Below are 40,632 nucleotides of genomic sequence, written 5' to 3' on the forward strand. Positions count from 1 at the left end.
TGGCCGCCGAGGATCTGCTGGATGTATCGCGCGTGGTGCTCGATTCGGCGCATGTACGTGCCAAAAAGGGGCGAATATACCGGTCCATCACCCGTGGACCGGGGTAAATCCGGTTCCAAGCTGCACATCCTGCCGGATGCAGCCGGACTGCCGTTGGTCGTCGAGTTGTCCGCGGCCAATACCCCCGATGGTCACCGGCTGAAGCCGATGGTGACCCGTCTCCAATTGAGTCATGAACCGGTTCGCGGTGAGTACCGCAAGCCCGGCAAGCTCCACGCCGACAAGGCGTACGACCATCCCGAGCTGCAGCGACGGCTGGGCAGCAAGCGCATCGAGGTACGCATCGCCCGCGAGGTCAAGTCCAGCACCCGGCTGGGCCGCCATCGGTGGGTGATCGAACGAACGATCGCCTGGCTGTTCGGCTACCGACGCCTATCACCCCGCTACGAGCGGCATCCCGACGCCTACCTGGCCTTCCTCACTTTGGCTGCAGTCGTCACCTGCTACAAGCGCTACCTCAAGCTCACCATCTAGGACACCGTCTAAGACGTGCTCTTAGAGCGCCTAACATAATGATCTTTGTTGTGCTTTGATCTCTCGCTGTAGCCGAGTGAGAGGAGCGCGGATGGCCAAACTGAAGCCGTGGGAGGTCAGCGAGGAGCTGTGGGCGGTGATCGAGCCCTTGTTGCCACAGCGTCGACGGCGGTTTCGGCATCCGGGACGCAAGCGGCTGGATGACCGGCTGGCGTTACAAGGCATCTTGTTCGTGCTGCACACCGGGATTGCCTAGGAGCACCTGCCGCAGGAGCTCGGCTACGGCTCGGGCATGACGTGCTGGCGGCGGCTGGCCGAGTGGAACAAGGCCAGTGTGTGGCAGCGGTTGCACGAGGTGCTGCTCGATCGGCTGCGGGCGGCCGACGCGCTGGACTTTTCCCGGGCTGCTGTGGACTCCTCGCAGATCAGAGCGTTAAAAGACATCCCAGGGGCTATGAGCGTCAAGCGGCAAGGCGATTGGCGTGGTGGTGCCAGGCGGTCGCCTCGTCATAGACGGTGCCGGTTTTGAGACATCCATGCAGGATGCCGACGAGCCGGTTGGCGAGCTGACGCAAAGCAGCGTGGTGGCCGAGGTCACGGGCGCGCTGGCGGTCGTAGTAGGCACGGGCTCCAGGCGAGGCGCTCAGCGCGGCAAAGGCCTGGGCATCAAGGGCGTCGATGAGCCGGTCGTTATGCACAAACCGGGCCAGGACCACCTTCTTCTTGCCGGAGGCGCGGGTGATCGGCGAGGTGGCGGCGTAGTTCTTGCGCGCCTTGGCCGAGGCGTAGCGCAGCGGATCATCGCCGAACTCAGCAAGCACCCGGGCACCGAGGATCGGCCCCAGCCCGGGCTGGGAGGTGAGGATCTCAGCGGCCGGGTGTGCCCCAAAATGCTCCCGCACCCCTCCTTCCAGGACCGTGATCTGCTCGTTGAGCACGGTGAGGATCGCCACCGTCGAACGGACGGTGGCGGCATAGGCCGCACTCACGACCACAGGCTGGCCCAGATGCCTCTCGCGCAGTGCGGCGTGGATCACGGTGGCCTTCTGGCGCAGGTCACCACGGCGGTGGGCGCGTTTGAGGGCGGCGCTGATCTGGGCGATGGTCAGCTGCTTCGCCTCGGCCGGAGTGGGAGCCGTGGCCAGCAGGTGCAAAGCATCGGCGGCGGCCAGGTCCGCAAAGGCGATCAGGGCGGCCGGGAAGTAGTCGCGTAATGCGTGCCGCAGCCGCTGGGTATGGCGGGTGCGTTCCCAGATCAAGGTTTTGTGCGCTCGCGCGAGCACTTTGACGGCCTCGGCTTCGGCGCTGTCGCCTGCGACGGGACGCAGTTGATGGGCATCGGTGCGGACCATGTCGGGGGAGCATGTGCGCATCGGCGGCATCGCTCTTGGCCCCCGACACGCTCAACCGCTCGCGATAGCGCGATGCCTGCAGCGGGTTGACCCCGAACACCTGGTAGCCGGCGGCCAGCAGCGCCGCCACCCATGGGCCCCGGTCGGTCTCGATCCCGATGACGACCTCAACATCGTCGGCGTCATCGGCTATATGTTCGCCGATCATCGCATGCAGCCGGGCCATCCCGGCCAGGCCCTCGGACAGACGCGCTTTGGCCAGGGTCTGGCCTGAGCCGTCCATCAGCTCGACGTCGTGATGCGCCTCGGCCCAGTCGTCTCCGACAAACAGTCGCATCGCTTCTCCCGTCTTCGGTATCGCTCATCAGCAGCCCGCGGGAGAGGCATCGGCGACCTAATCAAGCAGTGCTCACACCGCATGCGGCAGGCACGACATCCCAGCAGCGATCGACTCTCCCGGCCGACCGACAGGGGCACGATCTTTTTCAGGACTCCTTGAGGGGTCCAAGGGGGCGCAGTGCTCACCTGCCAGCGGCCACCAGGCCCGAGTCTGCCCGATGGCGGACCCGTTAGGAATGATTAGGGGGGCGCAGACCGGCCCGTCCCCGGTCGATCGAGGACGGGCCGGCAGCAAGCACCACTTGATCACCGAGGCCACCGGCATCCCCCTTGCGGTGATCTTGACCGGCGCCAACCGCAACGACGTCACCCAGCTACGCCCGCTGCTGGAGGCCATCCCCAAGGTGCGCGGCAAGCGTGGCCGGCCCCGGCAGCGTCCCGACGTGGTGCTCGCCGACCGCGGCTACGACCACGACAAGTACCGCGCCTTGGTACGCGAGTTGCAGATCCGTCCCCTGATCGCTCGGCGCGGCACTGAACACGGCTCCGGCCTGGGCAAACAACGTTGGGTCGTCGAACAGACCTTCGCCCTGCTGCACGCCTTCAGACGCCTGCGCATCCGCTGGGAAGTCCGCGCCGACATCCACGAGGCCTTCCTCAAGCTCGCCTGCGCGCTCATCTGCTGGCGGCGCCTCACTTCATTGCGTTAGCAGCTCTTATCGGAGGACAGGACATCAGAGACGGGCTTGTCAGAACGCGAAGACGTTGCCGGTGTGGGAGTACATCGCGCAGGGGTTGCCGAACGTCTCCTCGTAACGGAACGCCTGACCGTCCCAGGTGCCGACCGCCAGCACGGTGACCGGGTCGTACTCCATGGTGCACGACATCACGGAGGTCGGGTCCAGGGCCGAGGGGTCGCCGCCGACCCGCTCCAGCTCGCCGCAGGCCGAGGCCGCCCGCGGGTGGGTGCCGCCGTGCGGATAGCAGCGCAGGACGGCCTGCCTCATCGAGGACAGGGACGTCATCGAGGACAGGCGCGTCGCGCCCTCGGCGACGGAGAGGGTGAAGGCCCTCATCCGAGTGGCCGACCGGTCCGCGCCGAGCAGGGACTCCCAGGAGTCCGGATGATCCGCGCGGACGGTCGCATCCGACAGGAGCGCGGCCGAGGCCGTACCCGACAGGAGTGCCGTACCGGCGAGCAGGACGGGCCCGGCGGTGAGCAGGGCGAAAAGACGTCGCATGGAACCCCCCAGATTTCGCATGACGTCGACCGTTCCAATGGTTCACCGGCAGGGACGAAGGGGCAATCACCCGCTGCGGCGTTTCCCCAGGTCAACATGGCAATCTCGAGGCATGATCAAGTTAAGGTAGATCAGACGTCGGCCAAACCGTTCCGGTTCCATCAACTTGGTAACGGGTTTGTAACGGTATTCATGGATGTCTGATTTATGCCTCTTTAGGGGTTCTTTACCGGCTACGGTCTCCTCTTGTCTCTTTACGCATGCGTGAGTTGCGTCCCGAGTGACTCATGACAAAGAAGGAGCTCCATTGAACTCCCGAGCCAAGCGCCTCACCCTCCCCCTCGGTGGCGCCCTCGTGGCCTCTTCCATGATCGGCGCCTCCCTCGCCGGCACCGCCGAGGCCGCCCAGCAGAGCGCCCCGGACCGCAAGTCGGTCACCCTCGCCTCGTCCGGTAACGCGAAGGCCATCGCGGGCTACTGGACCCCCTCGAAGCTGAAGTCGGCGAAGACCTACGTCACCGAGTCGACCGCCTCCGGCGAGTTCCGCTCCGGTGCCTCGCGCGCCTCCGCCGACGGCAAGCCCGGCGCCGTCGCCCCGACCGGCGAGGGCGGCAAGTCCGCCGGCAAGTCCCGCAACGTCAACCTGCCGATCACCGTCGGCAAGGTCTTCTTCCTCGACGACAAGGGCCAGGAGCGCTGGTGCTCCGGCAGCGCGGTCCAGTCGAACTACCGCAACCTGGTCGCCACCGCCGGCCACTGCGTCTACGACACCGACACGAACAAGCCCTACAGCAACTTCGTGTTCATCCCCGGCTACTACCAGGGCAAGGCTCCCTGGGGCATCTACGTCGGCGCCAAGGTCAACATGCACTACGACTTCGACGTCTACGAGGACTACGACCGCGACTACGCCTTCGTCAACGTCTACAACGGCATCAAGCAGACGGGCGTCAAGGAGATCACCGGTCCGGAGTACGAGAAGGCCAAGGGCTTCAAGTACACCGAGGACGACCCGATCACCAAGGACGAGTTCGAGAAGGGCTTCGACAAGTACGGCCAGCTCGGCCCGTACTGGAAGAAGCTGTCCGACCCGACGGTGGAGACCATCGGCAAGCCGGATGACGCCGAGAAGTACATCGAGGACTACATCAAGGACGGCCGAGGCGGCATCAAGCTGACCGCCGTCGAGGTCACCTCTCTCGACTACGCCAAGGCCCCCACCGGCCTGGACAACGGCGCCAAGTTCGAGCGCTTCAGCGACGACAAGGGCAAGGTCGCCATCAGCGAGGAGCAGTACAAGACGCTCCTCAAGGAGAAGGCCGCCGGGAAGTTCCTCGGCAAGCTCGAGGCCGTCAAGGACGTCAACGGCACCGAGATCGCCTGGTACAAGACCCAGTACTTCATCAAGAAGTGGGTCAAGACCACGGTGAAGGAGCTGTACTTCCTCACTCACTACTATGTGGTGCTGCTGGCCGACGTCGGCCGCCTGGGCGACAACGTCGGCGGCCAGGGCTTCGCGTGGAACCAGAGGACCGGCAAGAAGGTCTTCGCGTTCGGCTACCCCGCCTCCGCTCACCTGGACGGCGACAAGGTCTACAGCGGCCACACCATGAAGTGGTGCTACGGCGCCACCTCCAACGCCCCGGACGTTGCGGCCTACAAGGCGCAGGAGCACCAGGCGATCAAGTGCGCCTTCACCCCGGGCGCCAGCGGCGGCCCGTTCCTGCTGCAGTACAAGAACAGCAAGCGGACCGGTTACCTCAACGGCGTCGTGAGCCTCACGATCGACAGCGACGGCAACAACCGCTACGACCGGGTCACCACGCCGTACTTCGACGGTGAGACCTACGGCATCTACAAGTACGCTGCCAACCTCTGGACCGGGAAGTTCCCCGTCTCCTAGGGCACAGTCTCCCGGTCGGCGGCCCGGCCCCGCCGGGTCACCGGCCTCTGAGTGACGTTGAAGGACCCGAGATTCCTCTCGGGTCCTTCAACCTCTTGACGGGGTGCTTACGTATCTCAAGACATGATGGACCGGACAATGCCGTCAGAGCAGTTCGTACGGCAAGCTGCCTAAAACTAAGTTGATCTGGAAAAATCACCCCTTGCAACTATCTATAGCCTTCCAATCCTGAGAGGAATCTCCCCATGTCCCCCCGCGCACGGCGCCTCGCGGCCGCATTCGCCGCGGTGGTCGCTGCCTGCGTGACGACGGTGTCCGGGTTCACGGGGAGCGCCGCTGCCAGCCCTTACTACGTGCCGGGCAGCGTCACCTCCATCCAGCTGACCAAGAACAGCGCGGACATGAAGAGGATCGCGGAGTACTGGAGCCCGGCCCGGCTCCAGAAGGCCCAGGACAACACCCCGGCCACCCCTCAGGTCAAGCCGACCGACGGCGGCGCCTCCACGGCCTCGGCCACACCCACGAGCGGGGGCACCGCCACCACGGCCTCCGGCGGCAAGGACACCACGACGACAACGACGGCCGCCCCTGCGAAGACCGGCCTGCAGACCGTCCGGCCCACACTTCCCACCAAGCGGGCCCCGGGCACCGGCACCCTCCCCATCACCGTCGGGAAGGTGTTCTTCCGGATCGGCGACGCCGACTACTGGTGCTCCGCCTCCTCGGTGGCCTCCTCCGGCCGCAACCTGGTCGCCACGGCCGGCCACTGCGCCTACGACCCCAAGCAGGGCAAGGCGGCCGAGTACTGGATCTTCATCCCCGGCTACGACAAGGGCGCCACGCCGTACGGGATCTACGTCGGGCACTCGATCAACCTGCACGACCGTTTCCCCGGCTGGGGCGACTACGACTACGACTACGCCTTCGTCTCGGTGCACAACGGCTTCCGGTGGAAGCCGGGCAAGACCGCCGGCACCTACGAGATGGAGAGCGTCGGCAACCTGGAGGACAACGTCGGCGGGCAGGGCCTGACGACCAGGCGCGGCGTGGGCCTGCTCACCTTCGCCTTCGGCTATCCGGCCTCCGCCAACGTCGACGGCACCCGGCCCTACAACGGCCAGGAGCTCAAGCGCTGCGACGACCGCACGACCAAGCGCCCGGCGCCCACCCGCCTGGTGGAGTACGGCCTGGCGATCAGGTGCACCTTCACCGCCGGGGCGAGCGGCGGCCCCTGGCTGGTCGACTACGACTTCAAGAACGCGCTCGGCTATCTGAACGGCGTCAACAGCTTCACCTGGGACGTCAACACCGACAAGAAGTACGATCTGCTCTCCTCGCCGTACTTCGTCGCCTCGACCTACACGGTGTACCAGTGGGCGTCTACCCGTCGCGCTCCATGATCTTTCGGTTTACCGCCGAACCTTAGCCAGACCTTAAAAGAACCTTAAATGCACCTTAAGGCAGCCTTAGACAACGTTTGACCCCCCGTCCCGCTGCGTAGGTTCGTTCCTTGTTCTCCCCGCGATCTCCCGATTGATCGGGAAATATTGCTGTGCAAGGAGCACCTCGTGAAGCACTCCCTTCTTCCCCTCGGCGGCGCCGTACTCGCCACCGGTCTTCTGGCGGCGGGCCTGGCCGGCACCGCCCAGGCCGCCCCCGACAGCGCCACCGACCCGATGGCCAGGAACAACGCCGACGCGGTATCCGTCGTCGACTTCTGGGCCTCCTCCAACTTCGCGGCCCTGAAGCGGGCCACGGCCTTCTACCCCGACATCGACGGGCCGAAGCTGAACTCCGGCGGCAAGCCCTCCACCGACGGCCGCGCGGGCACGGTCGCGCCGACCGGCGCCGAGAAGCCGACCCCGAGCCTGGCCAAGAACGTCAACCTGCCCAAGACCATCGGCAAGGTGTTCTTCGTCGTCAACGGCGAGTACCGGTGGTGCTCGGCCACCTCGGTCCAGTCGAAGTACCGCAACCTGGTCGCCACGGCCGGTCACTGCGTCTACGACCCGGACAGCAACGGCCACGTCATGGACAAGTGGGTCTTCGTCCCGGGTTACTACCAGGGCAAGGCCCCGTGGGGCATCTACGTCGGCAAGCAGGCCTGGACGCACTACGACTTCGACGTCTACGAGGACTACGACAAGGACTACGCCTTCGTCACCGTCTACAACGGCGTGCTGTTCAACGGCGTCAAGCAGGTCACCCCGTCGGAGTACAAGTCCTTCACCGGGCCCAAGTGGACCAGCAAGGGCCACTACTACATCGCCCTGTCCAAGGACGCCGGCCGCCTCGGCGACAACGTCGGCGGGCTGGGCTTCAGCTGGAACCAGCCGACCGGCAAGCCGGTCTACGTCTTCGGCTACCCGCAGGCCCCGCACCCCGACGGCGACAAGCCCTACACCGGCGTGACGCCCAAGTACCTGTACGGCAAGCCGTCCGGCAAGGTCTACGTCTCCGCGGCCCACAAGGTCGAGGAGCACGTCGGTCTCAAGGGCTCCTTCACGCCGGGCGCCGACGGCGGCCCGTGGGTGACGCAGTACAGCAGCAGCCGGCGCCTGGGCTACGTCAACGGCGTGACCAGCCTCTTCGGCGACCAGGACCAGAACAACCGCTACGACCTGGTCACCTCGGCGTACTTCGACGGCGAGACGGCCGACATCTACAAGAAGGCGGCCAACGTCTGGTCCGGCCGCATCGTCGGCCCGAACGGCGAGCTGTACAAGTAGGAGCGCCCTTCAGGTTCTTCGAGCAACACGCGGGACCCGGCTTACGCCGCCGGGTCCCGTTTGCGTTTTCCGGAGCCTCAAAGCCGTTCTCCGGAAGCCTGAGACCGTTTTCCGGACTCTCCCGGGCATGGATCCCCGGATTGATCGCCCGCGTTAGACGTGGCTCGGCCCCAATCGGTGCCATCAGTCTTATGTGATGTGCGTCACACTACCGTTGTCACTGATAGCAATCATTCGATCACGTCACATCCGTCACACCCGGCACAAGCTCACCCCTATCTGCGAAAACGCCGCCCATTCACCCCACATGCAACACGAGTGTCAAACCTTAATTCATGTTACGGAATGGTATCGGCACACCGGGGTCGATCTTCGGTTCCCCGATCGGCTTCCACTTTTCAAGATCCGGGCTGTATGTTCCTGGCTATCCCTTTACTGACGCATGGGACGCAAGATGCGTTCCACGACAGACCAAGGAGTTCCCTTGAAGCGCATCCTCCTCCCCGCCGGTGGTGCCGTGCTCGCCACCGGTCTGCTGGCCGCTGGTCTGGCCGGCGCCGCTCAGGCTGACCCGGTTTCCGCCACCGACCCGATGGCCAAGAACACCGCTGAGGCCAAGTCCGTTGCCAGCTTCTGGACCGCCTCCAACAACGAGGCCCTGAAGCAGGCCACGGCGTACTACTGGGACGCCAAGGAGCTGCCCAAGCTGGTCTCCGGTGGCAAGCCCTCCGCCGACGGCAAGGCCGGCTCGGTCCTGCCCACCGGTGAGGCCAAGGTCGTCACCCCCAAGGTGAAGAACATCAACCTGCCGAAGACCATCGGCAAGGTGTTCTTCGTCAACAAGAAGGGCGAGTACAAGTGGTGCTCGGCCACCTCCATCCACGCTAAGTACCGCAACCTGGTCGCCACGGCCGGCCACTGCGTCTACGACGTGGAGAACAACGGCCACACCCTCGACAACTGGGTGTTCGTCCCCGGTTACTACCAGGGCAAGGCTCCGTGGGGCATCTACGTCGGCAAGCAGGCGTGGACGCACTACGACTTCGACGTCTACGAGGACTACGACCGCGACTACGCGTTCGTGACCGTTTACAACGGTATCCACGAGAACGGCGAGAAGCAGGTCACGGGCGACGAGTTCGCCAAGTTCACCGGTCCGAAGTGGACCAAGGACGCCTGGATCACCGAGGCCGAGTACAAGACCCTGCTGGACAAGTACGGCCCCAACGGCCCGCAGTTCACCGTCCCGGAGAGCAACACCTCCGAGAAGGTCGGCCACGACTACCCGGGCAAGAAGACCCTCGGCACCGTCGAGGTCACCGAGCTCGGCTGGGAAGCGGCCAAGAAGAACACCGTTATCGACAACATCTTCAAGAACGGTGAGATCGCTCCCGGTGGCAAGGACAGGGTCGTCAAGGTCCTGACCGAGTCCGAGTACAAGGAGCTCCTCGCCAAGAAGGCTGCTGGCGGTTTCCTCGGCAAGCTCGAGGAAGTCAAGCAGGGCGACCTCGTTGTCGGCTGGCGTTCGATCCAGTACTACGTCAACCAGTGGTACAAGATCGACGACGTCAAGTTCGGCGTTCGTAGCTTCTTCATCGGCCTGTCCAAGGACGCCGGTCGTCTGGGCGACAACGTCGGTGGCCAGGGCTTCGCCTGGAACCAGAAGACCGGCCAGCCGGTCTACATCTTCGGCTACCCGGCGGCTGCCCACGGTGACGGCAACAAGCCGTTCACCGGTGTCACGCCGAAGTGGTGCTACGGCAAGCCCACGGGCAAGGTGTACGTCTCTGCGGCCCACAAGGTCGAGGAGCACGTGGGTCTGAAGTGCTCGATGACCCCGGGTGCCGACGGCTCCCCGTGGCTCATCAAGTACAACAACAGCAAGCGTCTGGGCCTCGTCAACGGTGTCACCAGCCTGTTCGGTGACCAGGACGGCAACAGCCGCTACGACCTCAGCACCTCCGCCTACTTCGACGGCGAGACCGCTGAGATCTACAACAAGGCCGCCAACGTCTGGTCCGGCCGCATCGTTGGCCCGAACGGCGAGCTGTACAAGTAAGCCGTACGGATCTGACGATCCCGAGCTAGAGGGTCCAAACCTCTAGTTCACCCCAGCTCTAAACGGAGGGACCTGGTCTTCGGACCGGGTCCCTTCGTCGTTGTCCGGACCTTGTCGAGACTCGTGACCGAATTCCCAGGTAACGCCTCTACCAGGGACGATGCATGGTCGCTACGGTTGCTGGAACCCCTCTTGTGTGACGTCTGAGACGTATGAGGCGTCACCCCACCCTGGAGTCATCGTGAACCCCCGCGCAAAGCACCTCCTCATCCCCTTGACGATCGCCGGTCTGTCCGCTGCGGCTCTGACCTCCCCCGCCCACGCGGCCGCACCGGAGTTCGACCGTGCCCCTCTCGCACCCGGCGCACCTGGCGCCTACGCGGTCGCCAGGTTCTGGCTTGACGCCAACGGCGCCGCGCTGAAGAAGGCCACCCAGTACAACTGGGACGCCAAGGAGGTCACCAAGCTGGTGGCCACCCAGGGCGACACCAGTGACGGCAAGGCCGGCAGCGTGGCCCCCACCGGCGGCGAGAGCGGCCCCTCCGCCAAGGTGAAGAACGTCAATCTGCCCAGGACCATCGGCAAGGTGTTCTTCCTCGACCACAAGGGCCAGCCCCGCTGGTGCTCGGGCACCTCGATCCAGTCGACCTACCGCAACCTCGTCGCCACCGCCGGCCACTGCGCCTACGACGTCGAGGGCAACAAGGAGGTCGTGAGCAACTGGGTCTTCATCCCGGGCTACTACCAGGGCAAGGCCCCCTGGGGTGTCTACGTCGGCCAGGCCGCCTTCACTCACTACAACTTCTCCGCCTACGAGGACTTCGACCACGACTACGCCTTCGTCGCGGTCTACAACGGCTTCGTGTTCAACGGCGAGAAGGAGGTCACCAAGGGTGAGTTCTCCGAGTGGGCCGGTGGCAGGTGGATCGAACACGAGGAACTGAAGGACGTCTCCGGCAAGACCGCCAAGCAGCAGTTCGAGGAGGGATTCTCCAAGTACGGTCCGCTCGGCCCCTACTGGTCCAAGGACTTCGACGCCACTCCGGACAAGGTCGGACACGACTACAAGGGCGAGAAGACTCTGACCAAGATCGAGGTCACCGAGAAGGCGTACGAGGAGGCTCCGAGACACTCCGAAGCCAGAGTCAACGGTGAGCGCTATGACTCCACCGCGCCGGTGACCGTACCGATCACGGAGACCGAGTACAAGGAGCTGGCGAAGGCCAAGAGCGAGGGCAAGTTCCTCGGCAAGGTCGAGGCCAGAGACGGTGGCTGGAACAAGACCCAGTACTACATCAAGCAGTGGGTCAAGAGCGGCAAGACGATCAAGTACTTCCGCGACCACTACGTCATCGGCCTGGCCAAGGAGACCGGCCGTCTCGGTGAGGTCGTCGGCGGGCAGGGCTTCGCGTGGAACCAGAAGGTCGGCCAGCCGGTCTTCGCCTTCGGCTACCCCGCCGCCCCGCACCCCGACGGTGACAAGCCCTACACCGGCCTGACGCCGAAGTACTGCTACGGCAAGACCGGCACCCGCACCTACGGGGTCAGCGACTACAAGGTCGAGGACCAGATCGCGCTGAAGTGCTCGATGACCCCGGGCGCCGACGGCGGCCCGTGGATCCTCAAGTACAACAACACCAAGCGCCTGGGCTTCGTCAACGGTGTGACCAGCCTCTTCCACGACCAGGACGGCAACGAGCGCATCGACTTCGTCAGCTCGCCGTACTTCGACGGCGACGCCGCCGGGGTCTACGACGAGGCCAACGTGGTCAGGAACACCAGGATCGTCAGCGACAAGGGTGAGCTCCTCCGCTAGGAGCCTCCCGCCTGCGGCGTCGAGGGGCCCGGTCTTCGGACCGGGCCCCTTTCACGTGTCCTAGGCCGGGACGAGCTGGCGCATCCGCTCGCCCAGCGCCGCCACCGGCGACTCGGCGGAGTGCGGGCGCAGGCGCCGCCACAGGTCCCTGAGGTAGGAGCGGGTCCTGGCCGACTGGAGCCCGCCGGCCAGATCCAGCGCCTCGCCCGCCGCCGCGCACGCCTCCTCCACCCGCCCGCGGCGCAGCAGGCCCGCGGCCAGCAGCGACAGGTTGAACATGCGCCCGCGCACGAACCGCCCGTCCATCTGCAGCGACCGCCGCGCGTGCCGTACGGCCTGCTCCCCGTCGCCCAGGTCGCGGAAGCAGTGGGCGAACTTGGCCGACATGTAGGCCTCGTCGAAGTAGGCGATCCAGCCGGGCTCCTGGCCCGCCTTCCTGCGGTCGAAGGCCTCCTCGGCGCGGTGCAGCGCCTTGGCGCAGGCCGCGCCGTCCTCGCGCAGGGCGTGGGAGTGGGCCTCCAGGACGTAGGCTTCGGCGAGCAGCGCGGGGATGCCCGCGCGCTGGGCCGACAGCTGGGCCGCCCTGGCGAGGTCGAGGGCGTGGACGGGCTGGCCGAGGTAGACGGCCTGGTGGCTCATCCCGGCGAGGATCTCCCCGCCGAGACCGTGGTCGCCCGCTCCCCTGGCCAGGTGCAGCGCCTGGATGAGATAGCGCTGCGCCACGCCGTGGTGCTCCAGGTCGTAGGCCATCCAGCCGGCCAGTCTGGTCAGCTCCGCCGCGGCCGAGGCGAGCTCCTTGCCGGTGGCCTCGGCGTAGGAGCCGTCGTTGAGCAGCGGCGCGACGGCGGTGTCCAGGTATTTCACGACCGCCGAGCGGATCCGCCCGCCGCCGAACCTGTTGTCCAGCTCGCCGAAGGACCGGGTCACCTCCCGGATCGCGGCGATGTCGGCCATGCCCACCCTCCGGGAGCCTCCCGCCACGGGACGCGTCTGCGCCGGGAGGGCGAGCCATTTCACGGCGCCGACGGAACCGGCTCCGATCACGAAGGTGGAGTCGAGCAGGAACCTGCGCCTCTCGACGTCGGCTCGCCACAGTGCTGTCACGCTTGCAACCCCCTCATGCCAGGTGTGATTGAACTCCTGCCCGAGATCGAGGGGGGATGACGCGGGCAGTCCCAGATCCTCCGGGGTGACCGTACGGCCGAGCCGGAGGGTGAAGATCTCGGACAGCAGGCCCGGGACGGGCTCCCTGGGCCGCTGGCCACCGAGCCAGCGCATGACCGAGCTGTGGTCGTACCGCAACCCGGTCAGGCCGCGGATCCTGCCGAGATCGTTGAGCCTTCTGGCCACTCCGTTGTAGGTGAAGCCGGCCTCGGCCATGAGCCGTTTGAGCAGTCGGTTGGGCTCGCGTTCCATCGCTCTCCTCGACGGTGGGGAAATGCGGGGGAGCGCGACGGACGCATCCGGCGTCCGGTCGCGCGCACATCCGTTCCTCGTGCGCGCCCTGCCCGAGAAGATAACGGAGGGCTCTTTTTATAGCACACTCCGTAACGGTTCTTTGCATCGACATGACACAGGACGCCCCGCCGGTCGGGCGGAAGGCGTCCTGTGGAATGGGTCAGGAAGGTGCGGGGCCCACGGGTGGACGGGCCCCGCACGGGTCGCAGTCGGACAGTCCCCTGGGTCCCCGGGTCAGAGCCGGGCGACCCCGTCGGCGCGGGCCTGGCCGGCGACCGCGGCGATGACCGCGGGCGCGACGCGCTCGTCGAACGGGCTCGGGATGACGTAGTCGGCCGACAGGTCGTCGCCGACCACGGCGGCCAGCGCCTCGGCCGCGGCGACCTTCATGTTCTCGGTGATGGTGGTGGCGCGCACGTCCAGCGCCCCGCGGAAGACGCCGGGGAAGGCCAGCACGTTGTTGATCTGGTTGGGGAAGTCGGAGCGGCCGGTGGCCACCACCCGCGCGTGCCGGCGGGCGACGTCGGGGTGGACCTCCGGCGTCGGGTTGGACAGCGCGAAGACGATGGCCTCGGGCGCCATCGACGCGATGGCCTCCTCCGAGACCGTCGAGCCCGACAGGCCGATGAACACGTCGGCGCCGGCCAGCGCCTCCTCGGTGGAGCCGCGCAGGCCCGCCCGGTTGGTGTCGCGCGCCAGGGCCTCCTTGAACGGGTTGAGACCCTCGCGGCCCTCGTAGATGATCCCGCGGGAGTCGGAGACCGCGATGTCGCCGATGCCGGCGTTGAGCAGGATGCGGCTGACCGCGACGCCGGAGGCGCCGGCCCCGGCGACCACGGCCCGCAGGTCTCCCAGGGAGCGGCCGGTCAGCCTGGCCGCGTTCTTCAGCGCGGCCAGCGCGACGATCGCGGTGCCGTGCTGGTCGTCGTGGAAGACGGGGATGTCCAGGCGCTCGCGCAGCCGGTCCTCGACCTCGAAGCAGCGGGGGGCGCTGATGTCCTCCAGGTTGATGCCGCCGAACGAGGGCGCCAGCCGCGCCACGGTCTCGACCAGGGCGTCCACGTCGGTGCAGTCGAGGCAGATGGGCACGGCGTCGACGTTGGCGAACTGCTTGAACAGCAGTGCCTTGCCCTCCATGACGGGCATGGCGGCGGCCGGGCCGATGTCCCCCAGGCCGAGCACGGCGGTGCCGTCGGAGACGACGGCCACGACGTTGGAGACCCAGGTGTAGTCGTTGACGAGCTCCGGCTCCTCGGCGATCGCGGTGCAGACCTTGGCCACGCCCGGCGTGTAGGCCAGGGACAGGTCGTCGGCGTTGCGGACCGGGACGGTGGAGCGGATCTCCAGCTTGCCGCCGCGGTGCAGGGCGAAGGCGGGATCCAGATCGAGGGATTCGAGGGAAATGGAGGATGGCGTGACGGCCACAGCGACCCCTGTAGTTCAGTCAGACAGACGGATGTTTCCTTCGTCGACGCCGTGGGAAGCGTGGCCCGGCTTCGGTAGCCGCTCAGGTCTTACACGCTGAGAACGGTCGTCAGAGAGGGGGTACGGGGGTCACCCGTTTTTTGATTGTGCCACATGGTGAGACTGCGGTGGATAACAGGGATTGCTCACTTTCGTTGACAGCGTGTTAACCGCGTCACTCATGTAATACTCGGCCTAGCCATCCATCGCTTACATCGACGGAATCTCCCCGTGGACCTGACCTCCTATGCCGAGCTGGCCGTGCTGCTCGTCAACAGCCCCGACCGCCTCACCGGACTGGAGGGCCTGCGCGCCCTCCTGGAGGACGGCGGGCGCCCGCGGCAGGCCTCCCGGCTGGACCGCGACGACCTGGCCGCCCTGCGCGAGCTGCGCGAGGAGCTGGTGGCGGTCTTCGAGGCCGCGGCCGAGGGCGACGAGCGCGAGGTGGTCGACCGGCTCAACGCGCTGCTGCGCCGCCACCCGGTCCACCCGCAGATCTCCGACCACGACGGCGAGGCCTGGCACATGCACCTCACCGAGGGCGGCCGCTTCTCCGACCAGTACATCGTGGGCGCGGTGATGGGCCTGGCCGCCATCGTCACCGACCTGGGCGCCGACCGGCTCGGCCTGTGCCGGGCCTCCCCCTGCCGCCGCGCCTATCTCGACACCTCCTCCAACCGCTCGCGCCGTTACTGCTCGGAGCGGTGCGCCAGCCGGGCGAACGTGGCCGCCTACCGCGCCAGGAAGAAGACCGGCAAGGAGAGGACGGGCCTGTAGCGCGCGACCACCCGGCCCACCACCGGGACGGCGCCGAAGTCCCAGCTGTCCCTGCGGCCGCCGGCCCGCTGGTTGTCGCTCTCCAGCCACCAGCCGTCGCCCTGCGGCCAGGCGGCGCGTTTGACTATCAGCTGGGAGGGGTTCCCCGGGAGCCTGGCGAGGACCAGATCACCGGCCCGGACCCGCGCGCCGCGCCGTACCCACAACCAGTCCCCGGGGCGCAGGACGGGCAGCATGGAATCCCCCTCGACACGGACTCTCACGAGGCGCACACCCCTCCAGGCACGGGTTTTCGAAGGCGAGTAAGGTCGGATCCAGACCATGCTGATCTCAGCATCAAGGAAGGATTTTCCGATGCTCGCACGACTTCTGCGCCCCCGGCACGTCGCCTCGGCGCACTGCGACCTGCCCTGCGGTGTCTACGACCCGGCCCAGGCCCGCATCGAAGCCGAGTCCGTGAAGGCCATCATGGAGAAGTACGCCGCGAACGAGGACCCGGTCTTCCGTTCCCGCGCGCTCGGCATCAAGGAGGAGCGGGCCGACCTGGTCAAGCACCACCTGTGGGTGCTGTGGACCGACTACTTCAAGCCCCCGCACCTGGAGGCCTACCCCCAGCTCCACCAGCTGTTCTGGGACGCCACCAAGCTGGCGGGCGCCGCCGGTGCCAAGGGCACCGTCGACGTCGCCAAGGCCGACGAGCTCCTGGCCAAGATCGACGAGATTTCCAAGATCTTCTGGGAGACCAAGGCCGCCTGATCCCTCCGGCCCACCGGTCGCCGGCCCCCGCGCCGCCCCATCCGGCGGCGCGGGGGCCGGCGCCGTGACCTCGTTTGCACCACCGTCCAATACTGCCTCATAGACAGGGCAAATCCTCCTCATCGCGCGTCCAACCGGGCCATGTACCGTTGCATGGCGGTAGGTTGCAGTGAGCGACTCTGCAAGGAGGAATGTGACCGAGCACACTGAGGCGCCTACGGTCGGTATGGGCGGGATCCGTGATGTGGTGACCGTCCGGCTCCCTGCCGTGAGTGCCTATCTGTCCGTGTTACGTACGGCCACTGCCGGTTTGGCCGCACGGCTGGACTTCACGCTTGACGAGATCGAGGATCTGCGGATCGCGGTCGACGAGGCGTGTGCGATGTTGTTGACCCAGGCCGTCCCGGGCACCGACCTGATCGCGGAGTTCGAGCTCACGGGTCAGGAGATGCAGGTCCGGGTCGAGGTCAGCACGGTGGGAACCACCCTGCCCAAGCGCGACGAGTTCGCGTGGATGGTGCTCACCGCCTTGGCCGACGACGTCGACGCGGTGACCGACTCCCCGGACCGTATGGCGATCGTGCTCCGCAAGCGCCGAGGCGCGGCGAGGCCGGCGTGACGGAAAGGACTCGTGCCATGGCCACCAGCGACCACGCGGTGCCCGACAGGGTTCGCGCGCGCACGCTCTTCGGCGAACTGGCGGAGTTGACCCCCGACGACCCGCGACGCCAGCGCATCCGTGACGAGCTCGTCGAGCTTCACCTGCCTCTGGTCGAGTACCTCGCCCGCCGGTTCCGCAACCGCGGCGAGTGGCTCGACGACCTGACCCAGGTCGCCACCATCGGCCTCATCAAGTCCATCGACCGCTTCGACCTCAGCCGCGGCGTGGAGTTCTCCACCTACGCCACGCCGACGATCGTGGGCGAGATCAAACGTCACTTCCGCGACAAGGGCTGGGCGGTCCGCGTGCCGCGCCGCCTGCAGGAGCTGAAGCTCTCGCTCACCAAGGCGATAAGCGAGCTGTCGCAGCGCGAGGGCCGGGCGCCCACCGTCGCCGAGCTGGCCGCGTTCCTGAAGATGAGCGAGGAGGAGGTGCTCGAAGGACTGGAGTCGGCCAACGCCTACTCCACGGTCTCCCTCGACGCCCCCGACTCCGGCGACGACGACGCGCCCGCGGTGGCCGACTCCCTGGGCATCGTGGACGACTCCCTGGAGGGCGTCGAGTACCGCGAGTCGCTCAAGCCGCTGCTCGAACGGCTCCCGCCGCGTGAGAAGCGGATCCTGCTGCTGCGGTTCTTCGGCAACATGACGCAGTCGCAGATCGCCACGGAGCTGGGCATCTCGCAGATGCACGTCTCCCGGCTGCTGGCCAGGACCCTGACCCAGCTCCGCGAGGGCCTCACGGCCGACGACTAGGCCCTCGCGCCTACGCCTCGCGCGGCGGATCGTCCCCGTAGAGCACGCGGGTCGTCGGCGGGGACAGCAGCGCGACCAGTCCGGCCACGGCCGCGGCGGCGAGGGGGACGCCGAGCAGCGTCTGGCCGGACTGGAACAGCGTCACGCAGACCGGGATCATGAAGATCTGGGTCAGCACCCCGGGGCTGCGGGTCCAGCGCTCCATCCGGAGCAACCCCCAGGCGACCCTGAGCAGGGCCCCGCCGATGACCAGGCCGAACGCGGCGACGAAGACCGAGCTCATGACGTCGTCCGGTCGGCCGATCACCGTCTCGACGCCGACGTAGCCGCCCAGCAGCACGGCGGCCAGGCCCTCCAGGCCCAGGATTGCGGCGGCGACGGTCAAGGTCATCGGACGGTTCGGCACGGGGTCAACCTTATAGCCGTTACGGGCCGATCGGTCGTGCGCCGCGTATGTACCGTTATCGATGGATACGCTGGCCTTATGCGTGCGATGCTCCTGGTGAACCCCAAGGCCACGACGACCAACCAGCGGACGCAGGACGTCCTCATCAGGGCACTGGGCGCGACGGTGGACCTCACCGTCGAGGAGACCGGATACCGGGGACACGCCGCCCACCTGGCCCGTACGGCGCACGCGGCCGGGTTCGACGTGATGGCGGTGCTCGGCGGCGACGGCACCATCAACGAGACCGTCAACGGCCTGCTCGAGGCCGACGACGGGGAGGCGGCGACCGACCGGCCGGCGCTGCTGGTGATCCCCGGAGGGAGCGCGAACGTCTTCGCGCGGGCGCTCGGCTTGCCCAACGACCCGGTGGAGGCCACCGGCGTGGTGCTGGAGGCGGTGGGCCGGGACCGCCGGCGGACGGTCGGGCTCGGCCAGGCCCTGTGGGACGGGCAGAGCCGCTACTTCACCTTCTGCGGCGGCCTGGGCTACGACGCCGAGGTCATCCGGGCGGTCGAGGGGATGCGCGGCACCGGACTGAAGGCCACCCCCGCCCGCTACGTGAACACGGCGCTGCGCCACTATCTGTCGACCGACAAGCGCCACCCCGCGATGACCCTGGAGGGTCCCGGCATCCCCCCGGCCGAGGGCATCTTCATGGCGGTGATCTCCAACACCTCCCCCTGGTCCTATGTGGGGCCCCGGCCGGTCTGCCCGACCCCGTGGGCGAGCTTCGAGACCGGCCTGGACCTGCTGGGCCTGCAGCGCCTGGGCCCGGCGGCCATGGTCCACCTGCTGTCGCAGATCATCGGCACCCGGGAGACCCTGCCCAGCGGCAGGCACCTGGCGCAGCTGCACGACGAGAAGGAGTTCACCCTGACCGCCGAGCGGCCGGTGGCCTACCAGCTCGACGGCGACTACCTCGGAGAGGTGGAAAAGGTGACTTTCCGGTCTATCCCTAACGCGTTACAGATCGTGGTCTAGCTTGTTACAACCAGTCATCGTGTGACGCATCCGACATTCCTACCGGGAAAACGTTCTTCCAAAACCCTTGCGTGCGCTGACCTCGGCTGACAATCTCAACATTGACGTCGGAACGTAGGACCTTTGACCGCACCTCGCTCTCAGGCCACCGGCGATCACCGCAGACCTCTCCGGACCGAACCCGGTCCGGACGATGTCCGCGCTAGCTAGTGAAAGTCTTCACAAAGTGAGCCGACGGAGCCACGCAAAGGGCTCCTCACACGAAGGAGTGGACGCATGGACTGGCGCCACCGAGCTGCCTGCCGTGACGTGGACCCCGAGCTGTTCTTCCCGATCGGCAACACCGGCCCAGCCCTGATGCAGATCGAAGAGGCCAAGCAGGTCTGCCGTACGTGCACCGTGAGCGAGTCCTGCCTGAAGTGGGCCCTGGAGTCCGGCCAGGACGCCGGCGTGTGGGGCGGCCTCAGCGAGGACGAGCGCCGCGCCTTCAAGCGCCGCACCGCCCGGGCCCGCGCCCGCGCCGCCGTCTGACGCACCCGCTCCCGGAGACTCCCCGCCCGGCCCGTCAGGCGGCCGGGAGGGGGATGGCCAGGGTGACCTCGGTGCCCCCCTCCGCGCGGGGCTCGATGGCCAGGCGCCCGGCCAGCTCCCCCACGACCAGCGTCCGCACGATCTGCAGCCCGAGGCTGGTGGACGACTCCAGGTCGAACCCCTCGGGCAGACCGGCCCCGTCGTCGGAGACGACCACGTCGAGCCGGTCGCAACCCCGCGAGACGATCACCTGAAGCCGGCCCGGCCGGTTCGCCAGCCCGTGCTGGACGGCGTTCTGCAGCAACTCGGTGAGGACCATCGCCAGCGGCGTCGCGATCTCCGAGCGCAGCACCCCGAAGGTCCCGACCCGGCGCGGCGCCACCTGCGCCTCGGGGGCCGACACCTCGCTGGCCATCGCGATGACCCGGTCGGCGATGTCGTCGAAGTCCACCTGCTCCTCGGGCGTGTGCGACAGCGTCTCGTGCACGATCGCGATCGACCCGACCCTGCGCACCGCCTCCTCCAGCGCCTCGCGCCCCTCCGGCACCCGCAGCCGCCTGGCCTGCAGCCGCAGCAGCGCCGCCACCGTCTGCAGGTTGTTCTTCACCCGGTGATGGATCTCCCGGATGGTGGCGTCTTTGGTCATCAGCTCGCGCTCGCGGCGCCGCAATTCGGTCACGTCGCGGATGAGCACCAGCGCGCCGATCCGGCCGCCCCCGACGACCAGCGGGATCGCCCGCAGCTGCACGACCGTGCCGCCCGCCTCCACCTCGGTCTCGCGCGGCTCCTTGCCGCTGGCCACGACCATCAGGTTCTCGTTGATGGGCTCGTCGGAGTAGCAGAGCGTGGCGGTCGTACGGCCCAGCTCCGCGCCGACCAGGTCGGCGGTGAGCCCCAGCCGCCGGTAGGCCGACAGGGCGTTCGGCGAGGCGTAGGTGACCCGGCCCGCCCGGTCGAGCCGGAGCAGTCCGTCGCCGACCCGGGGCGAGCGGACCAGGATCGGCTCGGCCCCGGAGAAGGGGAAGCGTCCCTCGGCCACCATCTGGGCCAGGTCGGAGGCGCTCTGCAGGTAGGTGAGCTCCAGCCGGGACGGCGTGCGCGCCGACGACAGGTTCGTCGAGCGCTGGATCACCCCGAGATAGCGCTGCACGGGCGGGTCGCCGGGGGCGGCGCTGGTGTCGGCCCGCCGTACCGGGATGGTCTCCTCGCGGACCGGGACGCCGCTGGACCAGTCGGGATCGCCCTCCCGGCAGATCCGCCGCTCGTTCCAGGCTGTGTCGATGAGCTCTCGCTCGCCCTTGGCGATGACCGTCCCGACGACGTCGTCGTGGTAGACGGTGGGCCCGGTCGTGGGCCGCATCTGCGCGATCGCGATCCACCCCGTGCCCTCTCTGAGCGGGATCCACAGGATGAGGTCGGCGAAGGACAGGTCCGCCAGCAGCTGCCAGTCGGAGACCAGCGAGTGCATCCACTCGAGGTCCGCTTCGTCGAGCGCGGTGTGGCGGACGGCCAGGTCGCTAAGAGTCGGCACCCGTGCATCATGCGTTCTTTGCTGGCCCGAACGCGAATCGGGCCGCCGCGACTGTCAAAATTCCCCGTATGGAGCACACCCGGGATCCGCTGGCGCGTCTGCGCGCGGCGACGGCCAGGCGCGGCGCGGCGGGTCTGAGGAGGACGCTGCGGGCGCGCACGCCCGACGACGGCGGTCTGATCGACCTGGCCTCCAACGACTATCTCGGCCTGGCCAGGAACGGGCGGCTGGCCGAGGCGGCGGTCGAGGCCACCCGCACGTGGGGCACCGGCTCCACCGGCTCGCGCCTGGTCACCGGGTCCACCGCGCTGCACGCCCGGCTGGAGGCGGCGCTGTGCGCCTTCGCCGGGGCCGAGAGCGCCCTGGTCTTCTCCTCCGGCTATCTGGCCAACCTGTCGGCCGTGGCGGCCCTGGGCGCCGGCGGGCTGGTGGTCTCCGACGCGGGCAACCACGCCTCGATCGTGGACGCCTGCCGGCTGTCGCGCGCCCGTGTGGTGGTCACCCCGCACAAGGACGTCGTCGCCGTGGAGAAGGCGCTGGCCGACCGGGACGAGGAGCACGCGCTCGTGGTCACCGACGCGGTCTTCTCCGTCGACGGGGACCTCGCGCCGCTGGAGGAGCTGCACGCGGCGGCCGTACGGCAGGGCGCCCTGCTGGTCGTCGACGAGGCGCACGCGCTCGGCGTGATCGGCCCCGGCGGGCGCGGCGCGGTGTACGGGGCGGGTCTGGCCGGTGAACGGACGATTGTGAGAACCGTCACACTGTCGAAGTCGCTCGGTGCCCAGGGAGGGGCCGTCCTCGGGGCGTCCGAGGTGATCGAAACCCTTGTGGACACGGGCCGTTCGTTCATCTTCGACACCGGTCTGGCCCCGGGCAGCGTGGCCGCGGCACTCGCCGCTGTGGATATCCTTCGAACTCAGCCCGAACTGCCCGGATTAGTACGGACCAGGGCGAGAGAGCTGGCCTCCGTGGCCCGCGAACTCGGCCTGGAGACCGGCGAACCGGCGGGTGCGGTCGTCCCCGTCGTTCTCGGCGCACCCGAGGCCGCACTCAGGGCCGCCCTCATCTGTGCGGAACACGGGGTGCGCGCCGGATGCTTCCGGCCGCCTTCGGTGCCGGTCGGCCGCTCTTGCCTGCGGTTGACCGCGCGGGCCAATCTGAGTTCCGATGATCTCGCGGTGATCCGGGCTGCGCTCACCGCTGTGGCCGAGATGAAGGTGAGCATGTGAGCGGACGCGGCGACGCGGGCGGGCGCGGCACAGCGTGTCCGCGGGCCTCGGCCCCGTCGGGTGAGGAGCTTCCATGACCGACGAGTCACCCCGGATCCCGAAGTACTACGACGTCAAGCGGAGCCTGCTGGCGCTCACCAAGAGCCTGCCCGCCGGCAGCGCGCTGCCTCCGGAGCGCACTCTCGCGGTCCGCTTCGAGACGTCGCGGACCACGGTGCGCCAGGCGCTGTCGGAGCTCGTGGTCGAGGGGCGCCTGGTGCGCATCCAGGGCAAGGGGACCTTCGTCGCGCAGCCCAAGGTCGCCCAGGTCCTCCAGCTCACCTCCTACACCGGTGACCTGCGGACCGTCGGCCTCGAACCCGACACCAAGATCCTCGACATCAGCTACGTGACCGCCGACGAGCCCCTGGCCCGCCGCCTGGCCATCAACCCGGGCGGGCGCGTGCTGCGCATCCACCGGCTCCGCCTGGCCAACGGCGAGCCGATGTCGATCGACACCACCCACCTGTCGGCCCGCCGCTTCCCCCGGCTCCGGCGGGAGCTGGAGGTGCACTCCTCTCTGTACGAGACGCTGCACAACGCCTACAACGTGCGGCTGATGGACGCCGAGGAGATCATCGAGACCGTGCTCGCGACGCCGTACGACGCCCAGATCCTGAGCGTCGACGTGGGCCTGCCGATGCTGCTGCTGACCCGCCACGCCTTCGACGCCGACGGCAACCCCGTCGAGTGGGCCCAGTCCCTCTACCGCGGCGACCGCTACAAGTTCGTCACCCGCCTGCGGCGTCCCTGAGGCGCTCCGCGTCCTCGGTGCCGTTGTCCCAAGTCGCAGACTTCGGCGCATGTGTCGGCCTAGCCTGGAGTGAACGCTGGTTTGGCCAGAGTCGTCGTATCGGCCGGGAGACGGATGCTTGGTGGTCATTACAGGCATCTGCGGGCGCGGCGTCACCGGCCGTCCGGTCCGTGTCCCGGGGTGGCAACCTCTCACCCCGGGGCATGCGAAAGGTGGATATGAGCACGGACACCCTGAGCGGCACCGGCGGCGGCGCGACGGCCGAAGAAGCCCGGCTGGCGGCGGTTCACCGCTATCGCATCCTCGACACCCCGCCCGACGACGCCTTCGACCGGCTGGCGGCGCTGGCCGCGCTGGTCTTCGAGACGCCGATGGCCGCGATCACCATCGTGGACGAGGACCGGATCTGGTTCAAGGCCAGGCAGGGACTGCCCGCCGGGCCGCGGCAGATCCACCGCGACGCCGGCCTGTGCGGGGAGGCGATCCTCCAGGACGGTCCGTACATCGTCACCGACGCGGCCGGCGACTCACGGGCCTCCCGCGACCCGCTGGTCCACGGCGAGCCCGGGGTCCGCTTCTACGCCGCCGTGCCGCTGACCACCTCCGACGGGCACCGGCTGGGCACGATCAGCGTCCTGGACACCGCGCCCCGCACGGCCGCGGGCAAACAGCTGCGGGCGTTACGCGACCTGGCCGCGGTGGTCGTCGACGAGCTCGACCTGCGCGTCTCCGCGCTCTCCACCGTGATGCGGGAGCGGCGGATGCGCCGGGAGCTGGAGGCTGAGAAACAGCGGCTGGAGACGCTCTCCAGCGCCCTGCAGCGCTCCCTGCTGCCGCCCCTGCTCCCCAGGGTGCCGGGTCTGGAGCTGGCGGCCTGCTACCACTCGGCCTCCTGCGACCGGGTGGGCGGTGACTTCTACGACGCCTTCCCGATGGAGGGCGGGCGGCTGGGGTTCTTCCTGGGCGACGTGTGCGGCAAGGGCGCCGAGGCCGCCGCGCTGACCTCGCTGACCCGCTACACGCTGCGGGCCGCGGCCACCTATGACCCTGATCCGGTCGGCGTGCTGACCAACCTCAACACGGTGCTGCTGCAGGAGCAGCAGCCGGACGAGCCGCGTTACTGCACCGTCCAGTTCGGGCTGCTCACCCCCGACGGCGACGGCTTCGACCTGGTGCTGGCCGCCGGCGGCCATCCCCCCGCCCAGCTCGTCCGCGCCGACGGCCGGGTCGAGGCGCTGCACCCGCCCAACGGCTCGCTGGTGGGCATCTTCCCCCGTCCCACCATCACCGCCGTGCGGGCGCGGCTGGAGCCCGGAGACGGGCTGCTGCTGCACAGCGACGGCCTGACCGAGTCGTACGTCTCCGTCGACGGCGACCCCGCCGGCCGGGAGATGTTCGGCGACGAACGGCTGACCGCGCTGGCCCGGAGCCTGGCGGGCCTGCCCGCCGCCGCGATGATCGACACGGTGGACGAGGTCGTCCGCCGCCTCGGCGGCGGCATGAACGACGACACCGCCGTCCTGGCGATCACCGTGCCCCGGCCGGGCGGCTCAGGACGGCAGGTCGAAGACCTTGTCCAGAGCGGTGACCTGGAACAGATGGCCGAGGTAGGGGGTCAGGGCGACGATCCTGAACTTCCCGCGGGCCTCCTCCGCGGCGTTGTACACGTGGATCAGGGCCGCCATCCCTGATGAGTCGATGAACGTCACGCCGGCCAGGTCCAGCTCGGCCACCTCGACGTTCTCGGTGAACAACTTCGGCGCCATGGCCGACAGCTCCGCAGCCGTGTCGTAGTCGAGGTGCCCCGTGACCACCACGCGGGTCACGCCCGGTTCAGGAGCCAGCACCTCGGTACGGAACGGGATCCTCTCCAGCATCTAACGTTCGTTCTCCCAATCGGCGTCGTCGGTCTCGGCGGCGTGCGCCGAACGGATGCCCTCGGCCAGCAGACGGCGGGCTCTGGGAAATTCTCGCAGCTGATCCCGGAAGACGCGAAGCCCTCTCACGAGCGCCTCGGGCGGCACCCCCCGCGCCTGGAGCACGCCGCACGTCCAGGTGACGAAGTCCGTGAACACGGCGACGTCGTCGACGTAGAGCGCGGCGGCGAGGAAGTCGGCGACGTGGGCCATGTCCTCGGCGGTGGACTCCATCTGCCGCTCGTCGTACAGGGCCATGGGCGGGTAGGCGTCGGCGAGGGCGTCCATCGCGCCGGTCAGGATGGCCGGGCGGCGCCTGACCAGCTGGGTGTACTCCTCGTCGGCCAGGTGGGCCATGGCGTCCATCGACGCCGGGGACGACGGCAGGCCGCCGGCCTGGAGGTGGTCGGCGGCGGCGTCGGCGCTGGGAGCCCACCCGTCGGCGCCCAGGAGCCGGGCCAGGCGGCCGTCGGAGCCGAACCCGGGGCCTCCGGCCAGGACGGGGACGCCGACGGCCTGGCAGGCGGTGAGCGTGGCGTGCGCGCGGGGCAGCCGGGTGGGCAGCGTGCAGCTGAGGGCGACCGCGTCGGGCCCCTTCTGGTGCAGGTGGGTGATCAGGTGGGTGCCGGGGACGCTGGCGCCCAGGAAGTCGACCCGCCACCCGCGCAGGCGGAGCACCTCGGCCAGCAGCCGGGTGGACAGGGCGTGGTACTCGCCGTCGGTGCAGGCGACGACGACCCGGCCGAGGACGGGCTCGGACCGCACCCGGGAGGCGATGGCCGCCACGACCCGATCGCTCACCGCGGTGGCCCCGTGCTCCCGGGCCACCGACCAGCGGTTGGCGGCCCACAGTTCGCCGACGCGGCGCTGGGCGGGGGCGATGAGGTCCAGCAGCAGGGTCTCGGCGGGCACCCCGTCGTCCAGCAGGTTCAGGGCCAGGTCGACCGCGCCGAACTCGTCGGCGTGGCCGATGCGCTCGAGGTATTGCTCGGCGGCCGCCTCCAGGTCGTGGGCCAGGGCGAGCTTGTTCATCGCTCCCACCCTCCCGTGGCCGGAACGAGACGGGTCATCGCTCCTCCCCTCCGCTCCCTCCGCCGGCCGGGACGCGGGCCGCCGGCGGCGCCGCCTGTACGGCCAGCAGCGCGCGGTCGTCCTGCTCCACGCCATCGGCCAGCCAGCCGGTGTTGAGCTGCTCCAGGCGCTCGACCAGGGCGGCGACCGGCATGCCCGCGCAGGTGGCCAGGTCGGCCTTCAGGCGGGCCGTGCCGTACATCTCCCCGCCCGTGGGACCGCCGAAGGCCTCGGTGATGCCGTCGCTGTAGAACAGGCACACATCACCCGGGGCCAGGTCGACGGTGGCGAGGGCGGGGGCGATGGTCCTCAGCGCGCCGAGGAGGGTGCCGCGGTCGGTGATCTCCTCCACGGCGCCGTCGGCCCGCAGGACCAGCGGGGCCGGGTGCCCGGCGATGGCCAGCTCCAGCCGCGTGTGGCCGTCGGGGGCGGAGTGCACGGCCCCCAGCACCATGGTGACGAAGGGGCTCTTGGCCGGGGAGGCCAGCAGGGACCGGTTCAGCAGCCTGACGATCCGCTCGGGACGGCCCTCCACCAGCAGCAGGGTGCGCAGGCTGTGCCGGACCTGCCCGGCCAGCACCGCGGCCCTGGCGCCCTTGCCGCACACGTCGCCCAGCGTCACCAGCGGCCTGCGCCCGGGGTCCTCCCGCAGGGCGTCGGCGTCGGGCAGGTAGAAGTCGTAGAAGTCGCCGCCGATCAGCCCGGCCTGCTGGGAGGCGCGCAGCGACCCGGCCATCCGCACCCCCTCCAGCCCGGTCAGCGGGGGCGGCAGCAGGTCACCGGTCAGGATCGCGTTGGTGGCGCTCTGCTCCTGGTACAGCACGGCCGCGGAGATGGCCGCGCCGGCCCTGGCGGCGAAGACCCGCACCAGGGCCTCGGTCTTGTCGTCGAAGGGCTCGGCGCCCTCGCGGCGGGCGAGCACGAGCGCCCCGGCCGGGACGCCGTTGCCCGGCAGCGGCGTCACCAGCAGGTGACCGACCGGGCCGAACCCCTCGGGCAGCAGCCACACGGGGGTCTGCGTGGAGTCCAGCCAGCGGCTGGGCACCGGCGGGAAGCCCGCCAGCGCCTCGGCGAGCCCCGGCACCTCGGCGGCGGCGGCGAGGTCGATCTCCCCCTCCTCCAGACCGGTCTGCCCGGCCACGCCGCGCAGCCAGCCCGCCCGGCGCCGGGTGGGCGGCAGCACCACCATGGCGACGTCGGCAAGGAAGGCCGCGGCCAGCTCGGTGGTGGTCCGCGCGCAGCGGCGGGTGTTGAGTGAGGCGGACAACCGGCGACCGGCCTCCACCAGGAACTCCGTGTCGTTTCGCCAAGCCGGGCGTATGCCCTGGGAAACGACTTCGGTTTCCTCGCCTGCCGGCCGTACTGTCGTCATCACCGGGCCTTCCACATAGGGCGTCCGACCACCATACCTGTCTCTCCCGGCATGCTCCGGGTCAACACGACTCCGGGCCCTCTCCATCACTCTTCTCTGAGAGTGCGACAAACTTCCCGCAAACACCATCACCAGGCCATAGAGGGGAACTACCGTATGACCATCGCCTTCGGCGCCCGGCAGGACCAGGGCGATGGATCCGGTCCCGGAACCTCACTCTGAAAGGAGCGCGAGTGGGCACCCCCCAGCACCACCGATGGGACATCGACACCGATCTGCCCACCCTGCGCGAGCGGATCGCCGGACTGGCGGCCGAGGCGGGGCTGAGCGGCCACCGCCTGATGGACTTCGTGGTGGCGGCCAACGAGGCGGTCATCAACGTCCGCGAGCACGGCGGCGGCGCCGGAACCCTCGAGCTCTGGTGCGACGACGACTGCCTGACCGTCGAGATCACCGACTCCTCCGGGACGCTGCAGGCCCACGACGTCCACCGCCCCACCCCGGAGGCCGACAGCCCGCGCGGGTTCGGCCTGTGGCTCATGGGCCGGCTGTGCGACGAGTTCAGCATCTCCCAGATGGTCGGCCGCTCCCGCGTCCGGCTCCGGATGCGCCTGACCCCCCTGTCCCTGCCCGGCACCGGGTGAGCTCGCCTCTAGGGTGGTGCGGGTGAGCATCCTCGTGGTCACCGGGACCGACACCGGAGTGGGCAAGACGATCGTGACGGCCGCGGTGGCGGCCCTCGCGCGTGAACGGGGGTCGTCGGTCGCGGTGGTCAAGCCCGCGCAGACCGGGGTCGGGCCGGACGAGCCCGGCGACCTGGACGACGTCATCCGGCTGTCGGGCGTGACGACCACCTTCGAGTTCGCCCGCTTCCCCGACCCGCTGGCCCCGGCCGCCGCGGCCCGGGTCTCGGGCACCGATGCGGTGTCGCTGTCCGGGGCCGCCGAGCGGATCGAGGAGCTGGCGGAGTCGCACCGGCTGGTGATCGTGGAGGGCGCGGGGGGCCTGCTCGTCCGCTTCGACGACGAGGGCGCCACGATCGCCGACCTCGCCCGCAGGCTCGGGGCCCCGGTGCTCGTGGTCGCCAGGGCGGGGCTGGGCACGCTCAACCACACCGCGCTGACGCTGGAGGCGATGGCCGGGCGGGGGCTGCGGCCCGCCGGGGTGGTGATCGGGTCGTGGCCGGCCGAGCCCGGCCTGGCCGAGCGGTGCAACGTGGCGGACCTGGAGATGCTGGCCGCCCGCCCGCTGACCGGCGTCCTGCCGGAGGGGGCCGGCGCGATGGACCGCGAGAGCTTCGCCCGCGCGGCCCGGGCCGGCCTGGGCCCGTCACTCGGCGGCGCCTTCGACGCGGCGGCCTTCCGCACGGCGTTCACGATCGCCTCGTGATCACGACCCGCCCCCGCCGTGCGGAGCGCACATCTAGGCTGGCTCCGTAGCCGACCCCCGCAGAGCGGAGCCATCAGTTGAGCGACATCCTTGAGATCGCCCGGGTCCAGGTCCTCCAGGAAGGCCGCGGCCTGGACGCCGCCCAGGCGCTGCAGTGCCTCAGCCTGCCCGATGAGCGCCTGCCCGACCTGCTGTCCCTGGCCCACGAGGTGCGCATGGCCTGGTGCGGCCCGGAGGTCGAGGTCGAGGGCATCGTCTCCCTCAAAACCGGCGGCTGCCCCGAGGACTGCCACTTCTGCTCCCAGTCCGGCCAGTTCTCCTCCCCGGTCCGCGCCGCCTGGCTGGACATCCCCTCCCTGGTCAAGGCCGCCGAGGAGACCGCCGCCACCGGCGCTACCGAGTTCTGCATCGTGGCCGCCGTACGGGGACCCGACCGCCGGCTGATGGACCAGGTCCGCGAAGGCGTCAAGGCGATCCGCGAGGCGGTGGACATCAACGTCGCCTGCTCGCTCGGCATGCTCACCCAGGCCCAGGTCGACGAGCTGGCCGCCATGGGGGTGCACCGCTACAACCACAACCTGGAGACCGCGCGCTCGCACTTCGGCAAGGTCGTCACCACCCATACCTGGCAGGAGCGCTGGGACACCTGCCTGATGGTCCGCGAAGCCGGGATGGAGCTGTGCTGCGGCGGCATCGTCGGCATGGGCGAGAGCCTGGAGCAGCGCGCCGAGTTCGCCGGGCAGCTGGGCGAGCTGGCGCCCGACGAGGTGCCGCTGAACTTCCTCAACCCGCGCCCCGGCACGCCGTTCGAGTCCTTCCCGCTGCTGGAGGGCGCCGAGGCGCTCAAGACGATCGCCGCCTTCCGGCTGGCGCTGCCGCGCACGATCCTGCGCTACGCCGGCGGCCGGGAGCTGACCCTGGGCGATCTGGGCACCCGTGAGGGCATGCTGGGCGGGATCAACGCGATCATCGTCGGCAACTACCTGACCACCTTGGGCCGCACCGCGGACAAGGACCTGGAGCTGCTGGCCGACCTGAAGATGCCGATCAAGGCGCTCTCCGACACGCTGTGAGCCGCGTTCTCCGGTCCCGGAGCCGTATTCGGGACCGGCGACCCTCCTGACGGGCCGCGAACGGGCGTTCATCATGTGGAACATGGCGAAAGCGATCGAACAGCCCGTTCCCGGCATCACCGTCGGACACGCACTCCTCGCACGCTCCAGAGGCGCGCCCCAGCCCGTCGACAAGATCGTCCATGACGGCGACACCATCAACATCGCGGCCGACGGCAACTTCGGCGTGCGCCTGCTCGGCGTGGACGCCCCCGAGGTCAGCTTCGAGCTGCCCCGCAACACCACCTTCCCCGACTGGCCCAAGAGCTTCGTCAAGATCTCGAATCCTGCCTGGACGCAGTTCCTGACCGACCCGTTCGCGCCCGGCCTCGAACCGCTGCCGCTGCGCGCGTCGCTCCACGCCTACCTGCTGACGAAGCTGGACGCCGGCACGGCCGCCAACCACGCCGCCCACGGCGGCCCGCCCACGCAGGCGCTCAAGGACATGATCAGCTCGGACATCGCCGAGCAGGGCCTGACCCCGGAGACCTTCAAGCTGCGGCTGGCCTTCGCCCACGAGATCCTCGACCGGTACGGCAGGCTGCTGTGCTACGTCAACCGCGACCAGAAGGCCAAGCCGCGGCCGGCGCCGTACAACGAGCGGCTGCTGGCCGGCGGGCACGTCATGCCGTACCTCATCTGGCCCAACGTCGACCCCTTCGTCCGCCAGGAGAACAGGGTGGCGCAGGCCGTACCGGCGCCGGGATCGGCCAGGGAGCTGGCCGAGCGGGGCGCGCTCGGCCAGGCCCGCGACTCGGTGCGGCGGGCGCGCCAGGCGGGCGCCGGGCTCTGGAACCCGGCCGACCCGCTGAAGCTGCACGCCTTCGAGCTGCGCTTCCTGGCCGGGCGGCGGGCCCCCGACCGCTACGTCCTGGACCTGTCCGACAGCTCGCGTGAGCTGCTGCACCCGCAGAGCTACCACCGGGTCCCCAACCCCGAGGACCGGTTGTACGTCAACGCCGAGCACGCGCCCCTGTGGGCGGAGAAGGGCTGGTCGGTCCCCCCGCTGTGAACACCCCGCCGGAGCCGGGCGGCGTGGGGCCCCGCAGCCCCGTCACAGCTCCGCGGCGACCTCGCGGGCCACGGCCTGCAGGGCGGGGTCCAGCTGCCCGAGCCGGTCGTCGAGGTCGTCGGCGAAGCGGAGCCGTTCGACGGAGGGGTCGGCGGGCCCGGCCTCCGGCATCCAGGCCGCGTGGATCATGAAAGGGACGACCGTGCCGGGGTCCGGGGCCAGCGTGGCCACCGGGCCGCGCGAGACGGCGGCGGCGTCGAAGACCTCGATCCGGAAGCGGGCGTCGTTGTGCACGACCACGACGAGGTGACCGTCGTGTCCGCCGGGCTCGGCGCCCGCGTAGCGGCTGCGCCCGGGCCCGCCGGGGTTCCTGGGCACGAACGCCGGAGCGGTCGGATAGTCGTCCAGGGACCAGGCCCACTCCGACAGCGGCTTGAGCGAGTCGTGCTCCAGGGAGGCGAGCACCGCCGGGGTCTGCTCGCCGGGGAACAGCGAGCGGTCCACCCGCGAGCCGTAGTTGCGCAGCGCCCGCTGGTTGATCCCCTCGGGGTGGAATCCCTGGAAGATCAGATGGTGGCGGGTCGGGGCGAGCCGGCCTTCCAGGGACCAGTCGACGGCCGACAGCTCGGCCTGCCAGTAGCGGCCCGGGTCGTACAGCCGGGCGAGGTCGGTGACCGTCCCGCGGCCGGGGTCGAACTCCAGGAGCGTGGTGACGGCCGGGGTCATCCCGTGGCAGTACATGCCGCGCAGGGCCGGGTCGATCGGGCGGCCGTGGACGTCGAGGTCGCCCTCCCTGAGGTACATGCCGATGTCCACGCCCGGCGTGTGCTCCATGACGACGCGGATCCCGGCGGAGTCGTCGTAGACGGCGTAGAAGTGGTTGACCTCGGGAGCGATCCGGAAGACGGCGCCGCGCACCGGCGTGCCCGGCGGCGCGGCGTCGAGGGCGTCCTTGCGGACGAGCACCAGCGGGCCGTCGGGGTTGTTGGCCACCCGGCGGTCGCCCGCCCCGAGGACCTCCTCGAGGTCGACCTTGTAGGCGGTGTCGGCGAGCACCAGCCAGTCGCGCGTCTGGGTGATGGTGTGGGTGGCCTGCGGGAACACCGCTCCTTCGACGGGATGACGCCGCACGTGTTTGCCCGTGCCGTCGTAGCGCACCACCGACAGCCCGCCGGTGAGCGGGTCGCGGGTCACCGACCACAGGCAGCCGCGGTCGGGGTCGATCACGGGGTGCGCGGTGGACAGGATCGCGGGCAGGGCCGGGGCGTCGAGGACCGGGGCCCAGTCGTCGCGGTGGCCGACCTCGCCGAGGAAGGCGAGGCTGACCGGGTCGACCTCGACGGGGCGGCCGGCGTCCCAGGTGGCGAAGAGCCGGTCGCCCCAGGGCAGCGGGGCGGTGTTGGCGGCGTTGAGGCTGCCGAACGGCGAGGACGTGCCGACCGGTCCGGCCGTGAACAGCTCGGGGCGCCGGCGGCGCAGCCGTACGGAAGGAGAGTCGATGACCCGCGGCCGCCAGGCGAACCGGCCGGCGGGGGCGCCGTCGGTGCCCGGGGTCAGGGAGAGGCGGACGAGGATGCCGTCGCCGAAGAACGCGTGGACCGGGTTGCTGCGCTGGTCGGAGCTGCTGATCAGGAAATGTCCTGAGACATCGCTGGGCCAGCTCCCGCCGACGACGGCGAGATCCAGGTCCGGGAGGTCTCCCTTGGTCAGGATCGAGCGCGGAATCGGCATGGCGGCCCCTCCTGCGAAAACCGAATTGGATTCGCTGTCCATCCAGCTCCCTTCCCCCGCCGGAGTCAAGGCCGCGGTCCGGCGGGAGATGTCCGGTCAAGGTTCGGTCGTCGGCCGGTCACGCGCCGTAGGAGACCGGTTATGGTGCGCGCGTGTGACGAGGGGAAATCGGGGGAGGGTATGAGGCCCATGAGTCCCCCCGAGCCCCCCGCCCACTCCTCTGTCCGGCTAAGTGACTGACTGGTAGGTTTCGCGCATGGAGTCTCCGAAGCACGCGGGCGACGTCGCGGTCGCCGTCTCCAAGGCCTACGGCATCGAGACGATGTTCACCCTGTCCGGCGGGCATGTCTTCCCCCTGTACGACGGAGCGGTCCATGAGGGCGTCTCCATCCTCGACGTGCGGCACGAGCAGAGCGCCGTCTTCGCCGCCGAGGCGACCGCCCGGCTGACCCGCAAGCCGGGCCTGGCCGTGCTCACCGCCGGTCCCGGCATCACCAACGGCGTCAGCGGCGTGGCCACCGCCCACTTCAACGGCTCCCCCGTCGTGGTCATGGGAGGCAGGGCACCGCGCTCGCGCTGGGGGTCCGGCGCCCTGCAGGAGATGGACCACCCGCCGCTGCTCACCCCGATCACCAAGCTCGCCTTCACCGGCTCGGGCGCCGACTCCGTCGGCCAGGACGTCGAGATGGCCTTCCGCACCGCCATCGCCCCGCACCGCGGCCCGGTCTTCCTCGACTTCTACATGGACGACCTGTTCGCCCCCGCCGCCCCGCACGCCACCGAGACGCTGACCCCCTCCCCCCTCGAACCCGACGCCGACGCCCTGGCCTCGATCGCCCGGCTGCTGGCCGAGGCCGAGCGGCCCGTGCTGGTCCTGGGCTCCGACGTGTGGATGGACCGCGCCGAGGAGGTCGCCCGGGGCTTCGCCGAGGAGTACCGCCTGCCGGTCATCCCCAACGGCCAGGGCCGGGGCATCCTGCCCGCCGGGCACGAGCTGCTGGTCAACCGGGCCAGGAGCCTGGCCTTCTCCCAGGCCGACCTGGTGATCGTGGCCGGCACCCCGCTGGACTTCCGGCTCGGCTACGGCTGGTTCGGCGGCAAGGACGGGGCCCCGCTGGCCAAGGTCGTGCACCTGGTGGACGCTCCGTCGCAGCTGGCCACGCACATGCAGCCGGCCGGCTCCGCCGCGGGCGACCTGTCCCTGCTGTTCTGGGGGCTGGGCACGGCCTGCACCGAGGCGGGCGTGTCCCCCGGCAGGTACGCCCCGTGGCTGGCGAAGCTGGCCGAGGCCTCGGCCGCGGCCATCGCCGGGGACGCCGAGCTGCTCGCGGCCGAGGCCGACCCCATCCACCCGATGCGCATCTACGGCGAGCTGGGCAGGGTCCTCGCCGACGACGCGGTGGTGATCGGCGACGGCGGCGACTTCGTCTCCTACGCCGGCAAGTACGTCGAGCCCCGCCAGCCCGGCAACTGGCTCGACCCGGGCCCGTACGGCTGCCTGGGCACCGGGCTGGGCTACGCCATCGCCGCCCGCCTGGCCCGTCCCTCCTCCCAGGTGGTGCTGCTGCTGGGCGACGGCGCGGCGGGCTTCTCGCTGATGGACGTGGACACGCTGGTACGGCACCGCCTGCCGGTGGTGATGATCTGCGGCAACAACGGCATGTGGGGCCTGGAGAAGCACCCGATGCAGATGCTCTACGGCTACGACGTGGCCGCCGAGCTCCAGCCGCAGTGCCGCTACGACCAGGTGGTTACCGCCCTCGGCGGCGGCGGCGAACTGGTCACCGACCCCGTCGAGATCGGCCCGGCGCTGCGCCGCGCGTTCGACTCGGGCGTGCCGTACATGGTGAACATCGCCACCGACCCGTCCGTCGCCTACCCGCGCACCACCACGGGGGTCTAGCAGACGGGACTGCGGCGCCGGGACCGGGAGGTCCCGGCGCCGGGGTTCCTAGGACGTGGGCTTCGCCGTCGGGGTCCCGCTGGGCGACGGGGGGCACGGCACGTTGACCGCGATGACCTCCACCGGCTTCCTGACGTCCTGCATCGCCCCCGCGCCCGGCCGCTGCTCGACCACCTCGGTGCACTGGTCGGGGTCGGCGTCGCCGCTGTAGGTGACCGTCACCTTCAGACCGGCCTTCGCCAGCACGTCCTTGGCCTGTTCCGGGGTCAGGTCGAGCACGCTCGGGACCTTCTTCTTCACCGCGGGCGTCGGAGTGGGCGTCGGGGTCGGCTTCTTGGTGGGCTTCGGCGTCGGAGTGGGCGTCGGCGTCGGCTCCTCGGTCGGTTCCTCCGTCGGCGTCGGCTCCTCGGTGGGCGTCGGCTTGGTCAGGCGATCCCTCGTCGGCGTCGGCGTGGGCTTCGGCGGGCGCGAGGTGGTCTTGGAGGGCTTCGGCGACTCGGCGCCCGCGTGCAGCGTCTCGGCGCTGTTCGGCTGGGTGACGCGCGTGTCCCCGTCGGAGGCCGCCACCACGTTGACCGCCACGGTGGCGAGCCCGACGCCGAGCACGAGCGCCCCGGCGGTGACCGCCAGCAGGCTGCCCTTGCGCCTGGGCCGCTGCGCGCCGCGGCGGCCCCTGCCACGGGGACCGGGATCGACCGGCGGCATGCCGGGCGGCGGCGAGGTCGGCGCGTCCGCCCGCCAGCCGGTCGTCGGCTGCGCGGCGACGTGCCGCACGCCGGTCGGCGGGGCCGCCTCGGCCCATCCGGTCGGTCCGGCGCTCTCCTGGTGGGCCTGGCCGGTCTCGGGCCGGGCGGCGTCGTGCCACCCCGTCTGCGCCCATCCGGCCTGCTGCGCGGTGACGCCCGCGTCGTAACCGGCCGGAGCCGGGTCGTATCCGGCGGGGGCCTGCTGGGCCGCCTCGGCGCCCGTCTCCGCGGCCAGCACCGCCTGCCTGGCGGCGGTGCTCATCGCCGCGGCGCTGGGAAACCGCCGGGCCGGATCCTTGGACAGCGCCCGCTCCACCAGGGCGCGGACCGCGGGCGGGATCGCGGGCGGAAGCGGCGGCGGGGCCTCGCGGATGTGCTTGAGCGCGATCGTGACCGGGCTGTCGCCGTCGAAGGGCCGCTGACCGGCCAGGCACTCGTAGGCGACCACGCCGAGGGCGTAGATGTCGACCAGCGGGGTGACCGGCGCGCCCTCGGCCTGCTCGGGCGCGCAGTAGGCGGCGGTGCCCAGCACCATGCCGGCGTCGGTCAGCCGGCTGGCCGCGTCGGACCTGGCGATGCCGAAGTCGGTGAGCACGAGCGTGCCGTCGGGCCGGACCATCAGGTTGCCCGGCTTGACGTCCCGGTGGACGATGCCCTGGTCGTGCACGGCCTGCAGGGCCGAGGCCGCCTGGGCGATGAGCTCCATCGCCGCGCCGGGGGCGATGCTCCCCAGCCGGGCGAGCAGCCGGTCGAGCGGCTCGCCGTCCACGAACTTCATCACCAGGTAGACGGTCGCCCCCGCGCCCGGTACCTCGTGAGCCCCGTAGTCGTAGACGTCGACGACCCCCGGATGGTTGATCGTCGCCATAGCCCGGGCCTCGCCCTGGAAGCGGACCAGGAATCCCGGGTCCTCCATCCGTCCCGGGAGCAGCACCTTGACGGCGACGGTGCGGGCCAACACGATGTCCTCACCGCGCCAAACCTCGCCCATGCCGCCTGCGCCGATGCGGGTATCTAAGCGATACCGCCCGGCCAGCATCGTGCCTTGGGCCACCATGACTCCCCCGTAACCCTCTCCACTTCCACCCCAGGGTTCTCCAACAAAGCGGATTTGTATCGCGACGATGTCACGGCGACATAACGAAGCTCTGCGTGCCGCCCGATCTGCAAACTGGGGACGTGCGGCAGCATGACACAAAATCTGGAGCTATGGACGTTTTTGTATAGCTTGCCGTACGAACTCCATTATCACCGAACCCGATCATCCACTCCCGTCTCTTGGGTCAACCGGTACGCACGCCGTGCTCCACGCACGTCGCCGACCATCCCGCCGGTGTCACCTGGACCACCATCCGGCGGCGGCAGCGGGCGCAGTAGCGCGGCGGCTCCATCTCCCTGGCGGTGCGGCAGGTCCCGTGATCGCCTTCGCCGGCCGGGCCGCCGCAGTGGTCGCAGTAGGACGTCACAGAAGCAGACCCTATGCTGACGCGCATGACGCTCGCTCCAGGTCTGCGCGCCAGGCTCCTCATCATGGTCGAGAGGGAGGACACCGCGGTGAAGGTCGGCAGCGGGGACGTCCCCGTGCTGGCCACCCCCCGTCTGCTGGCCCTCGCCGAACAGGCGACCGTCCAGGCGGTCGCCGGGGAGCTGGACCCGGGCCAGACGTCCGTGGGCACCAAGGTCGCCCTGGAGCACCTGGCCGCCAGCCCCGTCGGCACCCACGTCGAGATCGCCGCCGAGCTCACCGAGGTCGACGGCCGTCGCCTGGTCTTCGCCTTCACAGCCCTGGACGGTGACACGCTCGTCGGAACCGGCACGATCGAGCGCGTGCTCGTCGACCGCGAACGCTTCCTCGCCAAACTCGCCCGCTGACCTCGCCGTACCGGCGCCCCGGTACGGCGGACGGCTACTCGATGACCGCGATCAGGTCGCCCTCCTGGACGACGTCGCCCTCGGCGACCTTGAGCTGGACCACCACGCCGTCGTCCTCGGTGATGACCGGGATCTCCATCTTCATCGACTCGAGGATGACCAGCGTGTCGCCGTCCTCGACGGTGTCGCCCTCGGAGACGAGGACCTTCCACACGTTCGCCACCATCTCCGCGCGTACTTCAGCCACCGGGAACTCCCATCATCATTCGCCTGCCAATGTCACGCCCGGCCGGGCCCGCGGCCCGGCCGTCCAACTCGTCCCACCGTCCAACCGTGCCAGACGACACGCCTGGTCAGGACCGCATGCGGGCCACCAGTCCCGTGTCGTAGTCACCGGTCGCGAACTCCGGGTTCTCCAGCAGTTCCGCGCAGAACGGCAGGTTGTTCTTGGGCCCCTCGATCCGGAACGCGGCCACCGCCTCACGTGCGCGGTCGAGAGCCTCGGCCCGAGTCTGACCGAACACGCACAGCTTGGCCATGAGCGGATCGTAGAACGGCGTGACCGTGGTGCCCTCGGCGTAGCCGGAGTCGACCCGGACGCCCTCGCCGGACGGCTCGCTCCACACGTCGATCTTCCCGGGACCGGGGAAGAAGCGCTTGGGGTCCTCGGCGTAGACCCGGAACTCGATCGCGTGGCCGTTCACGGCCGCCGCGACGTCGGTCTTCTCTCCGGCGGCGATGCGCAGCTGCTGCTCCACCAGGTCGATGCCGGTCACCAGCTCGGTCACCGGGTGCTCAACCTGGAGCCGGGTGTTCATCTCCAGGAAGACGAAGTCCTGCTTGTCGGCGTCGACCAGGCACTCCACGGTCCCCGCCCCGCGGTAGCCCACCGCCTCACCCGCCCGTACGGCCGCCGCCAGCATGCGCTCGCGCAGCTCCGGCGAGATGCCGGGCGAGGGCGTCTCCTCCACGACCTTCTGGTGACGGCGCTGCACCGAGCAGTCGCGCTCGCCCAGCGCGACGACCGTGCCGTCCGCGAGGCCGAGGATCTGCACCTCGACGTGGCGGGCGCGCTCGATGTAGCGCTCGAGCAGGATCGCGGGCCCCTCGCCGTTCCCGCCGAAGCGCGCCGCGGCCCGCGCGGCGGTCTCGAACGCCTTGGCCAGCCCGGCCTCGTCGTGGGCGACGCCCATGCCGATGCCGCCGCCACCGCCCGCCGTCTTCACCATGACCGGGTATCCGATCTCGGCGGCGGCCGCCACGGCCTTCTCCACGTCGGTGACCGGCTCCCGGGTGCCCGCGGCGACGGGCACGCCCGCGACCTCCATCAGGTTGCGGGCATTGATCTTGTCGCCCATCTGCTCGATCGACTCGGGCGAGGGCCCGATCCAGACGAGTCCGGCCCCGATCACCGCGCGGGCGAACTCCGCGTTCTCGGAGAAGAAGCCGTAGCCCGGGTGCACCGCCTGCGCGCCCGACGCGCGGGCCGCCTCGAGGACCTTCCCGGCGTCGAGGTAGCTCTGCGCCGGATTGGCGGGACCCAACAGGATCGCCTCGTCGGCCTCCTTCACGAAGGGCAGATCGGCGTCGGCTTCGGAGTACACCGCCACGGCCCGCAGCCCCATGCGCTGGACCGTACGGATGATTCGCCGGGCGATTTCGCCGCGGTTTGCGACCAGAACGGACTCGAACACGTCGTGGACCCCTTTCGACCGCTCCACCATATGACCGGGGTCTCGGCGTAGCCTTTCGCCCTAAACCACCGATCGCGGCGACACGATCTGTAGGAACCCCACAACCACCGCCGGATCAGTAGCGCGCCAGACGGTCGACGACGCGGGCCAGCGCCTCCACGACGTCCGGGTCGTACTCGGCCCCGATCCCGCCGCGGAGCCGCTCCATCGAGGCCCCCGCCCGGTCGCGGTCGGTGGAGGCGCCGACCAGGTCGTCGTAGGCGTTGACGGCCTTGATGATGCGGCTGGGCAGCGGCGGCATCTCGATGCACGGGTCGCACTGGCGGCGCACGATCTCGGCCACCCGGTCCAGCACCCCCGTCTGCCGGATGACCTCCGCGCCCAGCTCGGCGATGCGCCGCGCCTGCGCGGAGTCGACGAGCACGGTCGCGCCCCCCGGGATCGGGTCGCGCAGCGAGAGCTGCCCGATGTCGTGCATGAGCGCGGCGTACTCCAGCTCCAGCAGCTCCGGCTCGGCCATCCCCAGCTCCCGGCCCACCGCGACCGACAGCCGGCTCACCCGGCGCGAGTGCCCGGGCTCGACGTAGCCGGCGACCTCGGTGACCTGCGACAGCGCCCGGACCGTCTGCAGGTAGGTGGCCCGGATCCCGGCGTATTTACGGAAGGCGACCTGCGTGACCAGCAGCGGGGCCGCGAAGACCAGCAGCGCCGCCATGTCCATGCTGTGCGAGGCCAGGGCCAGCAGGATGCCCGAGGACCCCACCGCCACCCCCAGCGGGGCCGCCATCCGCACCTCGTCGCGCAGCGCCACGCCGAAGGCGGCGCGCACCTGCTCGGCCCGCAGCACCGAGGCCAGCAGCACGTCCAGCGTCAACGTCACCATGACCAGCAGGGCCATCACGCCCAGCACGGACGTCCAGCTCCCGCCGGGCCCCAGGGTCATCCCGTGCAGCGAGTCGGCCAGCGGCCGGTAGGCGAAGGCCAGCAGGGCCCCGGTCAGCAGCCGCCGGGCCGTCGCGTCGAGCTGGGGTGGGCGCCCGACCGCCAGGTGCGGCAGCACTCCGGCGGCCATCCCGACCGCCATCACCGCGACGACCTGGAGCGGCGAGTGCAGGGCCTTCGTCGCGCCCACGTCGAGCAGCAACGTGTAACCCAGCGCGGCGGCCGCCCCGATGGGGGCCACCTCCCGGTTGCCGGGCATGGTCAGCCTGGCCAGCTCCCCCGCGGCGATCAGGGCTCCGAATCCGATCGCGAACTCCGGCTGGACCAGCCCCACCGCCGCGGTGTGCACCACCCCGGCCACCGCCAGCAGCCCCGCCACGGAGATGAGCAGGAGCTGCCCGGAGTCCAGCCGCTGGAAGGCACGCGTGGTCGGAACGACCGTGCTGCTCACCGCTCTGCACTCCCGGTCGCGTTCGCCTTCTCACTCGCTGCGCTCGCTCGGCGGCTCACCGCTC

At 69.9% G+C, this 40,632-nt stretch carries 35 protein-coding genes and 4 pseudogenes (1 of these 39 cut by a window edge); 23 read left to right on the forward strand and 16 right to left on the reverse strand.

The genetic code is table 11. The features are described 5' to 3' along the window. Both Psi01_RS33505 and Psi01_RS43685 read left to right on the forward strand, forming a co-directional pair. A protein-coding gene (locus Psi01_RS33505; protein ID WP_204068153.1) for an IS5 family transposase crosses the window boundary here: on the forward strand, positions 1-534 show its 3' portion. 279 nt of this gene lie to the left of the window's left edge; the window shows 534 of its 813 coding nt (coding positions 280-813); the start codon falls outside the window, past its left edge; its stop codon occupies positions 532-534. Positions 535-625: 91 nt separating this feature from the next. Then, a pseudogene (locus tag Psi01_RS43685) lies at positions 626-970 on the forward strand (transposase); the annotation flags it as partial. Positions 971-995: 25 nt separating this feature from the next. On the opposite strand, the pseudogene Psi01_RS33515 reads toward Psi01_RS43685, so the two are convergent. Next, positions 996-2,223 (reverse strand): annotated as a pseudogene (locus Psi01_RS33515) (IS110 family RNA-guided transposase). A gap of 247 nt (positions 2,224-2,470) precedes the next feature. Here Psi01_RS33515 and Psi01_RS33520 point away from each other — a divergent pair. Continuing rightward, positions 2,471-2,935 (forward strand): annotated as a pseudogene (locus tag Psi01_RS33520) (IS5 family transposase); the annotation flags it as partial. 39 nt (positions 2,936-2,974) lie between these two features. On the opposite strand, the gene Psi01_RS33525 reads toward Psi01_RS33520, so the two are convergent. Further along, positions 2,975-3,466 (reverse strand): SSI family serine proteinase inhibitor, encoded by a 492-nt coding sequence (locus Psi01_RS33525; protein WP_204068156.1) that lies wholly within the window; start codon positions 3,464-3,466, stop codon positions 2,975-2,977. A 355-nt stretch (positions 3,467-3,821) separates the two neighbouring features. On the opposite strand from Psi01_RS33525, the gene Psi01_RS33530 reads away from it, so the two are divergent. From Psi01_RS33530 to Psi01_RS33550, 5 genes are all read left to right on the forward strand, one after another. Beyond that, the gene (locus Psi01_RS33530; protein WP_239128220.1) at positions 3,822-5,369 is read left to right on the forward strand and encodes a trypsin-like serine peptidase; all 1,548 of its coding nucleotides are present in this window, start codon (positions 3,822-3,824) and stop codon (positions 5,367-5,369) included. 245 nt (positions 5,370-5,614) lie between these two features. Next, positions 5,615-6,769: a trypsin-like serine peptidase gene (locus Psi01_RS33535; protein ID WP_204068157.1), complete on the forward strand. Its 1,155-nt coding sequence runs from the start codon at positions 5,615-5,617 to the stop codon at positions 6,767-6,769. Between the two features lie 168 nt (positions 6,770-6,937). Next, entirely contained in the window at positions 6,938-8,098 is a 1,161-nt protein-coding gene (locus Psi01_RS33540; protein ID WP_204068158.1) for a trypsin-like serine peptidase, read from the forward strand. 484 nt (positions 8,099-8,582) lie between these two features. Beyond that, positions 8,583-10,157 carry a trypsin-like serine peptidase gene (locus Psi01_RS33545; RefSeq protein ID WP_204068159.1) on the forward strand — a complete coding sequence of 525 codons (1,575 nt, stop codon included), beginning with the start codon at positions 8,583-8,585 and terminating at the stop codon, positions 10,155-10,157. A 241-nt stretch (positions 10,158-10,398) separates the two neighbouring features. Next, positions 10,399-11,973 carry a trypsin-like serine peptidase gene (locus Psi01_RS33550; protein WP_204068160.1) on the forward strand — a complete coding sequence of 525 codons (1,575 nt, stop codon included), beginning with the start codon at positions 10,399-10,401 and terminating at the stop codon, positions 11,971-11,973. Positions 11,974-12,033: 60 nt separating this feature from the next. Here the strand turns inward: Psi01_RS33550 and Psi01_RS33555 are convergent, their stop codons facing one another. Continuing rightward, entirely contained in the window at positions 12,034-13,389 is a 1,356-nt protein-coding gene (locus Psi01_RS33555; RefSeq protein ID WP_204068161.1) for an NsdA family TPR-like regulatory protein, read from the reverse strand. Positions 13,390-13,665: 276 nt separating this feature from the next. Beyond that, entirely contained in the window at positions 13,666-14,856 is a 1,191-nt protein-coding gene (locus Psi01_RS33560) for an NAD(P)-dependent malic enzyme (protein ID WP_204068162.1), read from the reverse strand. A 270-nt stretch (positions 14,857-15,126) separates the two neighbouring features. Between Psi01_RS33560 and Psi01_RS33565 the strand changes: the two genes are divergently transcribed. Continuing rightward, complete coding sequence (locus Psi01_RS33565) at positions 15,127-15,672, forward strand: CGNR zinc finger domain-containing protein (RefSeq protein WP_204068163.1); 546 nt, start codon at positions 15,127-15,129, stop codon at positions 15,670-15,672. On the opposite strand, the gene Psi01_RS33570 is transcribed toward Psi01_RS33565, so the two are convergent. After that, on the reverse strand, positions 15,627-15,995 hold the full coding sequence (locus Psi01_RS33570) for a S24 family peptidase (protein WP_204068164.1): 369 nt from the start codon (positions 15,993-15,995) through the stop codon (positions 15,627-15,629). The genes Psi01_RS33565 and Psi01_RS33570 overlap by 46 nt on opposite strands. 31 nt (positions 15,996-16,026) lie before the next feature. Here Psi01_RS33570 and sodN point away from each other — a divergent pair, with 31 nt between their 5' ends. The 3 genes from sodN (at position 16,027) to Psi01_RS33585 (ending at position 17,844) form a co-directional block, all read left to right on the forward strand. Further along, positions 16,027-16,428 carry a superoxide dismutase, Ni gene (gene sodN, locus Psi01_RS33575; RefSeq protein WP_204068165.1) on the forward strand — a complete coding sequence of 134 codons (402 nt, stop codon included), beginning with the start codon at positions 16,027-16,029 and terminating at the stop codon, positions 16,426-16,428. 193 nt (positions 16,429-16,621) lie between these two features. Beyond that, on the forward strand, positions 16,622-17,047 hold the full coding sequence (locus tag Psi01_RS33580; protein ID WP_373872527.1) for an ATP-binding protein: 426 nt from the start codon (positions 16,622-16,624) through the stop codon (positions 17,045-17,047). Between the two features lie 17 nt (positions 17,048-17,064). Next, positions 17,065-17,844: an RNA polymerase sigma factor SigF gene (locus Psi01_RS33585; protein WP_203876945.1), complete on the forward strand. Its 780-nt coding sequence runs from the start codon at positions 17,065-17,067 to the stop codon at positions 17,842-17,844. Positions 17,845-17,854: 10 nt separating this feature from the next. Here Psi01_RS33585 and Psi01_RS33590 read toward each other — a convergent pair whose 3' ends face one another. After that, complete coding sequence (locus tag Psi01_RS33590; protein WP_239128222.1) at positions 17,855-18,250, reverse strand: hypothetical protein; 396 nt, start codon at positions 18,248-18,250, stop codon at positions 17,855-17,857. Positions 18,251-18,328: 78 nt separating this feature from the next. On the opposite strand from Psi01_RS33590, the gene Psi01_RS33595 reads away from it, so the two are divergent. Together Psi01_RS33595 and Psi01_RS33600 are read left to right on the forward strand one after the other, a co-directional pair. Continuing rightward, positions 18,329-19,273: a diacylglycerol/lipid kinase family protein gene (locus tag Psi01_RS33595; protein WP_204068166.1), complete on the forward strand. Its 945-nt coding sequence runs from the start codon at positions 18,329-18,331 to the stop codon at positions 19,271-19,273. A 276-nt stretch (positions 19,274-19,549) separates the two neighbouring features. Continuing rightward, on the forward strand, positions 19,550-19,804 hold the full coding sequence (locus tag Psi01_RS33600) for a WhiB family transcriptional regulator (RefSeq protein WP_203876942.1): 255 nt from the start codon (positions 19,550-19,552) through the stop codon (positions 19,802-19,804). Positions 19,805-19,838: 34 nt separating this feature from the next. Here Psi01_RS33600 and Psi01_RS33605 read toward each other — a convergent pair whose 3' ends face one another. Next, complete coding sequence (locus Psi01_RS33605) at positions 19,839-21,335, reverse strand: PAS domain-containing sensor histidine kinase (RefSeq protein WP_204068167.1); 1,497 nt, start codon at positions 21,333-21,335, stop codon at positions 19,839-19,841. Positions 21,336-21,403: 68 nt separating this feature from the next. Between Psi01_RS33605 and Psi01_RS33610 the strand changes: the two genes are divergently transcribed. The 3 genes and pseudogenes from Psi01_RS33610 to Psi01_RS33620 all read left to right on the forward strand — a co-directional run. Continuing rightward, entirely contained in the window at positions 21,404-22,564 is a 1,161-nt protein-coding gene (locus tag Psi01_RS33610; RefSeq protein ID WP_204068168.1) for an 8-amino-7-oxononanoate synthase, read from the forward strand. A gap of 73 nt (positions 22,565-22,637) precedes the next feature. Beyond that, positions 22,638-23,357: a GntR family transcriptional regulator gene (locus Psi01_RS33615; protein ID WP_204068169.1), complete on the forward strand. Its 720-nt coding sequence runs from the start codon at positions 22,638-22,640 to the stop codon at positions 23,355-23,357. Between the two features lie 218 nt (positions 23,358-23,575). Beyond that, positions 23,576-24,880: pseudogene (locus Psi01_RS33620) on the forward strand (PP2C family protein-serine/threonine phosphatase); the annotation flags it as partial. A 27-nt stretch (positions 24,881-24,907) separates the two neighbouring features. Here the strand turns inward: Psi01_RS33620 and Psi01_RS43690 are convergent. From Psi01_RS43690 to Psi01_RS33630, 3 genes are read right to left on the reverse strand one after another with little or no spacing between them, the layout of a single operon-like run. Beyond that, positions 24,908-25,234 carry an STAS domain-containing protein gene (locus tag Psi01_RS43690; protein ID WP_239128223.1) on the reverse strand — a complete coding sequence of 109 codons (327 nt, stop codon included), beginning with the start codon at positions 25,232-25,234 and terminating at the stop codon, positions 24,908-24,910. Then, positions 25,235-26,305, reverse strand: coding sequence for a cobalamin B12-binding domain-containing protein (locus Psi01_RS33625; protein WP_204068171.1), 1,071 nt, complete (start codon positions 26,303-26,305; stop codon positions 25,235-25,237). It abuts the gene before it with no gap. A gap of 34 nt (positions 26,306-26,339) precedes the next feature. Beyond that, entirely contained in the window at positions 26,340-27,629 is a 1,290-nt protein-coding gene (locus Psi01_RS33630) for a PP2C family protein-serine/threonine phosphatase (protein WP_204068172.1), read from the reverse strand. 320 nt (positions 27,630-27,949) lie between these two features. On the opposite strand from Psi01_RS33630, the gene Psi01_RS33635 reads away from it, so the two are divergent. The 4 genes from Psi01_RS33635 to Psi01_RS33650 all read left to right on the forward strand — a co-directional run bounded on the left by Psi01_RS33635 (position 27,950) and on the right by Psi01_RS33650 (position 31,229). Continuing rightward, on the forward strand, positions 27,950-28,360 hold the full coding sequence (locus tag Psi01_RS33635; protein WP_204068173.1) for an ATP-binding protein: 411 nt from the start codon (positions 27,950-27,952) through the stop codon (positions 28,358-28,360). A gap of 22 nt (positions 28,361-28,382) precedes the next feature. Continuing rightward, a complete protein-coding gene (gene bioD / locus Psi01_RS33640; protein WP_204068174.1) occupies positions 28,383-29,105 on the forward strand; it encodes a dethiobiotin synthase in 723 nt (240 codons plus the stop codon). 77 nt (positions 29,106-29,182) lie between these two features. Then, complete coding sequence (gene bioB, locus Psi01_RS33645; RefSeq protein ID WP_204068175.1) at positions 29,183-30,178, forward strand: biotin synthase BioB; 996 nt, start codon at positions 29,183-29,185, stop codon at positions 30,176-30,178. Between the two features lie 82 nt (positions 30,179-30,260). Then, on the forward strand, positions 30,261-31,229 hold the full coding sequence (locus tag Psi01_RS33650) for a thermonuclease family protein (RefSeq protein ID WP_204068176.1): 969 nt from the start codon (positions 30,261-30,263) through the stop codon (positions 31,227-31,229). Positions 31,230-31,271: 42 nt separating this feature from the next. On the opposite strand, the gene Psi01_RS33655 is transcribed toward Psi01_RS33650, so the two are convergent. Continuing rightward, complete coding sequence (locus Psi01_RS33655) at positions 31,272-32,960, reverse strand: carotenoid oxygenase family protein (protein WP_204068177.1); 1,689 nt, start codon at positions 32,958-32,960, stop codon at positions 31,272-31,274. A gap of 256 nt (positions 32,961-33,216) precedes the next feature. Between Psi01_RS33655 and Psi01_RS33660 the strand changes: the two genes are divergently transcribed. Next, positions 33,217-34,863 carry an acetolactate synthase gene (locus Psi01_RS33660; RefSeq protein ID WP_204068178.1) on the forward strand — a complete coding sequence of 549 codons (1,647 nt, stop codon included), beginning with the start codon at positions 33,217-33,219 and terminating at the stop codon, positions 34,861-34,863. A gap of 48 nt (positions 34,864-34,911) precedes the next feature. Here the strand turns inward: Psi01_RS33660 and Psi01_RS33665 are convergent, their stop codons facing one another. Further along, complete coding sequence (locus Psi01_RS33665) at positions 34,912-36,666, reverse strand: serine/threonine protein kinase (RefSeq protein WP_204068179.1); 1,755 nt, start codon at positions 36,664-36,666, stop codon at positions 34,912-34,914. Positions 36,667-36,892: 226 nt separating this feature from the next. Continuing rightward, positions 36,893-37,075 carry a biotin synthase auxiliary protein BsaP gene (gene bsaP / locus Psi01_RS33670; RefSeq protein WP_204068180.1) on the reverse strand — a complete coding sequence of 61 codons (183 nt, stop codon included), beginning with the start codon at positions 37,073-37,075 and terminating at the stop codon, positions 36,893-36,895. Between the two features lie 25 nt (positions 37,076-37,100). On the opposite strand from bsaP, the gene Psi01_RS33675 reads away from it, so the two are divergent. Then, entirely contained in the window at positions 37,101-37,481 is a 381-nt protein-coding gene (locus Psi01_RS33675) for a thioesterase family protein (protein ID WP_239128224.1), read from the forward strand. Positions 37,482-37,515: 34 nt separating this feature from the next. Here Psi01_RS33675 and Psi01_RS33680 read toward each other — a convergent pair whose 3' ends face one another. The 3 genes from Psi01_RS33680 to Psi01_RS33690 form a co-directional block, all read right to left on the reverse strand. Beyond that, complete coding sequence (locus Psi01_RS33680; protein ID WP_203876926.1) at positions 37,516-37,728, reverse strand: biotin/lipoyl-binding carrier protein; 213 nt, start codon at positions 37,726-37,728, stop codon at positions 37,516-37,518. A gap of 106 nt (positions 37,729-37,834) precedes the next feature. Next, positions 37,835-39,205 (reverse strand): acetyl-CoA carboxylase biotin carboxylase subunit, encoded by a 1,371-nt coding sequence (locus tag Psi01_RS33685; protein ID WP_239128225.1) that lies wholly within the window; start codon positions 39,203-39,205, stop codon positions 37,835-37,837. 85 nt (positions 39,206-39,290) lie between these two features. Beyond that, entirely contained in the window at positions 39,291-40,568 is a 1,278-nt protein-coding gene (locus Psi01_RS33690; protein ID WP_204068183.1) for an HD-GYP domain-containing protein, read from the reverse strand. Between the last annotated feature and the right edge of the window lie 64 nt (positions 40,569-40,632).

This window comes from Paraplanobispora siamensis (genome assembly GCF_016863175.1).
Classification (GTDB): domain Bacteria; phylum Actinomycetota; class Actinomycetes; order Streptosporangiales; family Streptosporangiaceae; genus Planobispora; species Planobispora siamensis.

Excerpts from the sequence above, each read along its gene's own strand:
- Psi01_RS33585 (WP_203876945.1), top strand. The coding sequence starts at position 17,065 with ATGGCCACCAGCGACCACGCGGTGCCCGACAGGGTTCGCGCGCGCACG.
- Psi01_RS33655 (WP_204068177.1), bottom strand. The coding sequence starts at position 32,960 with ATGCCGATTCCGCGCTCGATCCTGACCAAGGGAGACCTCCCGGACCTG.
- Psi01_RS33625 (WP_204068171.1), bottom strand. The coding sequence starts at position 26,305 with ATGAACAAGCTCGCCCTGGCCCACGACCTGGAGGCGGCCGCCGAGCAA.
- Psi01_RS33555 (WP_204068161.1), bottom strand. The coding sequence starts at position 13,389 with ATGGAACGCGAGCCCAACCGACTGCTCAAACGGCTCATGGCCGAGGCC.
- Psi01_RS33610 (WP_204068168.1), top strand. The coding sequence starts at position 21,404 with ATGGAGCACACCCGGGATCCGCTGGCGCGTCTGCGCGCGGCGACGGCC.
- Psi01_RS43690 (WP_239128223.1), bottom strand. The coding sequence starts at position 25,234 with ATGCTGGAGAGGATCCCGTTCCGTACCGAGGTGCTGGCTCCTGAACCG.
- Psi01_RS33595 (WP_204068166.1), top strand. The coding sequence starts at position 18,329 with ATGCGTGCGATGCTCCTGGTGAACCCCAAGGCCACGACGACCAACCAG.
- Psi01_RS33665 (WP_204068179.1), bottom strand. The coding sequence starts at position 36,666 with ATGGTGGCCCAAGGCACGATGCTGGCCGGGCGGTATCGCTTAGATACC.
- Psi01_RS33600 (WP_203876942.1), top strand. The coding sequence starts at position 19,550 with ATGGACTGGCGCCACCGAGCTGCCTGCCGTGACGTGGACCCCGAGCTG.
- Psi01_RS33675 (WP_239128224.1), top strand. The coding sequence starts at position 37,101 with ATGACGCTCGCTCCAGGTCTGCGCGCCAGGCTCCTCATCATGGTCGAG.
- Psi01_RS33615 (WP_204068169.1), top strand. The coding sequence starts at position 22,638 with ATGACCGACGAGTCACCCCGGATCCCGAAGTACTACGACGTCAAGCGG.
- sodN (WP_204068165.1), top strand. The coding sequence starts at position 16,027 with ATGCTCGCACGACTTCTGCGCCCCCGGCACGTCGCCTCGGCGCACTGC.
- Psi01_RS33525 (WP_204068156.1), bottom strand. The coding sequence starts at position 3,466 with ATGCGACGTCTTTTCGCCCTGCTCACCGCCGGGCCCGTCCTGCTCGCC.
- Psi01_RS33535 (WP_204068157.1), top strand. The coding sequence starts at position 5,615 with ATGTCCCCCCGCGCACGGCGCCTCGCGGCCGCATTCGCCGCGGTGGTC.
- Psi01_RS33570 (WP_204068164.1), bottom strand. The coding sequence starts at position 15,995 with ATGGTCTGGATCCGACCTTACTCGCCTTCGAAAACCCGTGCCTGGAGG.
- Psi01_RS33660 (WP_204068178.1), top strand. The coding sequence starts at position 33,217 with ATGGAGTCTCCGAAGCACGCGGGCGACGTCGCGGTCGCCGTCTCCAAG.
- Psi01_RS33650 (WP_204068176.1), top strand. The coding sequence starts at position 30,261 with ATGGCGAAAGCGATCGAACAGCCCGTTCCCGGCATCACCGTCGGACAC.
- Psi01_RS33685 (WP_239128225.1), bottom strand. The coding sequence starts at position 39,205 with ATGGTGGAGCGGTCGAAAGGGGTCCACGACGTGTTCGAGTCCGTTCTG.